Below are 56609 nucleotides of genomic sequence, written 5' to 3'. Positions count from 1 at the left end.
ATCCGCATCCTGACCAGCCATTTCGACAATCTGATCCGTGCCGCGGACGTCAACGCGCATGAAGCGGCCAGCTTCACACGAAAGCTGGCGGAGATGCGATTTTGACCGGTTGCTCTCCGTGTCGACATTGACGGCACATAAAGAATTCTTTATATCCTTATCTCAGTTATTCTTCCGGGAAGGCGTATTTCACATGACCAATCCGATCGACGCTCTGCTTGCCGAAAAGGGCGTCCTGCTCGCCGATGGCGCCACCGGCACCAATCTGTTCGCGATGGGCCTTGAGGCCGGAGAGGCTCCTGAGCTCTTGAACGAGACCGCGCCCGACACCATCACCAGCCTGCACCAGAACTTTGTCGATGCCGGCGCCGACATCATCCTGACCAACTCTTTTGGCGGGACCCGCCATCGGCTCAAGCTGCACCATGCGCAGGACCGCGTCCACGCACTGAACAAGCGCGCCGCCGAGATCGCAAGCGCCGTCGCCGGCAAGGCCGGCCGCAAGGTGATCGTGGCCGGCTCAGTCGGCCCGACCGGCGAATTGCTGGTGCCGCTCGGCGCCATGACCTATGACGAGGCGGTCGAGGCCTTTGCCGAGCAGATCGAGGGCCTGAAGGCCGGCGGCGCCGAAGTCGCCTGGATCGAAACCATGTCGGCGCCGGACGAGATCCGTGCCGCCGCCGAAGCCGCCATCCGCGTCGGCTTGCCCTATACCTATACCGGCTCCTTCGACACCGCCGGCCGCACCATGATGGGGCTGCTGCCGAAGGACATCCACGGTGTCGTCGACGGCCTGTCGCAGACGCCGCTCGGTGTCGGCGCAAATTGCGGTGTCGGCGCCTCCGATATTCTCGCTTCGCTGCTCGACATGACCGAGGCGAAGCCCGAGGCAACGGTGATCGTCAAGGGCAATTGCGGCATCCCCGAATTTCGCGGTGCCGAGATCTACTATTCGGGCACGCCCGAGCTGATGGCCGATTATGTGCGCCTGGCCGTCGATGCCGGCGCCAAGATCGTCGGCGGCTGCTGCGGTACCTCGTTCCAGCACCTTGCCGCCATGCGCAAGGCGCTCGATGCGCACACCAGGTCGGATCGCCCGACCGTCGAGCAGATCGTCGAACGCATCGGCCCGATGCGCAACAAGCAGGCGACGGTCAACGTCGCCGAGACCAGCGAAGCCCGCCGCGAACGGCGCCGCGGACGCGCCTGACGCTTTCGGCTGCGACGCGGTCCGCGAAGCGGTGCAGCCACGAAAAAAGGCCGGCAAGGTTTCCCTCGCCGGCCTGCCTCACCCGCCCGTAGGCCGGTTCCCCCTGTCAGAACGATCCCATCTGAAAGAAACCGGCCATCATTGCCACTACCGGTTACCGCCGAGCGCCGAGGCAAGGCGCACAAGCGAGAGGAACTCGGACCGGTACCCAAACGGGTCGGCTCCTCTGGCGGCGGTGGCAATCTCCATGATCTTGTCGTAGCCGAACTTCGCGGTCGCATCCTCGTCGCGCAGCTTCTGGCCGAAGGCAGCGACGGCAACGGAGAAACGCTGGTCGGTGCTGGCCTGGTCGAACGACGCCACCTCGTTGGCTGACGTCACCGGCGTGGTGATCAGCTTCGAAGTGTCCTCGTTCGGCAGCTTGTAGCGGATTTTGACGAAGGCATATTCGTCGGCATTGGCGACACCGCCATTGTTCACCGAGGCCTGGCCATAGCGCAGCTGATCGATCTGTTCGCCGCCGCTGCCCTTAGGCGTGATCTCGTAGATCGCGGTGACCGAATGGCCTGAGCCGATCTCGCCGGCGTCGACGCGGTCGTTGTTGAAATCCTCGCGGTTCAAGGCGCGGGTCTCGTAGCCGATCAGCCGGTATTCCGAGACCTTGTTCGGGTTGAACTCGACCTGGATCTTCACGTCCTTGGCAATGGTGAACAGTGTCGAGGAGGCATCCTCGACCAGCACCTTCTCGGCCTCCGCCAAAGTGTCGATATAGGCGGCGGTGCCGTTGCCGTTCTGGGCGATGGTCTGCATCATCTGGTCGTTCAGGTTGCCGCGGCCGAAGCCGAACACCGACAGGAACACGCCTGTCTTGCGCTCCTTTTCGATCAGCCGCTTCAGGTCGTCGTCGTCGGTCTGGCCGACATTGAAATCACCATCGGTGGCGAGCATCACCCGGTTGATACCGTCCTTGACGAAGGATTTCTGCGCCAGCCTGTAGGCTTCCTTGATGCCCGCCTCGCCTGCCGTCGAGCCGCCGGATGTCAGGTTGTCGATGGCAGCGAGGATCTTGTCCTTTTCCGAAGCCTTGGTGGGCTCCAGCACGGTACCGGCATCGCCCGCATAGGTGACGATCGAGACGGTATCGTCGGGTCTCAGCTTGTTGACCAGCAGCCGAAAGGCCGACTGCAGGAGCGGCAGCTTGTCCTGCTCGTTCATCGAGCCCGACACATCGATCAGAAAGACCAGATTGGCCTTGGGCTGCTCGGCCGGCTTCACGTCGAAACCCTTGATGGCGACATGCATCAGCCTGGTGTGCTCGTTCCACGGAGTCGGCATGACGCTGACGGTCGAGTTGAACGGCGTCGAGGCGGAGTCCGGGCCTTTCCAGTCATAGGGGAAGTAGTTGACCATCTCCTCGACGCGCACCGTATCGGCCTGCGGGATAAAACCTTCCTTCAGCGAGCGCCGGACGAAGGAATAGGAAGCGGTGTCGACATCGATAGAGAACGTCGAGACCGGGTCTTCGAGTGCGGCATGCACCGGATTGGTCTTGAAATCCTCGACCCGGTCACGGTTTTCCTCTCGCGGCAGCATCTGGTCGGCCGGCGCAGCGGCAGGCTGCTGTGCCATCAGCTTGGACTCGGCAACCGTGCCAGGCATGCGTCCGACCCGCGCGCCACCATCGACTGCCGGAGCCACGGAGTTTGCACCGCCATCCAGCGCAAACTCGCCGCTCTGCGCCGGTTCGGGTGCATTGCGGGTGAGCACATCCTGCTGCGTCAACCCGCCGACCGCGGTCGATTCCGCTTTCGGCGGCGATGTCGGCGCCACAAGCGCCTCGCCGACGTCGCGGCTTTCGCTGTCGGCGTCCGCCTTCTTCTGCTTATCTGCTTCGGCAACAACCGGCGGTTTGACGGTCGCCGGCTTGTCAGCCAGCGTTTCGGTGATCTTATCGTCGCCGCCGAATTCGGGCCCGCCGAATTTGGATTCCCCAAGCATATAGATGGTGGCGTATCCGGCGATCGGCAGGGCAACGAGCCCGGCAATGGCCGGCGTGGCGAAGAGTTTCTTTTGCATGATTTCGCTCCAGAGCCTTTGTGCTCGCTCTGTGAGACGAAGCCCGCCTGCCGATCCTTGGGCGGCCGGTAAAGTTTTTTCTTCCATGTCATAGGCGCGCAGCGCGGCCTGGAGGGCACGCGCCTTTGCATCCGCGTCAGGCGCCGGTGCTGCGATATCGCGCAGCCTGTTCAGTTGCTTGTCGTCGACCATGGTCACACTTCCCCGGCTGAACGCATCAGCGTCTTCAACCGTTTCTTCGCCTCATGGATGTGCCAGGAAACCGTCGTCTCCGAGATCGCCATCGCCTCGGCGGCGGCTGCGTGGCTCAGCCCTTCGCCATAGACCAGCAGCACCGCGTCGCGCTGCTTGTCCGGCAGCTTGCGCACCGCTGCCCAGAGCGCCTCGACCGGGTCTTCCGCCTCGGACGAGGTTTCCCCCGAAATCAGCGCATAGGCGCCATAGGCCTCGGTCTTGGCCGTATCGCGGGCGGTCTTGCGCATCATGTCGCGCGCCGCATTCAGCGTCATGGTGTAGAGCCACGTCGTGAAGGCACCGCTGCCGTGATAGTCGCGGATCGCGCGGCCGAGCCGGACGCAGACTTCCTGGGCGATATCCTCGGCGTCGGCCTTTTTTCCACACCAGCGATAGGCGGCGCCATAGACGAAACCATAGTGCCTTTCGAGCAACTTGCCGAAAGCACCCCGGTCTCCGCCCTTCGCCCGTCCGATCAATTCGGCGTCGGAGGCTTCGCTTTCGTCCAGCATCATCGCCATCATTTGCCTGTTGGACGAAGGCTAATGGCGATTCCTTGGGTGATGGGAAGAATTTTTTGGCGGGCAGTCACGTCGTAATGGTTGGCGCGCCTTGGCCGAGCGTCTCCGCAAACAGCATCGTCAGCCGCTTCCAGTGGCGTTCGGCGCCGGCTGCATCGAAGGCACTATGTGGAGCCGCCACGTTCACAAATGCGTATCGGGGTTGCTTTACGCTGGCTTTGTGCACAATTTCGCCGACTGCCTGCCATGCTATGGCGGCCTGAAGTGAACGGCGCGCTTCAATTTGCCAAGGGACGGAGCTCATATGGGGCTGACGGCATTCCTTGCTTTTTTCGCGGGTGTTTTTGGCGCCAATGGCGTCCCACATTTCGTGAGTGGGATAACCAAGGGTTCCTACCCGTGCGTCTTCGGTAACTCCGCCGTGCCCAATCTGATAGCCGGCTGGGCGAGCTTCGTGGTGGCAACCCTCTTCGCGTACGGGGCCAACTTCGCACAGTATCCCATCGTCTCGTTGGTCTCTGGTGCCATCGGGGTGCTGCTGATGGGTCTCTTTCACGCGGCGGGGCTGGCTTTCGGCCAAAAATCCTGAGATCGGAACGGTCGACGTCTTTGCGTGCAGCGGGGTCTTGTCTGGCTAGCGCGCGAATGCTGCCATGTGAAAGGCCTGAACCTCGGCCGGATAGCGATAATCGATGCCGTAAGGACAGGCGTTGCGATCAAGGCAGCCGCCGGTCCGGCAAGGTCCGCCGTTTTGCCCACGCACATGCGCCAGACAGGTTTCATGCACAAAACCATCCGCAGAATAAGCCGCGACCGGACAGGATTTCAGGCAAGGTTTTTCCAAACATGTGTCGCAAAGGTGAATCACGTCGCGACGTTCGTGGAGCGCAATCTCGTTCTCGAACAACAGCGCGCCGCGATAGGCATGCCAGAGCCCGTATTGCGGATGCATGAGGATGCCGAGCGGCGACGGCTTCAGCCCCTCCGCCTGCATCGCCCATTGCTGGAACGGCAGATAAGGCCTGTCGGACGGTGACACCGCGCGTGCCCCGAATTTTTCGGCCACAGCGCCGATCACTCCGCGCGACCATCTGTCGAGCGGATCGTCGATCGGCTGTGACTGTTTCTCCAACCAGCGCAGGAAGTGCGGCCAAGGTGCGGCGCCTGCCTGCCCCACCAGCAGGACGGATCTGGCGGCGGCGCCGGAGAGACCGGAAGGTGTCCCCTCACCGCCCGCAAAATTGAAGCCGCCGCGCAGGATGAGGCCGTGGGCGGAAAGCGCGGCCGCGATGGTTTCGACCATGCCGCGCTCGAGAATCATCCCTTCTTGTCCGGGTCGGAGAAGGCGCTCCGCCAGACTTCCTTGTGGATGATGTTGGCGACTTTAGCCCCGCCTGATTCGGGCTCCTTTCAGGTGAAGGCGTCGGCCATCGACGCCTTCTTCCTGGCGATGAAGTCCTTCAGCCCGTCGTCGATGCCCTGGTCGAGATAAGGCGCCTCGTAGCTCTCCAGCCAGCGGCGGGCGAGCTCGTTGGCGCGCTGCGGCGCGGTTTTTTCGCCTTCGGCCAGCCACTGCTCGTAGGAATTGTTATCGGCGATGTTGGAGCGGTAGAACGCGGTCTGGAAATTGGCCTGGGTGTGATCGCAGCCGAGGTAATGGCTGCCCGGACCCACCTGGCGGATGGCATCCATCGCCTGACCGTTTTCCGACAGGTCGACACCCTCGGAGAACTTCTGCGTCATGCCGAGTTGGTCGATATCCATCATGAACTTTTCGTAGCAGGAGGCGAGCCCGCCCTCGAGCCAGCCGGCCGAATGCAGCACGAAATTGGTGCCGGCGAGGATCGTCGAATTCAGCGTGTTGGCGCTCTCATAGGCCGCCTGCGCATCGGGGATTTTCGAAGCACAAAGCGAGCCGCCGGTGCGGAACGGCAGCCCGAGCCTGCGAGCAAGCTGGGCGGCGCCATAGGAGACCAGCGACGGCTCCGGCGTGCCGAAGGTCGGCGCGCCCGACTGCATCGAGATCGACGAGGCGAAGGTGCCGAACAGTACCGGCGCACCCGGCCGGATCAGCTGTGTGAACGACGCCCCGGCCAGAACCTCGGCCAAAACCTGGGTCAGTGTGCCGGCGACCGTCACCGGGCTCATCGCGCCGGCAAGGATGAACGGCGTGACGATGCACGCCTGGTTATGGCGCGAGTAAACTTTCAGCGCTCCCAGCATGGTCTCGTCGAAGACCATCGGCGAGTTGGCGTTGATCAGGCTGGTCAACACCGTGTTGTTCTCGACGAAATCGTCACCAAACACGATCTTGGCCATCGCCACCGTATCTTCGGCGCGCTCGGGCGCGGTCACCGAGCCCATGAACGGCTTGTCCGAATATTTGATATGGCTGTAGACCATGTCGAGATGGCGCTTGTTGACCGGCACGTCGACCGGCTCGCAAACCGTGCCGCCCGAATGGTGGATCGATGGCGCCATATAGGCAAGTTTTACGAAATTCCGGAAATCCTCGATCGTCGCGTAGCGCCTGACGCCGTCGAGATCGCGCACGAAGGGCGGTCCATAGACCGGCGCGAACACGGTCGCGTTGCCGCCGATCTGCACCGAGCGCTCGCCGTTGCGGGCGTGCTGGGTATAGACGGACGGAGCGGTCTTCAACAGCGAGCGGCAGAGGCCCTTGGGGAAATGCACCCGCTCGCCCTTGACGTCGGCGCCCGCCTCTTTCCAAAGCTGCAGTGCCTCGGCGTCGTCGCGGAAGATGATGCCGATCTCTTCCAGCACCGTGTCGGTGTTCTTTTCGATCAGCGCCAGGCCTTCCTCGTCCAGCACTTCATAGACGTTGATCTTGCGCTTGATATAGGTGAGCTGTGTACCGGGGCCGCCGCCCGAACGTGCAGCCCGGCGCGCTGCGGCGCCACCGCTGGCAGCGCGCCCGCGCCGTGCGTTTGACGCTTCCTGATCGACCGGCGCGTTCTCACTCATAATCGTTCTTCCCTGGCTTTCGTTCTGGCCTGATTTGCTTTGGCCGGGCTCTTGTTCCGGCCTGAAATCCATTTGCAGCCGCATATTGCGGTCTCTGGCCGGATCGTAGCCATGCACCTTATTCGAAACGGCCCGCCAGCGCCAACGCCTGTCGCAAAATCGACAAGAATTCCAAGAGATTTACGGTCGCTTTCGTTTTGCGGGAAGTCGCAAATCAGCTATGGACAACCGGCCCGCGCGGGTTAGGTAATGGCGCGATATTTTTAAGCTGCCGCGATAGTTGTAGCCGGCAAGGAGCCTGAGAAAAAATGGCCGACGACGAGATCATCCTTTCGGAACTCTCCGACGACGAGTTGGTGCAGCAGATGCACGACGACCTTTATGATGGGTTGAAGGAAGAAATCGAGGAAGGCACCAACATCCTTCTCGAGCGCGGCTGGGCGCCTTACAAGGTGCTGACCGAGGCTCTGGTCGAAGGCATGCGCATCGTCGGCGAGGATTTTCGCGACGGCATTCTGTTCGTTCCGGAAGTGCTGCTGTCGGCCAACGCGATGAAGGCCGGCATGTTCATCCTGCGTCCGTTGCTTGTCGCCACCGGCGCGCCGAAGCAGGGCAAGATGGTGATCGGCACCGTTAAGGGCGACATCCACGACATCGGCAAGAACCTCGTCGGCATGATGATGGAAGGCGCCGGCTTCGATGTCATCGACCTCGGCATCAACAATGCGGTCGAAAAATATCTCGATGCCATCGAAAAGCATCAGCCCGACATCATCGGCATGTCGGCCCTGCTGACGACGACCATGCCTTACATGAAGGTCGTCATCGATACGATGAAGGAAAAAGGCATTCGCGATGATTATGTCGTGCTGGTCGGCGGCGCGCCGCTCAACGAGGAATTCGGCAAAGCCGTCGGCGCCGACGCCTATTGCCGCGACGCCGCGGTGGCGGTCGAGACCGCCAAGGACTTCATGAAGCGCAAGCACAACGTCCGCGCTTCGGCCTGAGTCAATAAATTCGGCACCGACGAGAAAAGCCGCGCCTTGCAGTGCGGCTTTTTTATTCCCAAATGTTTGAAATCGTGCAGATCAGGGTTTCTTGACGGTATCGTCAACCGCCTTCGCAGTGGATTTGATATCCTTACCGACGCCGCGCACCGTGTTGGCGCAGGCCGAAACAGCCAGGGCGCAGGCGAGAATAGCGATTGGCGCAACGCGGAACAATTTCATGATTGGTGTCTCCCTCAGAATATAAATTCGCTGGACAGCAACGAAGATGGATTAGACTGGTTCCATGACTACCGCGCGAAAACAACAATCCGATAAAGGCGACAGGCTGCTCGTCATCGCCTGCGGGATGATTGCGCGCGAAGTTCTGGCGGTCAAGGAGCAGCTCGGGCTCGACCATCTCGACCTGACCTGCCTCCCGGCGGAGTTCCATTTCTATCCGGACCGCATTGCGCCGGCCATGGACAAGGCAATCGCCAAGGCCAGGGCTGACGGCTACAAACACATCTTCGTCGGCTATGCCGATTGCGGCACGGGTGGCCTGCTCGACCGGATCTGCGAGAAGCATGGCGTCGAGCGCATGGCCGGGCCGCATTGCTTTGCCTTCTACCAAGGCATGGATGCCTATGCGAAGGTTGCCGATGACGACATGATGTCGTTCTACATGACCGATTTCCTCTGCCGGCAATTCGATGCCTTCTTCATGAAGCCGCTCGGCCTCGACAAGCACCCGGAGCTGATCAAGGACTATTTCGGCAATTACGAGAAGCTGATCTACATCGCCCAGACCGACGACCCGGAACTCGACAAGGTCGCCGAAAAGGCGGCGAAAATGCTCGGCCTTGCTTACGAGCGCCGCTCGACCGGCTACGGCGACCTGACGAAGGAACTAGCTGGGGCCTCAGCCCTGGCCTGACACTTTAGGCACCGTTTTCTTCAGCTTCGAGCCGAGCGAGCACATCGGCAAAGCTCGTCTTGCAGACGAAATCCAGCCGGTCCCTCGCCCGGGACGCATCGTAGACCCGGTTGATCGACGAAAACATCGTCCAGCCTTTCTTCAAGTAGAGTGCCGGATAATCCGGAAAATAGCGCGCGACGATCGACGGTGCGTCGGCGATCAATGCCGCGCAATCGTCGGGCTGGAAAGGTGTCGGTGCCGAGATGATGAAGGTGTCGAAGCCCAATTGCGGCGCTTTCTCCAAGGCAGCGATGTGGGCGTCGGCAGCATCCTCCACCGTCAGCCGGCGAAACAACAGCTCATTGGCCTTGGTGTTGGCGTCCGACTGTTCGATCACATGCGCCATATCGTCTGCTTCGGGAAAGAAGCGGGCGGTGCGCAGTACGATCACCGGCAGGCCGAACTGGATATGGTAGAGCCGACAAAGATGTTCCGCCGCAAGCTTTGTCACGCCGTAGATGTTGCGCGGTTCAGGCGACATGTCTTCCGTTAGCCAAGCCGCCCTGCCGGGCAAGCCGGCGCGGATGGCCTGGGTAATCATCAGCGATGTCGTCGACGTGAAGATGAAGCGCTGAACGCCGAAAGTTGCCGCCGCATCGAGCAGGTTGAGCGTGCCGCGCACATTCGTCTCGACGAAATCCTCGTTGCGATGATGTTCGATGTCAGGCTTGTGCAGCGCGCCACTATGGATGATGGCCTCGATGCGGTTCTCCTCGACCGCCCTGATGACCAGGTCGCGATCGGCGACTGAGCCGACGATTCGCGTTTCCGAGGATGGGACGGGATCGAGGCCAGTGACGTCATGGCCGAGAGTCCGCAGGCGTGGCGCCAAGGCCCTGCCCAGCCAACCCGACGATCCCGTCAGCAAGATCCGCATTCTTTCCACCTCGTTTCTGCTGTCGATTTCAAGCAAGGATGACAGAGCGCGGCGAAACATTAAGGTATGCGCCAGACAAGAAAACAGGCTGCTCCAGTCATCAAAAGGGAAAACGCCACCAATGATCGCTCGCCTTATGTTTGCCGTAGCAGCTGTCCTCTGCTTGACGTTGCCCGCGTTCGCCGATGGCGAAGTGCAGAAGCTGATCACCGCTGCCGACAAGGCGCGCCTCGACAAATATGGCGAGACGCGCAAGGCAGCGCTTGACGAGGCGAAGGCCGGCGATCCCGCCGAGGTCAAGCAGCTCGACGCCTTGCTGGCAAAGCCGCTGGTTTCCTTCTCCGACAAGGACCTGACCGGCAATTGGCAATGCCGCACCATCAAGGCCGGCGGATTGAGCCCGCTCGTCATTTATGGCTGGTTCAAATGCAAGGTGAGCGACGACGGTTCCGGCTGGAGACTGGAAAAGATCACCGGTTCGCAGCGCACCAAGGGCCGCTTCTTCGACGATGGCGAGAAACGCGCGATCTATCTAGGTTCCTTCTACGTCAACGACGATCCGGCAAAGTCCTACGGCAGCGGCCCGGAAAGCGATCAGGTCGGCTATGCCTTCCGCCACAGCGCCAGCGAATGGCGCATCGAGTTCCCGGCGCCCCACTACGAATCGAAGCTCGACATCCTCGAATTCAAGCGCTGAGCCCGCCCCCGATCACCAAGGGTTAACCCGGTCAACCTAGCATTCGCGCACAAAGAACAGCTCTTTGCGGGGGTCGCGAAGCATGGCACGGTCGAAAACAAACCAACGGCCGATCGTCGTCGTCACCGAAGGCGGCCCGCATATCTGGGCGATCGTCAACGCCATCGCCGACCACCTCGCGCCTGTCAGCGTCATCCTCGAAACCCCTGAATCCAAAAGGCAATTGCTTCTCGGGCGGGCGCGGCGGCAAGGCTGGACCTCGGCCATCGGTCAACTCGGCACGATGATGCTGACCCGGCTCGGCAAGCGCTTCTTCGCCGGCCACGCAGCACGGCTCGCCGCCGAGCAAAAGCTGCAAACCGAACCGAAGCCTGGGCAAAAGATCGTCCAGGTCTCGTCGGCCAACGCGCCGGAGTGCCTGCAGGCGATCGAGAAAATCCAGCCGGGTGTCGTGCTGCTCGCCGGCTGCCGCTTGCTGTCGCGGCAGACGCTGGCGAAAATCCCTTGCCCGGTCCTCAACTACCATGCCGGCATCGCCCCGAAATATCGTGGCATGAACGGCGGCTATTGGGCGCTGGCTTCAGGCGATGCGGAAAACTTCGGCACCACCGTGCATCTGGTCGACGCCGGCGTCGACACTGGCGGGGTGTTGCGGCAGGCACGCGGCAAACCCCAACCTAGCGACACTATTTCAAGCTACGCGTTGCGGCAGGCGGCATTCTCGCGCGACATCTGCGTCGAGGCGGTCAGGGATGCGCTGGCCGGCAAGCTCGGCACGGTCGATCCCGGTCTGCCTTCGAGACAATGGTATCATCCGACGGTCTGGTTCTATCTCTGGACCGGGATAAGAAACGGCGTCTGGTGACACGCGCGCCGATTTACCCGACAGCCACCCGCCGCTAACATTGCATCATGAGCGACATCGACCACCGCACCATCATTGCCGGCCTTTCGGTTGAGGAACGTCGCGACCTCACCGCCCGGGTCGACGGGCCAGGCATTGTCCGGCTGGCCGTCCATGGCGGGCTGGTTGTCGTGCTGGGCGCACTGATCGCCGCCCGCATCCCGTTCTGGCCGCTTCTCGTCTTGCCGCAGGGGATCCTGATCGTCTTCTTCTTCACGCTGTTGCACGAGACCATCCATGAAACGGCGTTCAGAACGGCGTGGCTCAATCGCGCTGTTGCCGCCGTGGCCGGCTTCTTGATCCTGCTGCCGCCCGCATGGTTCCGCTATTTCCATTTCGCCCATCACCGCCACACCCACGACCCGGACAACGACCCCGAACTGATGGCCCCGAAGCCGGAGACCATCGGCCAATATCTGCGCTATCTGTCCGGCGGCCCCTATTGGATAGGCATGGCTCGTGTGTTCGCAACCAATGCGGCGGGCCGCAACCGCGACGGCTTTGTGCCGGAAAAGGGCCGCGGCAAGGTGGTTATTGAAGCGCGGCTGTTCCTGATCGGCTATGCGGTGTTGCTGGCCGGATCGCTCGCCGCACAGTCGGCGCTGCTGTTGTGGGTCTGGATCGTGCCGGTGCTGGTCGGACAGCCGTTTTTGCGGGCCTACCTGCTGGCCGAGCATGCATTGTGCCCGCATGTCGCCAACATGTTCGAGAACACTCGCACCACCTTCACCTCAAGGCTGGTGCGCTTCGTGGCTTGGAACATGCCGTACCATTCCGAGCACCATTCCTATCCGGCCGTTCCCTTCCATCGCCTGCCGCGCTTCCATGCGATCATCGCGGAGCATTTACGCACGACCGAACGAGGTTACATGCGCTTCCACAGGAAACTGGTCGGCAGCTTCGATGGCCGCGCCGGCTGACCAGTGCTGGAAGAGACTCCGCTTTCGGCCGCGACCGTCGATTGCGTCGCTTTTGAAGGCCCCCGCGTCGTCCCATAACAAGCAGCCCAACAGCGCTTCCGGCAATGCTCGAAACCACTGCATCGGCCAAAAGGATCGGAATCGATCTTCGGAGGGCACGATGCAGCGGAGTTAGATGGTAGAGCATCGTTTGTGTGTTCGATTGGACGCGCGGCGCTCTCCAGGAGCAGGAATTCATGGCCGATCTGATCGTCGTCTACTGGCGCGACATCCCCGCCCAGGTCATCGTCAAGAGGGGCCGGCAGAACGCCAAGCGCGAACTGCCGCTGCGCTTCACCGAGGCGATCGACATGTGCGCCATGCGCACCGGCGCCGGCGGCACCGACGACTACCTTGCCGAATGGCGCAAGGCAGAGCCCATCCCAGTCAGTGACGATCTTGAAGTCGAGGCCGAGAAGGCTCTTCAGGAGCTCGATGCGAAATACGACCGTGAGCGGTTGGTCGCTCTGGTCAAGGCGGGCGGCAAAGAAAATGTCTGATCCCCAATCAATGCCGGCGACGACGGCTCAAGCCGGCGTGACCCAGGCGACAATCGTCAAGAAGGCGGCGCCGAAATCCGACTACAAGCCGGCTGACGTGTCGCCGCAGCGGCGCGTGCAGCGCTCGTTTGCGGTGCGGCTTTGGTCGGTGCGGCATTCGCGGCTGCTCGAATGGCTCTACGCCAAATTCGCCGACATGTTCCTGACTCTCCACCCGCTATGGAAGGGCATCGGCTACAGCCGTGTCGAAGGGCCGGTGAAATTCGTCGAGAAGCGCGTCAAGGGCTTCATGTTCGACTGCCGCATGTGCGGTCAGTGCATTCTTTCCTCGACCGGCATGTCGTGCCCGATGAACTGCCCTAAGCAATTGCGCAACGGCCCTTGCGGCGGTGTGCGCGCCAACGGCAATTGCGAGGTCGAGCCTGATATGCCTTGCGTCTGGGTCAAGGCATGGGAAGGCTCGCAGAACATGGTGCATCGCGACAAGATTTTGGACGTGCAGAGGCCGGTGGATCAGTCCTTGCGCGAAACCTCCGCCTGGCTGCGGGTGACCGCGCAGGCCGCGGCCGCCCGCAATGCGGCCCAGAATACTACGAACACCGGAGCGTCGGCATGATCGGCCGTCAGCCAGACGAGAATCCGGCCGGCATCCATTTGCCGCTCGATCCCCTGCCCGGCCACACCTCGCGCGGCCGGCTTGAGCGGGTTCTGCGGCGCGGCGAGTTCGCAGTGACGACCGAGCTCAATCCGCCCGACAGCGCCGATCCGGAAGACGTCTATAACCGCGCCAGGATTTTCGACGGCTGGGTCGACGCGATCAATGCCGTCGACGCTTCCGGGGCCAACTGCCACATGTCGTCGGTCGGTATTTGCGCGCTGCTGACCCGCATGGGTTATGCCCCGATCATGCAAATCGCCTGCCGCGACCGGAACCGCATCGCCATCCAGGGCGACGTGCTGGGGGGTGCCGCGATGGGTGTTGCCAACATGCTGTGCCTGACTGGCGACGGCGTGCAGGCTGGCGACCAGCCCGGCGCTAAGCCGGTGTTCGATCTCGACTGCATGTCGCTGCTCGAAACCTGCCGCATCATGCGCGATAACGGCAAATTCCTGTCCGGCCGCAAACTCACCACGCCGCCGCAGCTTTTCCTTGGCGCGGCCATCAACCCGTTCGCGCCGCCGATCGATTTCCGGCCGTATCGGCTGGGCAAGAAGATCGCCGCCGGCGCGCAGTTCGTGCAGAGCCAGTACTGCTTCGACGTACCGATGTTCCGCACCTACATGCAGAAGGTCCGCGACCTCGGCTATACCGAGAAATGCTTCATCCTGTGCGGAGTCGGGCCGCTGGCCTCGGCCAAGACGGCCAGATGGGTCCGCTCCAACGTGCCGGGCATTCACATTCCCGATCAGATCGTCAAGCGCCTGGAAGGCGCTCAGGATCAGAAGAAGGAAGGCAAGCAGCTCTGCATCGACATCATCAATGAGGTGAAGGAAATTCCAGGTGTGTCCGGCGTCCATGTGATGGCCTATCGCCAGGAAGAGTATGTCGCCGAGATCGTCGACGAGTCCGGCGTGCTGAAGGGCCGCCGGCCGTGGAAGCGCGAAATCCGCCGCGACGACCAGCTCGTTGCCGACCGGCTCGACCACATACTGCATGACGACCTCACCGAAACCCAGGTCGACATGGTCAAGACCGCGCATTGACAGCGCGAATCGTCAGCATTCGCTTGATCAGAAACAGATAACGATATAAAGAACTCTTTATATCACGATGGAGAGATTTCATGACCCGGACCATCGTCGCCTCGGCGACACGAGAAATCATCATCGGCTTCGATCAGCCCTTCTGCGTGATCGGCGAGCGCATCAACCCGACCGGCCGCAAAAAGCTGGCCGCCGAAATGATCGCGGGCAATTTTGAGACCGTCATCAGGGATGCGCTGGAACAGGCCGCCTGCGGCGCAACCATGCTCGACGTCAATGCCGGCGTCACCTCGGTCAACCCGAACGAGACCGAACCCGGCCTGCTGGTGCAGACCTTGGAGATCGTGCAGGGCCTGGTCGACCTGCCGCTGTCGATCGACTCCTCGGTGACCGCGGCGATCGAAGCGGCGCTGAAAGTCGCCAAGGGCCGACCGCTGGTCAACTCCGTCACTGGCGAGGAGGAAAAGCTCGAGGCCATCCTGCCTCTGGTCAAGAAATACAACGTTCCGGTCGTCGCCATTTCCAACGACGAGACCGGTATTTCGATGGACCCCGACGTGCGCTTTGCCGTCGCCAAGAAGATCGTTCAGCGCTGCGCAGACTTCGGTATTCCGGCGCATGACGTGGTCGTCGACCCGCTGGTCATGCCGATCGGCGCGTTGGGCGATGCCGGCCGCCAGGTGTTTGCACTGCTACGCCGCCTGCGCGAGGAGCTCAAGGTCAACACCACCTGCGGCCTCTCTAACATCTCGTTCGGCCTGCCGCACCGTCATGGCATCAACGCCGCCTTCATTCCGATGGTGGTCGGCGCCGGCATGACCTCGGCGATCATGAACCCGGTGCGGCCGCAGGAAATGGAAGCGGTGCGTGGCGCCAATGTGCTGAACGGCACCGATGAGAACTGCACCAACTGGATCAGGACCTACAAGGATTACAAGCCTGCCGAAGGCGGCCAGGCCGTTGCCGCCCGGACGCAGGTCAACGCGCCGGGCGATGGCAATGGCAATGGCGGACGCAGGCGCGGCGGACGCGAAGCGCGGATGGCCCGGGGTTGAGCCATGGCTTGGCCGACACGATATGGGGCCTAGGACTGGGGAGGAACCGAAACACAGCGGCGTCGCTGCCGTGGCCAAGACCTGAGCAGCATAGAAAGTAAAGTCTGGAACGTATGAACTCTCCCGCCAACATCACCGATCCGCTCGTGCTGTTCATGCCGTCTGGCAAGCGCGGGCGGTTTCCGGTCGGCACGCCGGTGCTGGATGCCGCGCGCCAGCTCGGTGTCTATGTCGAGAGCGTGTGCGGCGGGCGTGCCACTTGCGGGCGTTGCCAGATCGAGGTGCAGGAAGGCAATTTCGCCAAGCACAAGATCGTTTCCTCCAACGACCACATCTCGCCCAAGGGCGCAAAGGAAGAGCGCTACGAGCGCGTTCGTGGGCTGCCCGAACGCCGCCGCCTGTCCTGCTCGGCGCAGATTCTCGGCGATCTCGTCGTCGACGTGCCGCAGGACACCGTCATCAACGCGCAAACCATCCGCAAAGACGCCGACACCAGGGTCATCGCCCGCGATGCGGCAATCCGCATGTGCTATGTCGAGATCGAAGAACCCGACATGCACAAGCCGCTCGGCGACCTCGACCGCCTGAAAATCGCGCTGATGAAGGATTGGGGCCTCAAGAGCCTCGATTTCGATTTCCATCTGTTGCCGCAGGTGCAAGGCATTTTGCGCAAAGGCAACTGGGCCGCGACCGCCGCCATCCACAAGGACACCGACAGCGAGACCGCACGGGTCATCGCCTTGTGGCCAGGCCTCAAGAACGAGGCGTACGGGCTTGCCTGCGATATCGGCTCGACCACGATCGCCATGCATCTGGTATCGTTGCTATCGGGCCGCGTCGCCGCCTCGTCGGGTACATCCAATCCGCAGATCCGCTTCGGCGAGGATCTGATGAGCCGCGTCTCTTACGTGATGATGAACCCGGACGGCCGCGAAGGCATGACAGTCGCCGTGCGCGAGGCCATTTCGGGCCTCGTCGACAAGGTCTGCGCCGAAGGCAGCGTCCAGCGCAACGACATACTGGATTCCGTTTTCGTCGGTAATCCGATCATGCACCATCTGTTCCTCGGCATCGATCCGACCGAGCTCGGCGGCGCTCCCTTCGCGCTAGCGATCTCCGGCGCCGTCCACATCAAGGCATCGGATATCGGCCTGAAGCTCAACCAGGGCGCCAGGCTTTATATGCTGCCTTGCATTGCCGGCCATGTCGGCGCCGATGCGGCGGCGGTGACGCTGTCGGAGGGGCCGCACCGCCAGGACGAAATGATGCTGATCGTCGATGTCGGCACTAATGCCGAGATCGTGCTCGGCAATCGCCAGCGGGTCGTGGCGGCATCCTCGCCGACCGGCCCGGCCTTTGAGGGCGCGGAAATCTCCGGCGGCCAGCGCGCCGCACCGGGTGCCATCGAGCGCGTCCGTATCGATCCCGAAACGCTGGAGCCCAAATATCGCGTCATCGGCTCGGAACTCTGGTCCGACGAGCCGGGCTTCCTCGACAGCGTGCAGGCGACCGGCGTCACCGGCATCTGCGGCTCCGGCATCATCGAGGTGGTCGCCGAGATGTATCTCGCCGGCGTCATCTCCGAGGACGGTGTCGTCGACGGATCGCTGAGCGCCCGCTCGCCGCGCGTCGTCGCCAACGGCCGCACCTTCTCCTATGTGCTGAAGGAAGGCGGGCCCAAGATCACCATCACCCAGACCGACGTGCGCGCTATCCAGCTTGCCAAGGCCGCCCTTTATGCCGGCACCAAGCTTTTGATGGAAAAGCAGCACACTGATCATGTCGACCGCATCCACTTCGCCGGCGCATTCGGCTCGTTCATCGACCCGAAATACGCAATGGTGCTGGGCCTGATCCCGGATTGCGACCTCGACAAGGTCTCGGCCGTTGGCAATGCGGCCGGCGCCGGTGCCCGCATGGCGCTGTTGAACCGCGGCTATCGCCGCGAGATCGAGGAAACCGTCAGCAGGATCGAGAAGATTGAGACGGCCCTGGAGCCGAAATTCCAGGAGCATTTCGTCTACGCCATGGCGCTGCCGAACAAGATCGACCCGTTCCCCAAGCTTTCGGCGGCGGTCAAACTGCCGCCGCGCAAGACGGTGAGCGAAGACGGCATTGCCGGCGACGCCGCCCCGCGGCGGCGTTCGCGCGAAGGCCACGCCGCGCGGCGCGGGCGGGGATGACTCGCCCCCGCTAGGCCTGTCATACCTTCCATTTTCATTTGTATGCAAATGTTTCCAGATCGCGCCGATCTGGAAACGAAATCGCGTTTTCGTGAAATCCGCCAGATACATAGGCGGTGCATTTAACCGGCATCGAACGGCAGGCAGAACCAGTTTCCGGCCACCGCAACGCTCCAAAGGAGATCAAGATGTCGATGTTCGAAAGCCTCGGCCGCTATGGTGCGGCCTTCAAGAAAGCACGCGAAGCGCGCAAGTCGCTGCGCATCCTGAACAGCCTGCCGCCTGAGATCCAGAAGGACATTGGCTGGCCGGTGTCGCCGCGATCGAGCAAAAAGCAGCTTTCGGTCGGCTGGGGCATGCAGCGCGGATGAAATTCACCGACAAATGCAAGCTGTTCGGTATTCGCCGGGGCCGCAATGCGGCTCCGGCTGCACCCAGCAATTGGCTGCGCGCCGCATTACTGCCCCGGCGTTGAGCTGCGCCGCTGGGCCAGGGACTCCATAGGCCGGACGCTTTGTCGCCGGCCGGGATCAAACCACCGTGTTGAGATCGCATAAATCTTGACTTTTTTGGTGGCGACACAATCTTCGAAATAGTCGGGGGTTCTCTTAGTCGGCTCAGCCGAAGTCCGTGTATCTGTATGCCCAGCCTCAAAAGCCACGTCGTGTCGTTCGTCCTCAGGTACAGCCGCAAGAAGGCGTTTTCCAGCCCGGAGAACCTGCAGCGCTGGATCGCCTATGCGCGCAAGACTGAAAACCATCAGCCGCCTGCGTCGCTGCAGTCGCGCCTGGAGATCACAACCCGCACGATCAGCGGCTTCCCCGTCTACGAGATCGCGCCCAAGGCTGGCGAGCGGAGGCGGATTCTCTACCTGCACGGCGGCGCTTACGTCTTTGAAATCACACCCTATCATTGGCGGCTGATCGCGGACATGGCCGACCGTCTCGGGTTCGGCATCACTGTGCCGATCTATCCCATTGCTCCCGAACACGATTTCCACGCCATGTTCGGCATGGTCGGCGCCGTCTACCGCCAGATGTTCGGCGAAACCGGGGCGAATGACATCATCTTCATGGGCGATTCCGCCGGCGGAAACATGGCCGTCGTGCTGACCATGATGGCTGCGCAAGACGGCCTGCCCTTGCCATCACGCCACGTGCTGATTTCGCCCGGCCTCGACGTGTCGCTCGCCAACCCAGAAATGTATGAGGCTGAACGCAACGATCCGTGGCTGGGCATTGCTGGCGGCCGCGAGGCGATCCGGCTTTACAGCGCCGGTATAGATCCCACCGACTGGCGCATCAGCCCGGTTTACGGCGACCTGTCGGTGCTGCCCAAAACGTTGCTGCTGACCGGTTCACGCGATCTGCTCACCCCCGACAATCTGATCTTCGCTGAAAAGGCACGCGCGGCCGGCGTCGAAATTGAGGTCGTCCACGAGCAAGGCATGTTCCATGTCTGGCCGTTGATCGACATGCCGGAGGCGCGACGCGCGCGGGACAGTATAGTGGCCTTCTTGACCAACGAAACTGACAGTTATCATGCCACGGCAGGCGTGTTGTCGCTGCAGAGGACAGACCGCGACGGAACCCCTCGCGATCTGGTTGCGCCGCTCAGGTCGTAGTTTGGGTCAGAACTTCCCAGTTTCCCTGAACATCTCAAACGTCGCGCGGATATGGTCGGCGACTGCCTTCACCGGCGCGCTGGCGTCTGGCGTCACCACCATGGCGAGATTGTAGGTGCCGATGTCAGGCATGCCGTCCTTCGGGCACAACTCGACCATGTCACTGCCGAGGAATGATTTCGGCAGCGGCGCGACTGCAAGATCCGCCATGATCGCGGCGCGCTGGCCGGCCGTGTGTGCGCTCATATAGGCGATGCGGTAGTTGCGGCCCTCGCGGCCAAGCGCCTCCAATGCCCCTGCCCGCCAGGCACAGCCCTCTTCCCACAATGAGACCGGCAGCGGCTCGCGCAGATGCGCGCAACCGCCCTTGGCACCGGCCCAGACGATCGGCTCTGTGAGCAGCACTTCGGCTCCGATCGCGCTGGTCTTGTAGGAGTTGGTGAGCAGCGTGATGTCGAGCGCCCGGTCGTCCATGCGCCGGCGCAAATTGACGCTCTGGTCGATGGTGACGTCGACTGCGATCGATGGATGCGATTGTGCGAACCGCTTCAGCACATGCGGCAGCACACGTTCGCCGTAATCGTCCGGCGAGCCGAGCCGCACCACCCCGACAATGTCTGGAATGATGAACTTCGACACCACCTCGCGATTGATCGACAGCAGCCGGCGCGCATAGCCGAGCAGCATCTCGCCATCGGTGGTCAGCGTCACCGAACGGGCGTCGCGCGCGAACACCGAGCGGCCGAGAATGTCCTCCAGCTTCTTGATCTGCATGGAGACGGCCGACGGCGTGCGGAAGACCGCATTGGCCGCAGTGGTGAAACTGCCGGTCTCGGCGATTGCGACGAAAGTGCGCAGAACATCGAGATCGAGCAGCGGCAGTGGATGATTGAGTGGGGCGTTCATGGGAAGCGACCTTCAATTTTTCTGATGCAAACCATCATTCCATTTCGTTTGATTGAACATCAGTTTGGGAGGATAGTCAACTCCATCGAAGGCAAGACACGTAGAAGTGGTCCCGAAACAACCATGACACGGACCTGCAATCGACACGAAATGAAGCTGAAACAAACCCGGTGTACCGCCTGACGCTGCAAGCGCCGGGACAATCCCGGCCCAACGCGAAGGAGAATGAGATGTCTATCCTGTCATCCATCGGTCGGATCGCGACCGAGTTCAGCGAGGCCCGTGCCCGCTACCAGACGGAACGCGCCATCCGCGCGCTGCCGATTGAACTGCAGAAGGATATCGGCTGGCCCGAAGCTGCCGATGCCAAGACCGGCAATCGCCATGGTGTGGGATCTTAGGCCGGAGCAAAGTAACCGTGTGTATCGACAGCTGAAGGCCTGCCGCGCAGATCAGCCCGGCAGGCCTTTCTGTTTGTATTCAAATGATTTCCCCGAGCCATGTCGCCATCGCATGCCGCATATGAGCAAGTCGCATAGCAGCCCGCGCCGGCAGTCAACACGTTGTAAATAATTGCAAATCCTGGGCAGAATGCCCAAATTTGTCGCATTCCGTGTCGCTTTTCATATCAAGTGCTTCGCTTTTGCGATTTAGTTTCCCCTCACCTAAGCCTATATCATCATCAACAAACGAGCTGCCCCACTCCATCAAGCGAAGGCGACCCGTCTGAGCAACCGAATGGAGATGATCATGAAGCTTTTTGCCCGCCTCTTTGCCCGCCGCGAAATGAACCTGACGACCGCGCTCGAGCGCCAGCGCCTGGCCAACACCATGCCTGGCCAGACCGGTGCCATGGCCGCCGCGCGCCTCGGCTTTGTCGCCTGAGACAGCAAATCTTGGCAGAAGCAGCCTAGCGCTGCTTCGAAGTCGATCCAGCGCCGCTTCGGCTTTGCCGAGGCGGCGTTTTCGTGTGCGCAGGCCGCGTCGGCTCGTTTGGACAATCCGGCGGCACGCTGTGCCCTTCGCCGCATAGCGATTGCCCATTTGCGACCCATGTCGCAAATAAAGTTTTTCCGTTGCCATCTAGCCAATTGACAGGAAACGTTTTTCCTGATGTCGCTATGCTGATCGCGACATCCTGTTCGCGCCATTGCAGCGTGAGGATCTACCCGTGAACGTCGTAAAGCACCCGATCCGGCGATCGTTTGTATTCTTCCTGGTCCCCGATTTCACCATGATCGCCTTCGCGACGGCGCTTGATCCGTTGCGTTCGGCCAACCGCATGCTCGGCTATGAAGCCTATCGCTGGCGGCTCGCCAGCATAGACGGCAAGCCGGTGCGCGCCTCGAATGGCGTCGAATGCGCCGTCAACACCTCGCTGGAGGAAGAGCGCAAGAAAATGTCCGGACCGGATCGGCCGAACATGGCCATCGTCTGCAGCGGCATCAATGTCGAGCGCTACCAGAACAAATCGGCCTTTGCCTGGTTGCGCGAGGAGTACAATCGCGGCGTTGCCGTCGGCGGCCTGTGCACCGGCGCGCATATCCTGGCCGCCGCCGGCCTGCTGTCCAACAAGCGCTGCGCCATCCATTGGGAGAACCTGCCGGGCTTTTCCGAGGCGTTCCCCAAGGCCAATGTCTTCGCCGACCTCTTCGAGATCGACCAGAACATCTACACCTGCGCCGGCGGCACCGCCGCGCTTGACATGATGCTGAAGCTGATCGGCGACGATTTCGACGAGAGCCTCGTCAACCGCGTCTGCGAGCAGGTGCTGACCGATCGCGTGCGCAGCCCGACCGACCGCCAGCGCCTGCCGCTGCGCGCCCGTCTCGGCGTGCAGAATTCCAAGGTTCTGACCATTATCGAGCTGATGGAGGCCAATCTCTCTGAGCCGCTCTCGCTGATCGAGATCGCCGACCATGTCGACCTGTCACGACGGCAGATCGAGCGCCTGTTCCGCACCGAGATGGGGCGCTCCCCTGCCCGTTACTATCTGGAAATCCGCCTCGACCGCGCCCGGCACCTGCTGATCCAGTCGTCGTTGCCGGTGGTCGAAGTGGCAGTCGCCTGCGGCTTTGTTTCCGCCTCGCATTTCTCCAAATGCTATCGCGAACTCTATGCCCGCTCGCCGCAACAAGAACGCGTCGACCGCAAGCAGCTTCTGGCGGCTTGATCCGAGTCATCAGCTGAAGAAAGTCCACCGAGTTAATGCGCTTCGGCCGTGCGCATCGCCTCGACGCGGATGTCTTCCGTCAGCCGCGCCTTCAGTGCCGAAAACTCCGGGCTGGTCTTCAGCGTATAGTGGCGCGGATGCGGCAGGTCGACGGCAACATCCGACTTGATGCGGCCGGGCCGCGCCGTCATCACCACCACGCGCGACGCCATGAAGATCGCCTCCTCGATGTCGTGGGTGACGAACAGCACCGTCTTTTGCCGGCGCTCCCAGATGCCGAGAAGCAGTTCCTGCATCAGCCCGCGGGTCTGGTTGTCGAGTGCGCCGAACGGCTCGTCGAGCAGCAGGATCTCCGGATCGTTGGCCAGTGCCCGGGCAATCGCCGTGCGTTGCTGCATGCCGCCGGAAAGCTGCTTCGGCCAATGGTTCTCAAAACCTCTCAGCCCGACGAGATCGACATAGGACGCGACGATGGCGCTGCGCTCGCGGTCGGCCATTCCGCGTTCGCGCAGGCCGAAGGCGATGTTCTCGGCGACCGTCAGCCACGGAAACAGCGTATAGGACTGAAAAACCATGCCACGATCTGGACCCGGCCGGTCCACCACCCTGCCGTCGAGCAACACGCGGCCCTCACTCGGCACTTCGAGGCCGGCGACGATCCTCAGCAGCGTCGACTTTCCGCAGCCGGACGGCCCGAGGATGGTGATGAAGTCGTTGGCGGCGACCGCCAGATCGATCGGCATCAGCGCCTGGACCGGTTGCCCGCCGCCGACACCGGCAAACGTGCGCGAGACGCCTTCGATAAGAAGCTTGCTCACGCCAGGCTCCATGGAAACAGCCAGCGGTTGAGCGCCTTGAAGGCGAAATCGGACAACAGCCCAATCAGGCCGATGACGATGATGCCGAAGATGATCTGCCCCGTCGCCAGCCGCGATTGGCTGTTGATGATCATGTAACCGATGCCCGACGACGAGCCGATCAGCTCGGCGACGATGACATAGGTCCAGGCCCAGCCGAGCACCAGGCGCAGGGTCTCGGCAATCTCCGGCGCATTGGCCGGCATGATCACGCGCCGCACGATGCCGTTGTCGGACGAGCCCAGCGTGTAGGCCGCCTCGACCAGGTCGCGCCGTGTGCCGCCGACCTTGACCGCGATGATCAGAATGATCTGGAACACCGAGCCGACGAAGATCACCAGCAGTTTTTCGAGTTCGCCGACGCCCGCCCACAGGATGAGCAGCGGGATGAAGGCCGATGCCGGCAGATAGCGGGCGAAGGAGACGAACGGCTCCAGGAACGCTTCCACCGGCTTCCAGGCCCCCATCACGATGCCGAGCGGCACGGCCACGATGGCCGCCATCAGAAACCCGCCGAAGACGCGCCAGATGGTGATGAGGATGTCGAGCCAGAAGCGGTCCTCGACCAGCAGCCGCCAGCCGTCTCTCAGCATCGAAAGCGGATCGGCAAGGAAGATGCGATTGACGTGGCCGCCAAGCGTGATCCACGCCCAGAACACCACGAACAGCACGAAGAACGAGATGCCGAGCACGGTTCGAATGCCGGGCGAGACCGGATGCAAGGGGCGCGGCATCGTCAACCGTCCTTTGATCTGAATGAAAAAGCGGCGGCGCAGGGCACCGCCGCCGGGCGACAATCCTGCCGGTCAGTCGGCGACGGCGCTGGTGTCGGCCAATGTCGAGACGTCGGGCGCTTCCTTGATCAGGCCCATCTGCAGCAGAAGCTCGCCGGCGGTCTTGGAAAAGTCCTGGAACTCCTTGGTGAAGAACTGCTTGTTTTCAGCCTTGTCGGCCCATTTCAGGTATTTGGCCGACTCTTCGAACTCCCTGGCCGACTGCTTCACGTCGGCGCCCATCGTCTCATAGGATTTCGCCGGATCGCTCTTGATCAGGTCGAGCGCCTCGAAATAGCTGTCGGCAAGCGCCTTGGCCGCATCCGGATTGGCCTTGAGGAACTCCGGCGTGCAGCCGACGGTGTCGAGCACCATCGGATAGTCGAGAGTGGTCACGAGGATATGCCCCTGCTCGGATTTTTCGCGCACCGCCGAGATGAACGGCTCATAGGTGACTGCCGCATCGTTCTGTCCGGCAAGAAACGCCTGCGCCGCGGCATCCGGCTCCAGATTGACGACCGTCACGTCCTTGGTCGACATGCCATTCTTGTTGAGCACCCAGGCCAGCATGAAATAGGGCGACGTGCCCGGCGCCGAAGACGCGACCGACTTACCCTTGAGATCGGCAACGGTCTTGATGTCGTTGCGGGCGACGATGCCGTCGGCGCCGTAGGATTTGTCGAGCTGGAATATCTGCTTGGTCGTCACGCCGTTGGCGTTCCAGACCAGCCAGGTCTCGACCGTGGTGGCGGCGCATTGCAAGTCGCCGCTGGCGATGGCGAGCGGCCGGCTGGCTTGCGGCACCTTCTTCAAGGTGACGTCGAGGCCATGCTTTTCGAAGATGCCGGCCTGCTTGGCGAGCGTCAGCGGCGCAAAGCCCGTCCATCCGCTGATGCCGATGCTGACCGATGTGGCGGCCATCGCCGGCGCGCACAACCCAGCGACAAGCGTCAAGCCTGTGGCAAGAATTCCGATCCTGTTCATGTCGGTTCCCCTTTTTTGTTCGGATCGGAATTGTGTCACAGACGCCCGCAGGCTTGTCAATGAAGCCGATGCTGCACTGCGGTATCTCACCGCCGGCAGCAAACTTCGCCATCAGCGGGTGTTGTACATCCAGCTGCGGTCGCGCCACATTTTTTCGCCGACCAGGCAGTCGGTGACGGGGCTGTCCTGTGCCAAGACCAATGGCGGATGCGCCGCCTCTTCCGCCGCTCGCTGCGGCGAGGCCGGACCGGCAAGCTCAAGCACCAGCTTGCGGCGGATGGCCTCCGGAAACTGCGTCCAGTCATTGACCGGGATCATGAAGGAACCCGGCCCACCGATGACGCAATCGCTGTAGTAACGGTCGAGATTGTTGACATCGTAAGCGCTGCTGAACCCGCCGCCCTTGGTCATCAGCGGCAGGCCGTTGACAGTGATACCCTGCTTGATCACGGCGTCGCGGGTGATGTCGACAGGTGCGCCCTGGTTGTTGGGGCCGTCGCCCGAAATGTCGATCACCCGCTTGACGCCCTGGAAGCCGCTTTCGGCGAACAGATCGCTGGCGAATTCCAGCGCGCCGGAGATGGAGGTGCGCCTGGCACTGGCCGGCGGATGAGCGGAAAGCTGCGCTGCCAGCCGCTCGGCGTCGGCACGGTTGGCGATTACCGTCCACGGCACAACGACCTGCTGCCAGGTCGCGCCTGCCCATTCGACGTAGGTGACGGCAATCTTGCCGTGAGCGCCGTCGCCGATTGCCTGCAGCACGTCGTCGTGCGTCAGCGCCGCCGCATAGCCGTGGCGCTGGATTTCGAGCTCGTCGGGCGACATGGACAAGGACACGTCGACTGCCAGCACCAGTTCGACGTCAACCGGCTCGGCGGCGCGGGAGATTGCCGCCGGCCATAGCACCGACGCCAGCGCGGCGGCACCCGAGACGAGATGTCTTGCACAGGCAAAAGCAGACATGCCGCACGGTAAGCTAAAATCGACGACCGACAAAGAGGAAAGCCCGGCCGAGAGCGCGGCTGTTCCAGTCACGTTTTTGCGAGCACGTCTCTAAGTTCAGCTGCGCGGATTGAGGTTCTTCGGGTCGTAGAGCGGCCTGTAGCCGACGGCGGCCACTTCGACCGGGTATTTCTCGCCGAAATATTCGACGCTCAACTTGCGGCTCTCCTGGCAATAAGCCCAGGGCAGGTAGGCGAGCGCGATATTCTTGCCGAGGGTCGGACCATAGGCCACCGAGGTCGTGAACGACCGACGGCCGAGCTCGTCGACCAGCGTCTCACCGGTTTGCGGGTCCATCACCGGCATCGTGCCGACCGGATAGCGGGGAACGCCGTTGGAATCGGTATTGTCCGTCATCACAAGGGTGCAAAGCATGGCCGGCTGATGCGCCCGGGCGCGATATTCCAGATGCTTTGCCTTGCCGCAGAAATCGGCCTCCTTGACCTTCGGCCGGGCAAGATCAGCCTCCAGCAGATTGTACTCGGTCAAGAGATCCGCGTTCTGCAGGCGCAGGCTCTTCTCCATGCGGCGGCTGTTGGCATAGGTCTCGACGCCAAAGGCCATTACGCCGGTCGACCGCAGGGCGTCCCAGACGGCCAGGCCGTCCTCGGAGCGCATATGCAGTTCCCAGCCTTGCTCGCCGACATAGGAGATGCGGAAGGCGGTCACGTCCTTGCCGGCGATCCTGACAGGCTTGATGGCGGCAAAGGGAAAATTCTCCGGCGTCAGTCCGTCGGGATTTTCCACGACCTTGCTCAATGCCGCCCGCGCATTCGGACCCCAGATGCCGACGGTCACGTACTTCTCGGTCACGTCGGTGACGGTAACGTCGAAGCCTTTGTCTTCTGCCGTCCGGCGCATGTACTGGAAGTCGCGCGGTCCGGCATCGGCGCCGTCGATCACGCGGCAGCGGTCGGCCATGCGGATGACGGTCAGGTCGGCGCGCACCATGCCTTCCTCATCGAGGAAATGGGTATAGATGCCCTTGCCGATATTGCCGTCGCCGCCGATCTTTGCCGCGCACAGCCATTCCATCAGCGCGACGTGATCGGGGCCTTCGACGTCGTACATGGCGAAATGCGACAGGTTGACGATGCCGCAATCCTCGCTCATGGCGAGATGCTCGGCATTCGAGACGCGCCAGAAATGGCGGTTGTCCCACTCGTTTTGACGCAGCGGCACCCGGTTGCCGTATTTCTCGAGCAAATGCTCGTTGGCGGCGTAGCCATGGGCGCGTTCCCAGCCGCCGAGCTCCATGAAATAGCCGCCGAGTTCCTTCTCGCGCTCCCAGAAGGGCGAGCGGCGGACATTGCGGGCCTTGGAGAAGGGTTCGCGCGGATGCACCGCCGGGTTGTAGACCTTCATCGCCGTTTCGGTGCAGCGGTCCCAGATGAACTGCTCTTTCGTCTGGTGCGGATAGAAGCGCGAATAGTCGATGGCGTGGTGGTCGATCGCCGTGCGGCCGTCCGTCATCCAGTCGGCGATGAGCTTGCCCATGCCCGGGCCATCCTTGACCCAGATGGCAACGGCATACCAGAGGCCCCTGACCTTCTGGCTTTCGCCCATCGACGGGCCGCCGTCCGCCGTCACCTGCAGCAGACCGTTGAAGGAATGGCTCTCATTGTAGCCCAACTCGCCCAGGATCGGCGTCAGTTCCATGGCGCGCTCGAGCGGCGCCATGATCTGCTCCATGTCGAGATCGCGCTGCGACGGCGAAAGCCGTGCCTCGTTTTTCTCGAGAATGTCGCGCGGATGGCAAAGGCGCGGATTGGTCTCTTCGTAGTAGCCCCACTCGATCTGCCCGCCTTCGGCCGTCTTGGGATCGCCGGTATCGCGCATGTAAGCCGAGTTGCCCTGGTCGCGCAGCAGCGGCCAGCCGATCTCCTTGCCGGTGCCGGCGAACTCGGTGTACGGCCCGAAGAAGGTAAGCGGATGGTCGATCGGCATCACGGGCAGGTCCTCGCCCGCCATTTCCGCAATAAGCCGTCCCCAGATTCCGGTGCAGACCACGACATAGTCGGCTTCGATAGTGCCGCGGTCGGTCACCACGCCCTTGATGCGGCCGTTCTCGATGACGAGCGACTTGGCGGAGGTATTGGCAAACGCCCTGACTTTGCCGGAGGCTTCCGCCTGGTCGACCAGCTTGCCGGCGACCGTCTGCGAGCGCGGGATGACGAGGCCGGCGTCGGGATCCCACAGGCCGCCCTGTACCATCTGTTCTTCGATCAGCGGGAATTTTTCCTTGATCTCGGCGGGATCGATCAGGCGGGCGCGTGTGCCGAAGGCCTTCGCCGAGGCGATCTTGCGCTTGATCTCCGCCATGCGGGCGTCGTCGCCGACGCGGGCGACCTCGAGGCCGCCGATGCGCGCGTAATGGCCCATCTTTTCGTAGAAATCGATGGAATAGAGCGTCGTCCAGCACGACAGGAAATCGTGGCTGGTCGTGTAGCAGAAGTCGGAGGCATGCGCCGTCGAGCCGATATCCGTCGGGATGCCTGATTTGTCGATGCCGACAATATCGTCCCATCCGCGCTCGATCAGGTGATGGGCGACCGATGCGCCGACGATGCCGCCAAGCCCGACGATGACGACCTTCGCCTTTTCCGGAAACCCTGCCATTGCCCGCGACTCCAAGATGCTATTGCGCCAGACTATAGGGCGGCGCCGCGCCGCGCTTGCAGCCTGTTTGCGACATCGCCAAAAAAGCCCGCGCCACCAGCCCGTCGAATGCAGTTAGACCTACGCCTTCGCCCTGCTCGGTACGAAGGCGCTGCTAGAGCCCGTCCTGCGCAGCTTCGAAGAAAAGTGCATACCTTCATCGCCGATTACCGGAAGCAAATAAAAGGCCGGGCGTTTGCCCGGCCTTCAAAAAATCATGGCGTCGACTTTACTTGATGCGCGCGACGCCGCCCGAGATCTCAATGGTCTCCGAACCGGTCAGCGCCTCGAGGTCGCCATTCGGCAAGGTAACAAAACAGCCGCTCGGGCAAAATTCCACGGTTTCGCCGGCGGCCAGCGCCAGCTCGGTCTTGCCGCCGCCTTCGGTCACGATCAGCGTGCGGGTCTCAGCGTCCTTGTTGACCGCGCTGGCGGCATGGGCCGAACCGCCCACGGCCAGAAAAGCGATGGCGGCGACGAGAGACTTCCACATTTTGCAGTATCGGTGTTGCCACCGCCTCTGTTGCATTTTGCAAGGCATTCTCGCCGTTTGCAGGTGAGCTTATATGCAATGCAAGCTGAACGGCAACTGAATGCCGCATTCATGCCGCAATTGGTTTCCGAAGGCTTGAAGGCAAGCTCCAAACAGCTAGTCAGGATCAGGCTTCCGCACCTTGCGTCCCGACTTGGCGAGACGTTTCGCTTCCGCCACTGCCAGTGCTTTTGCTTGCTCTCGCTCGGCGAATTCGACTTCGATCTTGTCGTCGTCGATCGGCCACGCCTCGTGCTTTTTGGTCTCGACGACGGCGCGCGGCGCCGACGGAATTTCGATATGCTGGTCGGCGAACACATCGAAGATTGCAAAGCGGATGTCGTTCTGGACGATATTGCCACTAAGAACGTCTGCCAGGAACACGCGAATCTCGAATTCGAGCGCGGCCGGGCCGAAATTGGAAAACAGCACAAAGGGTTCCGGGTTCTTCAGCACCAGCGGATGGCTGCGTGCGATCTCCAAAAGGACGCCATGCACGTGCTTGACGTCGCTACCATAGGCAACGCCGACCTTGATGTCGACGCGGCCGAGCTTGTTGCGGTGCGTCCAGTTGCCGACCGCATTGTTGATCAGGTTTGAATTGGGCAGGATCACCGATTGCCGTTGGAACGTCTCGATCTCGGTGGCGCGCACGCTGATCTTCTTGACAGTGCCGCTGATGTCGCCGGCGACGATCCAGTCGCCGACCTTGAACGGCCGCTCGGCCAACAGGATCAGGCCCGAGACGAAGTTCGAGACGACATTCTGCAGGCCGAAGCCGATGCCGAGGGACAGCGCACCGGCGACCAGCGCGAGGCTGGAGAGGTCGATGCCGGCGGCCGAGATGCCGACCAGTGCCGCGACGGCGACGCCGGCATAGCCGACCGCCAGCCGGATCGAATTGCGCACGCCGGTGTCGACGCGGCCGCGCGCCATCACCGAGCCGTCCAGCCATCCCTGGAACCAGCGCGTCAGGAAATAGCCGATGATGAAGACAACGACGCCTGAGAGGATGCCGGTGATCGAGATCGTCACCGAGCCGATGGTCAGCCCCGTTGCCAGCTTGTAGGCCCAAGCCTGGATGTCGCCGGGCTGGAAGCCCCACGTCAACAGGATCAGCGGCAGGAACACCAGCACGATCATCACGTTGATGGCGACGCTGACGACCAGGCCGAGCTGGTCGAGCGCGGTCGGCTCATAGCTTGAATTGGCGGATAGCCAACGGCCGATCGAGCTATTGGCGAAGCCGCCTTCCTCGCCGATCGCCCGCGCCGACAGGAAGCCGATATAGGCGGTGACCAGGATGGTGCCGGTGATCACGACCTGCACCGAGACGAACATGGCAAGGCCGATATAGCCGAACAGCGCCGACGCGATGGTGAACAGCCCCAGCGCCACGGCGGTGTAACGCAGCCACGCCGGCCACGGCCGCCAGATCCCGTCGGCGGCCTTGAACGGCTTCAGCAGGCCCATCAGGATCAGGATGACGCCGACGATGATGGTGGCGACAAAGCTTCTGGCGATGGTCAGCGACAGCGGCGAGCCCATCTTGTCGTTCACGACCGACAGGAAATAATTGATGCCGATGGCGACGGCCATGGCCGTCGTCAGCCGCACCAGCCAGCGCGCCGGGCCGGTTTCGACAGGGATCAGACGCCAGTTCGGCAGTCGCGGCTCAAGCGCCGCATTGGTCAGCCGGTTGACGCAGAACACACCCGCGACAACGGCAGCCAGCGCATTCAGGAAGATGCCGATATCGCCGCGCAAGACGTTGTAATAATTGAAAAAGAAAATGGTCGAGGCAAGGAAGACGCCGACTGCCAGCGTCGGCAGCAATGTCGACCAGAACGCCACCGACAGCCGGCTGAGATAGGAGGGATCCTCCACCGAGGGGTCCGCTTCGAACACACGGCCGAACAGGCGCCGCCCGCCGACGAAAAGCACGGCGGCCAAGGCAAGCGCCATCAAGGCCGCGGCAAGAACGGCCTGGAACTTGAACTTGAAGGCAAAGCTCAGCCAGGACGACACCGCCTTGTAGAAACTGGTAAATTCGTTGTTGGCATCGGAAATGACCTCCGGGCTCAATGCATCGGACAGCACGTAACGCTTGGTGAGCTGGTTGCGGAAAAGCTCGCTGCGCATATTGCCGATCTTCTCGATCAGCCCGCTGATGCGGATCGACAGGTTTTGCGCCGTGGCGATGACGGCATTGATCTCGGCTTTTTCGGAGGCCAGCGCCTGGCGTTCGCCGGTCACGATATCGGGCTCGGCTGGCTGGCCCGCGGCCGGCGGCGGGCCTAGCTGCTCTAGCCGGCTGTTGATCTCGCTCAGCCGCGGCCGGAAAGCGAGCGCGCTGTTGAGCGAGGCACGCGACATTTCTTCCAGCTGCAGCCGAATATCGACAAGGCTGGCGTCATCGTCGCCGTCCTGCTGGAACTTCGTTTCGAGATTGTCGGTCTTCGTCGTCAGGTCCTGGAGGATTTTCTGCTGATCACTGACCAGTCCCGCGGGCGCCTGGCCAAGCCCTTGCGCCACCGCTCGCAACGAAAGCGGCGCCGAGGCGACAAGCATCAGGACCAGAACGAAGCGGAGCAGTCGGAAAAACATGATTGTCTGGCGACTCACGGGCGATAAGGCGTTCTAAAGGCCTGCTCTTGATAAAGACCGTCATATCTGGGGGCAAGCCGTCCCTGACGGCCCGCTTTCGAAGTCGGCCAATCCAATCGAAGTCGGGGAGTCGAAAAGCGATGGCGCAATCTTGGCTTTGGGTTGGCGGCCTGCTCTATAGTCTGCCGCAAAGCCTGAAATGGATGACAATAAGAATGGCGGAATATTCGGCCTTTTCGCTTCTCAAGAACGCGCTGACCGGAAACAAGGACTGGAAGCCGGCCTGGCGCAAGCCCGACCCGAAGGCGTCCTACGATGTCATCGTCATCGGCGGCGGCGGCCATGGCCTGTCGACCGCTTACTATCTCGCCAAAGAGCACGGCATCACCAATGTCGCGGTGCTGGAGAAGGGCTGGCTCGGTTCCGGCAATGTCGGCCGCAACACGACGGCCGTCCGCTCCAACTACCTGCTGCCCGCCAACACGCGCTTCTACGAACATTCGATGAAGCTGTGGGAGAACCTGTCGCATGACCTCAACTATAACGTCATGTTCTCGCAGCGCGGCTGCCTGAACCTCGCCCACACACCTGCTCAGCTCGACGACTATGCCCGGCGCGGCAACGCCATGCGCCATCTCGGCGTCGACGCGGAACTGATGACCACGGCGGAGATCGCCCGCCTGGTGCCGGCGCTGGACGTCTCCGCCACGGCGCGTTTCCCGATCGTCGGCGGCCTGATGCAGCGACGCGCCGGCACCGCCCGCCACGATGCGGTCGCCTGGGGATATGCGCGTGGCGCAGATCGCCGCGGCGTCGACATCATCGAAAACTGCGAGGTCACCGGCTTCCTGCGCGACGGCGACCGCATCACCGGCGTCACGACGACCCGCGGCGAAATCCGCGCTAAAAAGGTAGCGGTCGCGGTGGCCGGCAGCACCGGGCGGGTCATGCGGCTTGCCGGCATCGAGACAATGCCGATCGAGAGCCACGTGCTGCAGGCCTTCGTTACGGAATCGCTGAAACCGTTTATCGATACGGTCCTGACCTTCGGCATGGGCCATTTCTATATGTCGCAATCGGACAAGGGCGGCCTTGTATATGGCGGCGACCTCGACGGCTACAACAGCTACGCCCAGCGCGGCAGCCTGCCGATCGTCGATGAGGTGATGAGCGAGATGCTGGCGCTGTTCCCGGGGCTCGCCCGCGTCCGCATGCTGCGCTCATGGGGCGGCGTCTGCGACATGTCGATGGACGGCTCGCCAATCATCACCACCGGTCCGCTGCCGGGCATGTATCTCAACTGCGGCTGGTGCTATGGCGGCTTCAAGGCGACGCCGGCTTCCGGCTGGTGCTTTGCCTGGACCATTGCCAAGGACGAGCCGCACGATCTCAACGCGGCCTTCACGCTCGACCGCTTTTACCGTGGCATGGTGATCGACGACAAGGGCCAGGGCGCCACGCCCCGGCTGCATTAGGCCATGATCCCGAACCGCAGGTCCGCGTCAGCGAAAAGTGGAAACCGGTTTTCGGACAAGATCATGGTCAAACGAGAAGTTTAAGAGATCCATGCTCATCACCTGCCCCTATTGCGGCCCGCGCGACGTTATCGAATTCACCTATCAGGGCGACGGCAATCGCCAGCGCCCACAGCCCGCGTCGCAAAACCTCGACGCCTGGAACGCTTATGTCTACGACCGGCTGAACCCCGCCGGCGACCACAATGAGATCTGGCAGCATTCCGGCGGCTGCCGCGCCCATCTCAGGGTGGTGCGCAACACGCTGACGCACGAGATCTCCAGCACTGCCTTCGCGCGCGGCGACCACAACTCGGTTGCGCGGCACAGGGCCGAGGACAAGTCATGAGCCCGCGCCGTACCGAGACCGGCGGCCGCATCGACCGGCTGCGGACCATCCGCTTCACCTTCGACGGCGCGCCTTATACCGGCCATGCCGGCGACACGCTGGCTTCGGCGCTGCTGGCCAACGGCGTCACCCTGTTTGGGCGTTCGTTCAAATATCACCGCCCGCGCGGCGTGCTGACTGCCGGCGTCGAGGAGCCAAACGCGCTCGTGACTGTGTTGAGGGGCGAGGTTCGCGAGCCGAACATTCCCGCCACCATGGTCGAGATCTATGACGGGCTGGCCGCAATGAGCCAGAACCGCTTCCCCTCGCTTGCCTGGGACGTCAATGCCATCAACCAGCTCGGCGGCAAGCTTTTGTCGGCCGGCTTCTACTACAAGACCTTCATGGGACCGGTGGTCGGTCCGCTGAAGGGCACGCGCTTCTGGATGTTCTGCGAGCATTTCATCCGCCGTGCCGCCGGCCTGGGCAAGGCAGGCACGGCTCCCGATACGGCGCGCTACGAACGCATGAACGCGTTTTGCGACGTGCTGGTGGTCGGTTCCGGCCCGGCCGGGCTGATGGCCGCCAGGGCGGCCGCCGATCAGGGTGCACGCGTCATCCTGGCCGAGCTCGAGCCGCATTTCGGCGGCTCGGCCAATTGGTCGGGCGAGACGATCGATGGCATGCCGGCCGCCGATTGGGCGGCGCGCGCCGCCGGCCAGCTCGAAGGCCATGACAATGTCCGCCTGCTGCCGCGCACCACCGTTTGGGGCTATTACGACGGCAACACGCTTGCCGCGATCGAACGCGTCACCGACCATACGGAAACGCCGGACAAAGGCGAGCCGCGCCATCGCTACTGGACCATCCGCGCCAAATCGGTGGTGCTGGCCACCGGCTCCCTGGAGCGTCCCTTGGTCTTTCCTGGCAATGATCGGCCAGGCGTGATGCTGGCGCATGCGGCCGAGCGCTATGCCAATGAATATGGCGTGCTGCCGGGTCACAGGGTCGCGCTGTTCACCAACAATGACAGCGCCTATCGCGCAGCACTGGCGTTGAAGAAGGCCGGTGCCGCGGTCGTCGCCATCGTCGACGTGCGCCCGGAGCTTTCGAGCGAAATGCGCAAGCTGGCCGGCGAGACCGAGGCCGAGATCTTTTCTGGCCACGCAGTGATCGCCACCGAGGGCGGCAAGGCGCTTTCCGGCTTCAAGGTGCAGCGCTTCGACATGGCCAGTGGTGCGCTTTCCGGCGATGCGCGCAGCATCCACGCCGATTGCCTGCTGATGTCGGGCGGCTGGTCGCCGACCATCCATCTGGCCAGCCAGGCCGGAGCCAAAGCGGAATGGAACGAAGCGTTACAAGCGTTCCTGCCGCCGACACCGACAACACGGCAATGGATCGGCGCCGGCGCCTTCACCGGCAGTTTCTCCACCGCCGAGGCGATCGCCGAAGGTCGCGCCGCCGGCCTTTCCGCTGCGGGCGCAACAGCCACGCCGGCGGCCTTGCCTGCCGTCGGGGCAGCACCTGGCGATCCCGATCCGGCACCGGTGTTCGAGATCAAGGCCGCAGGAAAAAGCTTCGTCGACTTCCAGCATGACGTGACGGCCGACGACGTGCGTCTGGCACACCGCGAAGGCTTCGTCTCGGTCGAGCATCTGAAGCGCTACACCACGCTCGGCATGGCGACCGACCAGGGCAAGAGCTCCAACATACCAGGCCTCGCCATCATGGCCGAGGCGCTGGGCAAGCCGATCCCGCAGGTCGGCACGACGCGCTTTCGTCCGCCTTTTTCGGCGGTGTCGATCGGCTCGCTTGCCGCCGAACGCTTCGGCGATCTGAAGCCCGAGCGGCTGACGCCGATGCATGACTGGCACGTCGCCAACGGCGCCACCATGTATTCGGCCGGCCTCTGGTGCCGGCCGATGATCTACGGCCATCCCGGTGAAACGATCGAGCAGGCCTATGTGCGCGAGGCGAGAGCCACGCGCGAGAGCGCCGGCATTGTCGACGTCTCGACACTGGGCAAGATCGCGGTGCAAGGCCCGGACGCGGCGGAATTCCTCGACCGCGTCTACACCAACATGTTTTCGACGCTGGCCGTCGGCAAGGCGCGTTATGGGCTAATGCTGCGCGAGGACGGCCTCGCCTTCGACGACGGCACCACCTGGCGGCTTGGCGAGCAGGATTTCCTGATGACCACCACCACCGCCAATGCCGGCAAGGTAATGCAGCATCTGGAGTATTTTCTCGACGTGATCTGGCCGGAGCTGAAGGTCCACGTCACCTCGGTCACCGACCAATGGGCCGGTGCCGCCATCGGCGGGCCGAACGCCAGGCAGATATTGGCTGCTTGCGTCAGCGGCACCGCTGTCGACAATGCCGCCCTGCCCTTCATGGGCATCGTCCACGGCGAAATCGCCGGCGTGCCGGTGATGATCTGCCGGCTGTCCTTCTCCGGCGAAATGGCCTTCGAGGTCTATTCCGGCACCGGTTACGGCACCCATGTCTGGGAGGCGCTGATCGAAGCCGGCAAGCCGTTCGGGCTGGTGACCTACGGACTGGAGGCGCTGGGCACCCTGCGCATCGAGAAGGGCCACGTCACCGGCGCCGAGATCGACGGTCGTACCACGGGGCGCGACCTGCATCTCGACTGGATGCTGTCGAAGAAGAAGCCGTTTATCGGTTCGGCGATGATGGATCGCGAGGGGCTGATCGCGCCCGACCGCCTGGAACTCGTCGGTATTGTTTCGCTCGACAACCAGCCGCTAAACGGCGGCGCACACATCGTCGAGGAGCTTGACGAAGCCAATCCGCACGGCTCGCTCGGTCACATCACCGCTTGCTGCTATTCGCCGGCGCTCGGCAAATATATAGCGCTTGCCTTGGTCAAGGGCGGCAAGGCGCGGCGCGGCACGCGCGCTTATGTCTCCGACCCGTTGCGCAACCGGTTCGGGCCGGTCGAGATCGTCTCCAACCATTTCTTCGATCCGGACGGGAGCCGCATGCATGGTTGAGCGCCAATCACCGCTTGAGCCGGTGCTGCATCCAGGCTCGCATGGCAATTTCGAGCACGGTGTCGAAATCATCCTCTCCGAAACCAGGCCGGGTTCGATCCTGCAGCTCGCCGCCTGGCCCGGCCAGGAGAAGGCGTTGATGGCCGGCATCCGCACTGTTACCGGCCTGGCTTTGCCCGACGGCGCCGGCGGCGGTGTCACGGACGGCGTCAGGTCGGTGTTCGGCTTTGCGCCGGGAAAGTTCACAATGGTCGATGAGGCCGAGGGATTGGCATCGGCCTTTGCCGACGTCGTCACTCCGTCCATCGGTACGGTGACCGACCTTTCGCACGGCCGCACCGCGATCCGTATCGCCGGGCCAAAGGCCGAGTGGGTCCTGGCAAAATTCTTCGCCATCGACTTCGCGCTGCCGGCCTTCCCGATCGGCGCCGGCCGCTCAACCATGCATCACGACGTCTTCGCCCAGATCCAGCGCACCGGCGCCGATCAGTTCGACATCTATGTGTTCCGCTCGTTCGCACGCTCGTTCTGGAAGGCACTCTGCCACGCCAGCGAGGAAGTCGGCTACGAAGTGCAGTAGCTAGACGGCGCGTCGTCACCTTACTCGGCGAACGTCACCCACTCTTCCAGCGGCGCGCGATCGGTGCGGAAGGCATTTTCAGGCTTGGACGTATCCTCGTGGCCGAGCGCCATGCCGCACACGACGATCTCCTCGTCGGGAATGTCGAGCACGGGCCTGATCTGCCGGTGATAGGGCGCGAAGGCGGCCTGCGGGCAGGTGTGTAGGCCCCTGCCCCGCGCCGCGACCATGATGTTCTGCAGGAACATGCCGTAGTCGATCCACGACCCCTTGTTCAGCCGCCGGTCGACGGTGAAGATCAAGCCGACCGGCGCATCGAAGAAGACGAAATTGCGGTCGTGTTGCGCACGCATCCTGTCGACCTCGCGCCGGCCGATGCCGAGCACGCCGTAGAGGCCGAAGCCGTTGGCCCGCCGTCGCGTCAGATAGGGTTCGAAGAACTGGTCAGGATAGTAGCGGTACTCGTCCCACTCCGCCTTTTCGGCGCGGATGCCCGAACTGAGAATGGCGTCGGTGATGCGCTGCTTGACCTCGCCCTTGGTCACATAGACCTTCCAGGGTTGCATGTTGGTGCCTGAAGGCGCGCGCGCGGCAACGGCGAGAATATCGCGGATGGTGTCGTCATCGACCATGTCAGGCAAGAAGGCGCGTACGGACCGGCGCGAGGTGATCGCGTCATCGACGATCGCCGCCGCAATCCGGGAGTTGTTTTCCAGCATGGGCCGTCCCTTTGCGCATAATCCTGGAACCCGGCTTTTCCGGAAAGGATCATGCGCCGACTAGAAGTGATGGAGCATCTTGCGAGTTTCTATGAACGCTCGACGCCCTATCCGCCTCGACCGGACGCCCCACTCGCCGCTCGTGTGCCGAGCCTTTGCCTGAACCGTCAAAATGGCGCAAGTAAATCTTGTGGGTTCATGAAAATCATCTTGATTTTTTCACAGACCTGCGGTCACATGAAATTTGCTGGGAATTTTTCATCGAGACAGGGATGGCTTTGCCCTCAACCGCCGCAACACCGGAACAAGATAACGGCGAACGGCTGCTGGCCGGCGACATTCGCGCGTTGCGCAAGGCGCGCGGCCTGACGCTTGCCGAAATCGGGCTGAAGCTCGGCCGTTCCGTCGGCTGGGTCAGTCAGGTCGAGCGCGGCCTGTCGATCCCGTCGCTCGGCGATCTCAGGGCCTTCGCCGAATTGTTCGGCGTGCCGGTCAGCCTGTTCTTCAGCCATGACGTGCCTGTCGAGACCGAACGCGGCGTGGTCGTGCGCGCCGGCAACCGGCGCACCCTTGGCACAAGCGATTCCGGCCTGGTGGAGGAGCTTCTGTCGCCGGATCTCGGCGGTAGCTTCGAGATGCTGCGTTCGGTCTTCGCCCCCGGTGCCGAGCTGAAGACCGAGGCCCGCCGGCCGACCGAGGAAGCCGGCTACGTCGCGTCCGGCAGCTTCGACATCGAAATTGCCGGCGTCTGGCACCGGCTTGGAGCAGGCGACTCCTTCCGCTTTGACGGCAAGCCGTTCCGCTGGCGCAATCCTGGAGCGGAACCGGCTGTGGTGATCTGGGTGGTTTCGCCGCCCGTCTATTGATCTGGAGAAGAACATGGCCAGTTTGCCGACCACGGCACGCGTGGTGATCATCGGAGGCGGTGCCGTCGGCGCCTCCTCGCTCTATCATCTCGCCAAGGCGGGCTGGACCGACTGCGTGCTTCTGGAGAAGAACGAGCTGACTTCCGGCTCGACCTGGCATGCCGCCGGCAACGTGCCGACGTTCTCCTCGTCATGGTCGCTGATGAACATGCAGCGCTATTCGACCGAGCTCTATCGCCGGTTGGCCGACGAGGTCGGCTATCCCATGAACTATCACGTCACCGGCTCGCTCAGGCTCGCCCATACGATCGAGCGTATGCAGGAATTCCAGCGCGCCAAGGGCATGGGCCGCTATCAGGGCATGGACATCAATGTCGTCGGCCCCGACGAGATCAAGCGCCGCTACCCCTTCATCGAAACGCATGAGCTGAAGGGCGCGCTCTACGATCCGAGCGACGGCGACATCGACCCGGCGCAATTGACCCAGGCGCTGGCCAAGGGCGCGCGCGACATGGGTGCGAAGATCATCCGCTTCTGCCCGGTCACCGGCGTGCGCCGCGAGAACGACGAGTGGGTGGTCGAGACGCCGCAAGGCGAGATTCGCTGCGAGATTGTCGTCAACGCCGCCGGCTACCGCGCCGCCGAAGTCGGCAGGATGTTCGGCCGCGAGGTGCCGATGATGGTGATGAGCCATCAATACATCCTGTTTGAGGAAATCCCCGAACTGGCGGCGTGGTCGAAGGAACAAGGCAAGAAGCTGCCGCTGCTGCGCGACGTCGATACGTCCTATTATCTGCGCCAGGAAAAGAACGGCATGAACCTCGGCCCCTATGAGCGCAATTGCCGCGCCCATTGGGTCGGCCACAACGACCCGATGCCGGACGACTTTTCGTTCCAGCTGTTTCCCGACGACCTCGACCGGCTGGAACATTACCTGGCCGATGCCGTCGCCCGCGTGCCGATCCTCGGTACCGCCGGCCTGTCCAAGGTCATCAACGGGCCGATCCCCTATGCGCCGGACGGCAACCCGCTGATCGGGCCGATGCCCGGCGTGCCGAACGCCTTCGAGGCCTGCGTCTTCACCTTCGGCATCACCCAGGGCGGCGGCGCCGGCAAAGTGCTGGCCGAGTGGGTGACCGAGGGCCAGACCGAATGGGACATGTGGTCCTGCGATCCACGCCGTTTCACCGCCTTTGCGTCGGCGCCGGATTACTGCGTCGCCAAGGGCATGGAGATCTACGGCAACGAGTATGCCATCCAATTCCCGCGCCACGCCTGGCCGGCTGGGCGCGACCGCAAGCTGTCGCCGCTCCACGGCCGCATCAAGGCGTTCGGCGCCCGGTTCGACGCCTATAATGGCTGGGAACGCGCCACCTGGTATGCGAAGCCAGGCGACGACATCTCCGAACAATCCACGCTGACCTTCCGCCGTGACGGCCCCTGGCAGCATCGTGTGCGCGAGGAATGCCTCGCCGTCCGCGATGCCGCCGGCATTCTGGACCTGCCGGGATTTTCCCGGTTCAATCTAGACGGTCCGGGTGCCGCCGAATGGCTGAGCCTCCAGGTGACAGGCCTGGTGCCGAAACCCGGCCGCATCGGCCTCGTCTACTTTGCCGACGACAAGGGCCGCGTCGTCACCGAGATGTCGGTCGTCCGCCACGACGAAGACCTGATGACGCTGATTACTGCCGCGGTGGCGCAATGGCATGATTTCGAATGGCTGAAATCGCGCATACCGAAGGACGCCACATTCAAGCTGGTCGACAGGACGGAGGAATACTCCACCCAGATCCTCGCCGGCCCCAACTCGCGAAACATCCTCGCCGAACTCTGCGCGGCCGACCTCACCCAGCCCTGGCTGACGCACCAGGAGACCAGTATCGCCGGACGTTGGGCAAGGCTGGTGCGCGTGTCCTTCGCGGGCGAACTCGGCTGGGAAATCCACAGCAAGGTCGACGATACCGCTGTCATCTTCGACGCTGTCTGGGCGGCCGGCCAGAGGCACGGCCTGAAACCGTTCGGCATGTACGCGCTGGATTCGCTGCGGCTCGAAAAAGGCTACCGCACCTGGAAGGGCGACCTGTCGACCGACTACTCGATCCTGCAGGGCGGGCTGGAGCGCTTCGTCAGATGGGACAAGCCCGACTTCCGCGGCAAGGCGGCGCTGCAGAACGAAAAGCAGCAGGGCATCAAGAAGCGCTTCGTCACGCTGGTCGTCGAAAATCCCGGCGACTGCGACGCACCTTACATGTCGACGCTTTGGCATGACGGCCACATCGTCGGCGAGACGACATCCGGCAGCTGGGGTCATCGCATCGACAAGTCGATCGCGCTCGGCATGCTGCGCGCCGACCTCACCGAGCCGGGAACCGCGGTCGAGGTCGAGATCTTCGGCGAACGTTTTCGGGCGATCGTGCAGAAGGATGAGCCGTTATGGGATCCGACGAACGAAAGGCTCAAAGCATGAAGAAAGTCATCCTCACCGATGGCGGCATGGGCCAGGAGCTGGTCCGCCGCAGCAGCTCCGAGCCGACGCCGCTCTGGTCGGCCAGGGTGCTGATCGACGAACCGGATCTGGTGCGCGACCTGCATGCGGAATTCATCCGCGCCGGCGCCCGCGTCATCACCATCAACACTTATTCCGCCAGGCCGGAGCGGCTGGCGCGCGAGGGAGCGGAAGAGCTGTTCAAGCCGTTGCAGAAGCGCGGCATCGAACTGGCAAGGCAAGCGCGCGACCAGGCCGGCGACGTGGCGATCGCCGGCTGCCTGTCGCCGCTGTTCGGCAGCTATGCGCCGGCGCTGACGATATCCTTCCAGGATACGCTCGACATCTATCGCCGCATCGTTGCCGAGCAGGCGGACGGCGTCGATCTGTTTCTGTGCGAAACCATGGCGTCGGCCGAAGAGGCGCGCGCGGCTGTCACCGCGGCGTCGGAAAGCGGCAAGCCTGTATGGGTGTCGTGGACGCTCGCCGATCACGGTACGCCGCGCCTGCGCAGCGGCGAAGCCATTACGACGGCGTCGAGCGCTCTTGACGGCCTGCCCGTCGCGGCCCGGCTGATCAATTGCTGCCGGCCCGAAGCGATCGCTGCAGCGCTGCCCGGACTGATCGCTCTCGGCGGTCCGGTCGGCGCCTATGCCAATGGCTTCACCTCGGTCGAGGCGCTCAAGCATGGCGGCACCGTCGAAGTGCTGCACGCCCGCCACGACCTCGATCCGGACGCCTATGCCGGCCAGGCGATCGGCTGGGTCGAGGCAGGCGCCGGCATCGTCGGCGGCTGCTGCGAAGTCGGACCCGCCCACATCGCCGCCTTGCGTGACCGGCTCGAACAAGCGGGTTATGAAATTTCGGGAGTAGCATAATGCCCAGGCCATCATCGCGCATTTCCGGCATCGTGCCTTCGGGCAAGGATGGCTGGGAGGTTCATTCCGCTGCCTGGGCGCGCAAGCAGGCCGGCGAGGACATCATCATGCTGTCGGTCGGCGACCATGATTTCGACACGCCGAGCGAGACGATCGAAGCCTGCGTGACGGCGGTCCGCGCCAGCAATCACCACTACACCCCACTTGCCGGCGTTCCGCGGCTGCGCAAGGCGATGGCGGCGGCCTCGACGCTCTGCACCGGTGTTGCGACCAGCCCCGACCAGGTCATCGCCACGCCGGGCGGGCAGGCCGCGCTTTACGCAGCTATTCAAGCTGTTCTCGACCAGGGCGACCATGCCATCGTCGTCGCGCCCTATTACGCCACCTATCCCAATACCTTCAGCGCGGCGGGCGCCGCGTTCAGCGTCGTCGAGACACCCGCCGAGGATGGCTTTCAGCCGCGCGCCGCCGAGATCCGCGCCGCCCTACGGCCGAACACCCGCGCCATCCTGATCAACACGCCGAACAACCCCACGGGCGCCGTCTATTCGCGAGAGCGGCTGGAAGATCTGGCGCAGATCTGCCGCGAACATGACCTCTGGCTGCTGTCGGACGAGGTCTACTGGACGCTTGGCGGTGGCGAGCACGTCTCGCCGCGTTCGCTGCCCGGCATGGCGGAACGTACGCTGGTCATCAATTCGATGTCCAAGAGCCACGGCATGACCGGCTGGCGCATGGGCTGGCTGACCGGGCACGAGGAGATGATCTCGCTGCTGACCGACCTCAATCTGGTGATGACCTACGGCCTGCCGGCCTTCATCAGCCTCGCTTGCGCCGAGGCGCTCGAAAATGGCTACGGCGTCAAGGAGATCGCCGAGCGCTATGCCGCAAGGCGCGCCGTCGTTCTCGATGTCATGCGCGGCATGAACGACGTCACCGTGCGCGGCTCCGAAGGCGGCATGTACGTCATGCTCGACATATCGGCGATCGAGCCGGACGACGAGAAATTCGCCTGGGCCTTCCTCGACCAGGAAAAGGTCGCCGTCATGCCCGGCTCGAGCTTCGGCGAGGCTGCAGCCGGCCACATCCGCTTCAGCCTCTGCCAGCCTGAGCCGGTGCTGATGGAGGCTGCCACGCGCCTGCGCCGCTTCGCCTCCAGCTACCGCCGCGAGGCCGCATGAACGCGCCGCCCGCCAAAACCATTCCGACCAAGGCCATTCCTCCCAACGCAAGGGCGGTCATCATCGGTGGCGGCGTCTCCGGCTGCTCGGTCGCCTACCATCTGGCCAAGCTCGGCTGGACCGACACCGTTCTGCTCGAGCGCAAGCAGCTGACATCGGGCACGACATGGCACGCTGCCGGCCTGATCGGCCAGCTGCGCGGCTCGCAGAACATGACCCGGCTGGCGAAGTATTCGGCCGATCTCTACGTCAAGCTCGAGGCCGAGACCGATGTCGGCACCGGCATGCGCCAGGTTGGCTCGATCACGGTGGCGCTTACCGAGGAGCGCAAGCACGAGATCTATCGGCAGGCGTCTCTCGCCCGCGCCTTCGATGTCGACGTGCGCGAGATTTCGCCAGGTGAAGTCAAGGAGATGTACCCGCATCTCAATGTTTCGGATGTTGTCGGCGCCGTGCATCTGCCGCTCGACGGCCAGTGCGATCCGGCCAACATCGCCATGGCCTTGGCCAAGGGCGCACGTCAGCGCGGTGCGACCATCCTGGAGAACGTGAAGGTCACCAAGGTTCATACCAGGGCCGGCCGCGTCACCGGCGTCTCCTGGGCGCAAGGCGACGAGCAAGGCACGATCGAAGCCGATATCGTCGTCAACTGTGCCGGCATGTGGGCACGCGAACTTGGCGCCCAGAACGGCGTCACCATCCCGCTGCACGCCTGCGAGCATTTCTATCTCGTCACCGAGCCGATCCCGGGGCTCTCCCGCCTGCCGGTGCTGCGCGTGCCGGACGAATGCGCCTACTACAAGGAAGATGCCGGCAAGATGATGCTCGGCGCTTTCGAGCCGGTGGCCAAGCCGTGGGGCATGAACGGCATAAGCGAGGAGTTCTGCTTCGACCAGTTGCCGCAGGACATGGACCATTTCGAGCCGATCCTCGAAATGGGCGTCAACCGCATGCCGATGCTGGCCACCGCCGGCATCCACACCTTCTTCAACGGCCCAGAGAGTTTTACCCCCGACGACCGTTATTATCTCGGCGAGGCGCCGGAGCTTTCCGGCTACTGGATGGCGACCGGCTACAATTCGATCGGCATCGTCTCCTCCGGCGGCGCCGGCATGGCGCTGGCGCAATGGATCAATGACGGCGAGGCGCCGTTCGATCTCTGGGAGGTCGACATCCGCCGCGCCCAGCCGTTCCAGAAGAACCGCCGCTATCTCAAGGAGCGCGTCTCCGAAACGCTCGGCCTGCTCTACGCCGATCATTTTCCTTACCGGCAGATGGCAACCTCGCGGAACGTGAGGCGTTCGCCGCTGCACGAGCACCTGAAGACGCGCGGCGCGGTGTTCGGCGAGGTCGCCGGCTGGGAGCGCGCCAACTGGTTCGCTAGGCCCGGCCAGGAGCGCGAATACCGCTATTCGTGGAAACGGCAGAACTGGTTCGACAACCAGCGCGAGGAGCATCTGGCGGTCCGGAACGGCGTCGGCCTGTTCGACATGACCTCGTTCGGCAAGATCCGCGTCGAAGGCCGCGACGCCTGCGCCTTCCTGCAAAGGCTCTGCGCCAACGACATGGACGTGGCGCCGGGCAAGATCGTCTACACCCAGATGCTCAACCAGCGCGGCGGTATCGAGAGCGATCTGACCGTCTCGCGATTGTCCGAAACAGCCTTCTTCCTCGTCGTGCCGGGCGCCACGCTGCAGCGCGATCTGGCCTGGCTGAAAAAACATCTTGCCGACGAGTTCGTCGTCATTACCGAGGTGACCGCTGCCGAAGCGGTGCTTTGCCTGATGGGCCCGGATTCGAGGAAGCTGATCCAAAAGGTCAGCCCGAATGATTTCTCCAATGACAACAATCCGTTCGGAACGTTTCAGGAGATCGAGATCGGCATGGGCCTGGCCCGCGCCCACCGCGTCACCTATGTCGGCGAGCTCGGCTGGGAGCTTTATGTCTCGACCGATCAGGCCGCCCACGTCTTCGAGGCGATAGAAGAGGCCGGCGCCGATGTCGGTCTGAAGCTATGCGGCCTGCACACGCTGGACTCCTGCCGCATCGAAAAGGCGTTCCGGCATTTCGGCCACGACATCACCGACGAAGACAATGTGCTGGAGGCCGGCCTTGGCTTCGCCGTGAAGACGGCCAAGAGCTATTTCCTCGGCCGCGATGCGGTGCTGAAGAAGAAAGAAACCGGCCTGTCACGCCGGCTGGTGCAGTTCCGCCTGAACGACCCCGAGCCGCTGCTCTTCCACAACGAGGCGATCCTGCGCGACGGCAAGATCGTCGGTCCGATCACCTCGGGCAATTACGGCCATCATCTCGGCGGCGCAATCGGGCTTGGCTACGTGCCTTGCAAGGGTGAGAGCGAGGCGGATGTGCTGTCGTCGTCCTACGAGATCGAGATCGCCGGCGAGCGCTTTGCCGCCGAGGCCTCGCTCAAGCCGATGTACGATCCGAAGGCCGAGCGAGTGCGGATGTAGCTCAGAACGCATCCATCTCGGCCGCGACCTTCGCCACGAACCTCGTCCGCCTCTCGTCGGTCGATAGGTTCATCGAGTACTGCGCGAGGTAGGAAACCGAGCCGCCAGGCTTGATGGTCGCACGCAGCACCCGCTTGACCAGCTTGCGCGGCGGGTCGCCCATCAGCATGGCGCGGAACCGACTGCCGCCATAGGTGGCGACCGCGGCGACCTTGCGAATGTTGTGCAGCGACGGCTGCACCTTGCCGTCAACCAATTTGAACGACACGCCGGGCAGGAAGACGCGATCGAAAAAGCCTTTCAGAATGGCCGGATAGCCGAAGTTCCACACCGGAAATGACAGCACCAGCGCCTCGGCCCACAGCAAGCGCTCGACATAAGGCGACGCCGGATCGCCGTCGCTGCGTTCGTCGTGATAGGACAGCCGTTCGGCCCGCGTCAGCCTGGGATCGAAACCCTCGGCATAGAGATCGCAGTCGTCCACGACATGGCCGGCGGCCTTCAGGCGCTCGACGATGGTCCGGTGCAGGCCGGCATTGAAGCTGGTCTCGACCGGATGAGCGTAGAGGACGAGGACGTTCAACCCGCCTTCTCCAGCCCCTTGAACAGGAACGACTTGCCTGAGCGATAATCATAGTCCGGGTTTTCCCAGGCGATCATCTTGCCCGGATTGAGTAGCCCTTGCGGGTCGGTCTCACGCTTGAAAGCCAGTTGCACTTCATCCGTCCGCTTCATGCCGCCTTCTTCCAGCGTGTAGCGGTGCGGGTTGAAGATCCAGCAGCCATTGTCCTCGTGGATGCGGATGATCTCGTCCAGCCGCTCCGCCGTGGTGAAGCGCACCAGCGGCAGCCCTGCGATGCCGATGGCGCCGTCGAAGCGGATGAATTCGAGATGCGCCGGCACCTCGTCGCCGAAGCGTTCGACCATTGCCTTGACGTGGCCGAGGTGGTCCGGCGACGGGTAGCGGGTCTGCAGATAGGTGATCGTCGGGTCGACCCGGATGGCGCGCAGCGTGGTGTGGTTCCAGGTCAGCTCATAGGCCGGCGGCAGCCCCTTGAGATCGGCCTCCTTATCGGCGCGAAAGACGATCTCGCCCTTACTGCGCGCAGTGAAGGCGAGGAAGGCATCCATCGCATGCGGCGCGATCATCAGGACGACGATGCTTTGGCCGCGCCGGAAAAACCGCTGGTAGCGCTTGAAGTAATCGTAGGGGATGGGTGCTGCTATCGGCGTGATCAGCTTCGCCAGGATGCCGTCCTGGATGGCGAGATCGTTGCCGAAGCCGGCCGCATCCATGAAATCGTCGAAGCCGACGATGACGTCGATCCAGTCATAACTGGCGGTTAGCGGCATCTCGACTTCGGTGATGATGCCGTTGGTGCCGTAGGCGTGCATCACTTTCAGCACGTCCTCGCCGGTGAGCTCCATGACGCGGGGCTGTGCCTCCATCGTCACGGTCCTCAGCCGGATGACGTTGCCGAGGTCGCGCAAGCCGCCCCAGCGGATCGAGCCAATACCGCCGGAGCCGCCGGCGACGAAGCCGCCGATCGATGCCGTGTTGTAGGTCGACGGCGACATGCGGAGCTCCTGGCCGGAATGCGCCCGAGTCGCCTTGTCGATGTCGGCGAGCACGGCGCCGGGACCGGTGACGACACGACCGGGCGCGATCGCCTTGATCGCGTTCATCTCGGCGAGATTGAGCACGACGCCGCCGGACAGGGGCATCGCCTGCCCGTAATTGCCGGTGCCGCTGCCGCGCGGCGTCACCGGCACGCCATGCCGGTGGCAGGCGGCGAGCACGCGGACGACCTCGTCTTCCGTTTTCGGCGTCACGATCAGGTCGCCGGTGACATGCTCGAGCTGCTGCTTCAGCACCGGGCTGTACCAGTAGAAGTCGCGGCTCTTCTGCTGGACGATCGCCGGATGGTCGTCGACCTTGAGGCCGTCCAGGTCGCGCTTGAGCGCCGCAATATCCATCATTCCACCATCAGATCATCGAGTTCGGCATAATCGGGCAGCTGGCGTTCGATCGCCTGGCCGTCGCGCACCACGATGCGATCCGATTCGGGCCGCGACAGCAATTCCGTCCAGCTTCGCCCCTTGAAGACGACGAAATCGGCCGGCCCTCCGGCGGCAAGCGTGCCGAAACCATCGAGCCGCATCACCTTGGCCGGCGTCGCTGTCACCGCTTGCGGCCAGTCAGCGACGGGATGGTCGAGATGCAGGATGCGCGTCGCCGTGCGATAGACCTCCAGCATGTCCAGATCGCCATAGGCGTAGAACGGGTCGCGCGTATTATCGGAGGCGACGACGACGGCAATGCCGCGCGCCTTCATCTCGTGCAGCAGCGTCACCCCGCGCCAGCGCGGCGTGGTGTTGTCGCCGCGCCGGTCCTGCAGATAGAGATTGCACATCGGCAGCGACACCACCGCCAGGCCGGCCTTGGCGACCTTGTCCAGCGTGTCGAGCACCTCGAGATCGGGCTGGCGCGCCAGCGAGCAGCAATGGCCGACCAGGATGTTCCCGTCAAAACCGTTCCAGAGGGCGGCTTCGGCAATCTTCTTGAGCGAGATCGCCGAGACATCGTCGGTCTCGTCGGCATGGAAATCGAGGTCGAGGCCATGCTTGATCGCCTGCGCAAACACCTGGTCAAGCAGTTCCTCGAGGTCCGGCACCATATAGGTGACGACGCCGAGCACGCCCTTGGCGGCAGCCACCCGCTTGGCCAGCCTCTCGAACCATTTCCTGTCGCGCACGCCTTCGATGCCGAGCAGGCAGGCCGCCTGCAGCTCGATGCGGCCGCGCCATTTCTCCCGCATCGTCTCGAACACCGGCCAGGAGATCTCTTCCTGCGGCGCAACGCTGTCGAGATGCGTACGCAGCGCCCTGGTGCCATGCGCATAGGCAGAGCGCAGCGAAAAATCCATGCGGCGGGCAACGTCGTCGGCGCTCCAGCGCGCCGCGCGGTCGGCGCCGGTCGCGTTCAACGCGCCCATGAAAGTGCCGTCGGGATTGGGCTTTCGCGGCCAGATATGGCCCTTGTCGATATGGGTGTGACAGTCGACGAAACACGGCAAGACGATCCGGCCGCCGAGGTCGAGGGCGTCCGCCGATGCGTTGGATCGATGCGCCGTAATCCCGGAGATCTTGCCATCGGCGATGGCGATATCGGCGAGCCCAAACCCGTCGGTATCGAAGGCTCCAGAAAAGCCCGGCGTCAGTGAGGCATGAAGCCGAACCTTGGCGAGATGGTAGGAACCAGAAGCTGGTATCAAGGCGGCGCTGTCCACCATCACCGCTCCTGCCTCAGCGCGCTCTCGTGCCAGCGCCGCAAAATGAGATGCGAAATCAGCGACAGCACCAGGAAGATCAGGATGCCGGTGAGCGAGATCAGGATCAGCGCCGCGAACAGCCTCGGCGCGTTGAGCCGGTAGCCGGCCTCGATGATGCGCGAGGCTAGGCCGGACGACTGGCCGGTGGCGCCGGCGACGAACTCGGCCACCACCGCACCGATCAGCGACAGGCCGCCGGCGATCTTCAGCCCGCCGAGGAAATAAGGCATCGCCGCCGGCAGCCGCAGATAGCGCAATTGCTGCCAGCGGGTGGCGCCGTTGAGCTTGAACAAATCGCGCAGATTGCGGTCGACGGAATTGAGGCCGAGCGTGGTGTTGGAGAGGATCGGGAAGAAGGCGACGATCCAGGCGCAAAGCAAAAGCTTTGTCGTCTGGTTGTCGACATAGATATTGATCAGCGGAAAGATCGCGACGATCGGCGTCACCTGCAGCACGATGGCGAAGGGAAAGAACGACATCTCCACCCATTTCGACTGCGCGAACAGCACTGCCAGCCCGACGCCGCCGATGACGGCGAGAAGCAGGCTCAAGAAGGTGATCCTGAGTGTCACCAGCAGCGAGGAGAACAGCAGCCCGGCATCGTCGTGCAGCGTCTGCAGCACCACGCCGGGACGCGGCAGGATGTATTTCGGGATGTCGTTCCAGACGCAGACGCGGTCCCACAGCCAGATCGCCAGGATCATGATCGCCAGCGGCAGCAGCCATCTGCCGATGCGCTCGAAGCGCTCCTGGCGGACGCGACGCGCCTCCTCCGGGTCGAGCGCCAGCACTTGTTCTTCAATGGCCGTCATGATGCGGTCCGGCAGTTGAGTTGATGGCGCCGATCAGCACGTCGGATGCCTGGCGGCAGAGCGCGGCATAGTCAGGCGAGGTGCGAAACGCCTCGTCGCGCGGATAGGACGCATCGACGGCGAGCTCGGCAAACACCCGGCCCGGCCGCGCCGCCATGACGACGACGCGGTTGGAGAGGAATACGCTTTCGAAGACGCTGTGGGTGACGAAAACGACGGTGAAACGTTCATCCTGCCACAGCTCCAGCAGATCGTTGTTGAGCTTGAAGCGGGTGATCTCGTCGAGTGCTGCGAACGGCTCGTCCATCAACAGAATCCGCGGCTTGGTCACCATGGCCCGGGCAATCGAGACGCGCATCTTCATGCCGCCCGACAATTCGCGCGGCACGGCATTCTCGAAGCCGGTCAAGTGAACCCTCGCCAGCATCTCCATCACCGCCGGCGCCGCCTTGGCCCGCGACACGCCCTTCAGCCGCAGCGGCAGCCAGACATTGTCGAAGACATCGGCCCAGGGCAGCAGCGTCGGCTCCTGGAAGACGAAGCCGATATTCGAGCGGTCGCCGATAGTCGAACGATCGAGGGCGCCGCTGCCGCGCCAGTCGAGCACACCCGAGGTCGGCGTCGACAGCCCGGCGATCAGCCGCAGCGCCGTCGATTTGCCGCAGCCCGACGGCCCGAGCAGGCTGAGGAAATCGCCTTCCCGGATCGTCAGCTCGACATTGCTGAGCGCGGTGACGCCGTTGGAAAACACCTTGCCGACGCCACGCAGCGCCAACAGCGTCGGCCCCGATACGCTTCCTGGCTGTTGCGCCACTTTCTCCAGCTTCACGGCCTACTTCTTCAGGTCGAGCCCGACGCTCTTGTTGACGAAGGCCAGCGTGTAGGCCTTCTTGATGTCGATGCCCGCCGGCGTTACCTTGGCCTTGACCATCTTGTCGTAAAAACTCTGGATGCGCGCATCGGTCATGGCGCCGATGCCGAGCTTTTCGCTGTCGCCGGAATCGACCACGCCGAACTTCTTCAGCTGCTCGATCGAGAAGGCGATCTGCTCATCCGTCATGTCCGGATTTTCCTTCTTGATCATCTCGTTGGCGGCCTTGTTGTCGCCGTAGAGATAATTGTACCAGCCCTTGGCCGAGCCATCGACGAAGCACTGGACCACCTCGGGTCGCTTGTCGACCGTCTCCTGCATGGTTTCGACCGTCGTTGCATATGTGTCCCAGCCATAGTCGGCCAGCAGGAACTGGTTCGGCGTGAAACCGCCCTGCTTCTGGACGGCGAATGGCTCCGAGGTGACGTAGCCCTGCTGGATCGACTTCTTGTTGGCGATGAACGGAGCCGGGTTGAAAGTGTAGGGCACGCGTTTTGCGGCATCGAAGCCGAGGTCGGTGACCATCCACTGGAAGAAGGTCTGCGCACCTTCGTCGCCGAGGATGTACTGGTCGGCGTTCTTCAGGTCTTCCCATTTGTCCAGCCCCTGGCCGGGATGGGACATGATGACCTGCGGGTCCTTCTGGAAGTCGGCGGCCACGACGCGCATCGGTATGCCTTGCTGCACGGCATCGAAGGCCGACAGCAGATTGCCGCCCATGTAGAAATCGATCTTACCTGCGAGCAGCAGCGGCCGGCCGCTGACCTGTGGGCCGCCCTGCATGATCGTCACGTCGATGCCGCATGCGGCATAGGTACCATCCACCACGGCTTGGTAGTAACCGCCATGTTCCGGCTCGGCCAGCCAGTTGGTGCCGAAGGTGACTTTTTCGTTCGCTGCCGCGGCAAGCGTACCTGCGCCAAGCAGCACGATCACGCCCGCCGAAATCTTGAGTCTTCCGTACATCCACACCACCCTTTGTTCGCTCCGGCGCATCACGCGCCGGGCTCGACACCATTGTTTCAAGAAGCAAGACACATGCCACCGGCGCGTTGCGTCGGGACCGCCCGCTTGTGCAATGCCCGCCTGTGCAATGGCGGCGCGAAGGCCGGACGGGTCATGCTGTACGGAAGGCATCGTGCCTATTTTTTGATCGCCTGTCCACAATCGCCCTCGTGACATGCACCGCCATCTTGATGCCCGCCTACATCCAGCTTTACGCTGCCGTGAACGGAGATTGCCATGTTCAAATTTCTCACGCCGAAGTCGATCAAGCCGCCCTTCGCCCGCTACAGCCATGGCGTCGAGCTGCCGCCCGGCAAGCGGCTGGTGCTGTGTTCGGGCCAGGTCGCGATCACAGCGGACGACCAGATCCCCGAGGAGGCCGGCGCACAGGCCGAGCTCTGTTTCCAGAACATAGCGGCGATTCTCGGCGAGGCCGGGCTCGGCCTGTCCGACATCGTCCGCATCAACGCCTACGTCACCGACCGCGCCTTCCTGCGGCCCTATATGGAGGTTCGCGACCGGCTGTTCGCCAGTCCGGCGCCGGCCTCGACGCTGATGATCGTGTCCGGCTTTGCCCGGCCGGAGTTTAAGGTCGAGATCGAGGTCATCGCGGCGGGTTGAGGAGCGCTGGCCAGCGGCTGGAATCGACAGGCCGATGATCTCAAGTTACACGACAAAGGTTGGTGCCGCCCCTCATCAAGCGCGCATCCAGTCTCTTCGAGGTAAAAAATGGCCGGAACAAAAAAACGCGTATGGTGGGGTGACTACCGGACCACCGAATACGCGACCGTCGATCCTGAGGCGACCATTGCCGTTCTGCCGCTGGCGGCGATCGAGCAGCACGGGCCCCATCTGCCGGTTTCGACCGACACCTCGATCATGAACGGCATGCTGGAAACGGTGATCGCGCGCCTGCCCGGCGATCTCGACATCCGCATCCTGCCGGTTCAGGCGGTGGGCAAGTCGAACGAGCATTTGCATGCGCCCGGCACCCTCACTCTGCCGGCGACGACCCTGGTCGAGGCGTGGACCGAACTTGGCCTGTCGGTCGCACGCGCCGGCGTGCGAAAACTGATTGTCGTCAACTCGCATGGCGGCAATGAGGAGATCATGGGCATCGTCACCCGCGAATTGCGCGTGCGGGCAAAGATGCTGGCGGTAAAGACCAGCTGGCAACGGTTTGGCCGGCCGGCCGGCATGTACACCGACCTCGAAGACCGCCACGGCATTCATGGCGGCGACGTCGAGACCTCGCTGATGCTGCACTTCCGGCCCGACCTCGTCGACATGGCCAAGGCCGACAATTTCGTCTCCAAGGTTGCGCGCGCCGAAAAGGAATTTTCGCTGCTGCGCCACACCGGAACGCACGCCTTCGCCTGGATCGCCAGCGACCTCAACCCGAATGGCGTGGTCGGCGACGCCAGCATTGCAACCGCCGAAAAAGGCCGGCTCACCGCCGAGCATCAAGCCGACGGCTTCATCAGCTTGCTGAAGGACGTGCGCAAGGCAAAGCTGGCGGATTGGCTGGCGTAACTAGCCCTCGATCCTCAGCGCAAACGGCGTGCCCTCAAACGCTTCGGCGCCGCGCCCGATCGCCTCGATGGCGCGGCTCATGCGGCCGTCGCGCTCGAGCAGTGCGTCGGCAATTGCGATCAGCCGCGGATTGGGTGTCGCCGTGGGCGACAGCGCGCGCAGCGTCTTGGCCAGTTCGGCTTCGTCGCGCTTCGGCGCCAGCGCTGCCGCGATAATGTAGGCCGAGGCGGTCGACCGGCTGATGCCGGCATAGCAATGCACCACCAGCGGCCGCGAGCGATCCCATTGGCGGGCGAAATCGAGCAGGTTCAAGACATGCTCCTCGCCCGGCATGGTCATGCCCTCCTGCGCTACCGCAATGTCGTGCATGACCAGGTGCAGATGGTTTTCCCTGGTGATCGAGGCCGGCCGCATCACCTCCGTGCCGGCAGCGAGCAGCGAAAGCAGCCGCCCGGCCCCGGTCTTCGTCACCGTTTCCTCGACTTTGGACAGCGAGCAGACATGGATCATTGGATCGTTTCTCCCTTGGCATCATCGTCGCGCCGCGAGGCCCAGCCGGCAAGCGCTGATTCGAGCCGCCGCCATTCTTCGTCGGCTCCCGGCAGGCCGGCGCGCAACACATCCGGCCGGTCGGCGAAATGCCGAAGCAGGATGCCGCGCTGGCCGAGCACCGAAAACAGGCGGGCGGCGTTCGCCAGCCTGATATAGCGGAACAGCGCGGTGCCAGCGGCGACAGGCACGCCGAACCGGCCGAACAGCGCATCGAGCCGTGCGGCATCCTCGGCCAATCGGCGCCGCATCCCGGCCTGCCAGCCGGTATCGGCAAGCGCCCTTATGCCATATTCGAGCGCCGGCCCGGAAATCGCCCATGGCCCGAATTGCGCCTGCAGCCGCTCGACCGTCAGCGCCTCGGTCAATGCAAAGCCAAGCCGCAGGCCGGCCAGGCCGAAGAACTTGCCGAACGAGCGCAGCACGACGATGCCGCCCTGGTCGACGTCGCCAGCGAGACTTTCGCTGCGTGGGCCGACATCCATGAAGGCCTCGTCGACGACCAGCAGCCCGCCTCTGGCGCGCAATTTTGCGGCAAGTCGAAGCAATCTTTCGCGCTCGACGACGCGCCCGTCCGGGTTGTTGGGATTGACGACGACGGCAAGGTCGGCCGCCGCCAAGGCTTCGAAATCATCGACTTCAGCCGCCGCATGGCCGGCGATCGCCGCTGCCCGCCGATGCTCGGCATAAGTCGGCCCGAGCACCAGCGCCCTGCCCGGGCTGACCAGCGAAGCGACGCGCGGCAACAGGATCTGCGTGCCGGGCGCCGCTGCGACATTCGCCGCCGATGGAGCGCCATAGGCGCTTGCCGCGACTTCGGCCAATTCGCGGGCACGCGCTGCTTCCGGCAATCGCGACAGGGCGGTGGCGGGCAAATCGAAAAGCGGGTAGGAGTGCGGATTGATCCCGGTCGAGAGGTCGACGAAAGGCAGCGGCGCGTGAGGGAAAAGCGCCCTCGCCCGGCCAAGGCTTCCGCCGTGGTCCACTGCCGCCGTCACTCCATCAAGAGACTTCATGTCGATCCTGATCACTTTCCTGTCGCTGGCCATCGAACTTGTACTCGGCTACCCGGCCCAGCTCTTCGATGCCATTGGCCATCCCGTCACCTGGTTCGGCAGGCTGATATCCTTTCTCGACGGCAGGCTCAACCGCGCCACTGATTCCGACGCCCACCGTCGCCGCTGGGGCGTGCTCGCGCTGCTGGTCATCGTGCTGGTGCCGGCCGCCCTCGCCTTCTGGATCGAAGCCATGCTTTGGAGCATTCCCCTCGGCTTGTTGGTCATCGCAATCCTGGCGACGTCGCTGCTGTCGCAGAAGAGCCTGGCCGAGCATGTCGAAGCGGTGGCCGACGCCCTCGACAGCGGCGGACTGGACATGGGCCGCATTGCCGTCTCGCGGATCGTCGGCCGCGACCCGGAAAAGCTCGACAGGGCCGCTGTCTGCCGCGCCGCGATCGAAAGCCTGGCCGAGAACTTCTCCGACGGCGTCGTCGCGCCGGCGTTCTGGATCGGCGTTGGCGGGCTCGCCGGCGGCGTCGCCTACAAGGCCGCCAACACCGCCGATTCGATGATCGGCCACCGCACCCCGCGCCACGAGGCCTTCGGCTGGGCGGCGGCGCGCTTCGACGATTGGATCAACCTGCCGGCATCACGGCTGACGGCGCTGCTGATCGTGCTTGCCGCTTTCCTGGTCAAGGGCGCCGATGCCAAAGCCGCCTGGCATGCTGTGCGGCGCGATGCGAAAAAACACCGCTCGCCCAATGCCGGCTGGCCGGAAGCAGCGATGGCCGGTGCGCTCGGCCTGGCGCTCGCCGGCCCCCGTTCCTATGACGGCGTCATGGTCGAAGACGCGTTGATGGGCGAAGGCGGCCGCCGCGACGATATCGAGAGCACCGACATCCGACGGGCGCTGAAACTTTACCGGGTCGCCGACTTACTGCTGATCGCGCTGTTCGGGGTGATCGCAGTGGTTGTTATCTTGGCGTGACCTGCGCCCGAGATCGAGCGGAAACAAAAAACCCGCCAAGCGGCGGGTCGTTGGAGCCAGTTAGCACCATAGCGAGATTAGTACCATAGCTGCCGGCACAAAGCAAGAACAAAATTGCTGTGCCCAAAGAATAATCGCCCCAGCTTTGCGCTTCTCATTCCCTGCCTTTGACGTTCGAGGTTGGCGAAATCCGAAGCGCCATCCAATCTCCCCCCTCGCGGGGGAGATGTCCGGCAGGGCAGACGGGGGCGCGAAGGATCGCCAGCCTCTTGACCGTTCACCATGACGGTCTGACGACGTAGTTGTCTCCGACTGACAGGCCGAGGGACAGTGCCCCCGTCTGCCCTGCCGGGCATCTCCCCCACATGGGGCCTGTTGCGTAATTCGCTGATTGTGATTCTCTGAGGTGGACGCTCTGAGGGAATCGCGATGGCAGTGAAGCAGACGGGCCAGTTGAGCTTGGCGGAGGCTTTTCTAGGCACCAAGCTTGTGGGCGGCA

General features: G+C 63.2%; 53 protein-coding genes (1 of these 53 running past the window's edge). 30 read left to right on the top strand and 23 right to left on the bottom strand.

All coding sequences use genetic code 11. The features are described from left to right. Together NKH43_RS29325 and bmt are read left to right on the top strand one after the other, a co-directional pair. Positions 1-105 carry the final stretch of a helix-turn-helix domain-containing protein gene (locus NKH43_RS29325; protein ID WP_352861070.1) on the top strand. It extends 738 nt beyond the left edge of the window, so 105 of the gene's 843 nt are visible here — the last part of the coding sequence; its start codon lies beyond the left edge, outside the window; its stop codon occupies positions 103-105. Between the two features lie 88 nt (positions 106-193). Beyond that, complete coding sequence (gene bmt, locus NKH43_RS29320; RefSeq protein WP_023719944.1) at positions 194-1210, top strand: betaine--homocysteine S-methyltransferase; 1017 nt, start codon at positions 194-196, stop codon at positions 1208-1210. Between the two features lie 147 nt (positions 1211-1357). Here the strand turns inward: bmt and NKH43_RS29315 are convergent, their stop codons facing one another. Together NKH43_RS29315 and NKH43_RS29310 are read right to left on the bottom strand one after the other, a co-directional pair. After that, entirely contained in the window at positions 1358-3478 is a 2121-nt protein-coding gene (locus NKH43_RS29315) for a vWA domain-containing protein (protein WP_352861068.1), read from the bottom strand. Positions 3479-3480: 2 nt separating this feature from the next. Continuing rightward, positions 3481-4041: an RNA polymerase sigma factor gene (locus tag NKH43_RS29310; RefSeq protein ID WP_352861066.1), complete on the bottom strand. Its 561-nt coding sequence runs from the start codon at positions 4039-4041 to the stop codon at positions 3481-3483. Positions 4042-4345: 304 nt separating this feature from the next. Here NKH43_RS29310 and NKH43_RS29305 point away from each other — a divergent pair, with 304 nt between their 5' ends. Next, positions 4346-4630 (top strand): hypothetical protein, encoded by a 285-nt coding sequence (locus NKH43_RS29305; RefSeq protein WP_352861064.1) that lies wholly within the window; start codon positions 4346-4348, stop codon positions 4628-4630. A 45-nt stretch (positions 4631-4675) separates the two neighbouring features. Here NKH43_RS29305 and NKH43_RS29300 read toward each other — a convergent pair whose 3' ends face one another. Beyond that, positions 4676-5362, bottom strand: coding sequence for a hypothetical protein (locus NKH43_RS29300; protein ID WP_352590155.1), 687 nt, complete (start codon positions 5360-5362; stop codon positions 4676-4678). Between the two features lie 89 nt (positions 5363-5451). Further along, positions 5452-7026: a trimethylamine methyltransferase family protein gene (locus NKH43_RS29295; RefSeq protein WP_023719938.1), complete on the bottom strand. Its 1575-nt coding sequence runs from the start codon at positions 7024-7026 to the stop codon at positions 5452-5454. Positions 7027-7334: 308 nt separating this feature from the next. On the opposite strand from NKH43_RS29295, the gene NKH43_RS29290 reads away from it, so the two are divergent. Further along, a complete protein-coding gene (locus NKH43_RS29290; protein ID WP_023676506.1) occupies positions 7335-8033 on the top strand; it encodes a cobalamin B12-binding domain-containing protein in 699 nt (232 codons plus the stop codon). 81 nt (positions 8034-8114) lie between these two features. Here the strand turns inward: NKH43_RS29290 and NKH43_RS29285 are convergent, their stop codons facing one another. Further along, the gene (locus NKH43_RS29285) at positions 8115-8255 is read right to left on the bottom strand and encodes an entericidin A/B family lipoprotein (RefSeq protein WP_023676507.1); all 141 of its coding nucleotides are present in this window, start codon (positions 8253-8255) and stop codon (positions 8115-8117) included. Between the two features lie 64 nt (positions 8256-8319). Here NKH43_RS29285 and NKH43_RS29280 point away from each other — a divergent pair, with 64 nt between their 5' ends. After that, on the top strand, positions 8320-8949 hold the full coding sequence (locus NKH43_RS29280; RefSeq protein ID WP_352861063.1) for a DUF1638 domain-containing protein: 630 nt from the start codon (positions 8320-8322) through the stop codon (positions 8947-8949). A 4-nt stretch (positions 8950-8953) separates the two neighbouring features. Here NKH43_RS29280 and NKH43_RS29275 read toward each other — a convergent pair whose 3' ends face one another. Further along, complete coding sequence (locus NKH43_RS29275) at positions 8954-9868, bottom strand: NAD-dependent epimerase/dehydratase family protein (RefSeq protein ID WP_352861061.1); 915 nt, start codon at positions 9866-9868, stop codon at positions 8954-8956. Positions 9869-9989: 121 nt separating this feature from the next. Here NKH43_RS29275 and NKH43_RS29270 point away from each other — a divergent pair, with 121 nt between their 5' ends. The 10 genes from NKH43_RS29270 to NKH43_RS29225 all read left to right on the top strand — a co-directional run bounded on the left by NKH43_RS29270 (position 9990) and on the right by NKH43_RS29225 (position 19494). Continuing rightward, positions 9990-10565 carry a DUF4893 domain-containing protein gene (locus NKH43_RS29270; protein ID WP_352861060.1) on the top strand — a complete coding sequence of 192 codons (576 nt, stop codon included), beginning with the start codon at positions 9990-9992 and terminating at the stop codon, positions 10563-10565. Between the two features lie 82 nt (positions 10566-10647). After that, entirely contained in the window at positions 10648-11430 is a 783-nt protein-coding gene (locus NKH43_RS29265) for a formyl transferase (RefSeq protein WP_023719934.1), read from the top strand. A 47-nt stretch (positions 11431-11477) separates the two neighbouring features. Next, positions 11478-12389 (top strand): fatty acid desaturase family protein, encoded by a 912-nt coding sequence (locus NKH43_RS29260; protein WP_352861059.1) that lies wholly within the window; start codon positions 11478-11480, stop codon positions 12387-12389. 236 nt (positions 12390-12625) lie between these two features. Beyond that, positions 12626-12928 carry a virulence factor gene (locus tag NKH43_RS29255; protein ID WP_352861057.1) on the top strand — a complete coding sequence of 101 codons (303 nt, stop codon included), beginning with the start codon at positions 12626-12628 and terminating at the stop codon, positions 12926-12928. Then, complete coding sequence (locus NKH43_RS29250; protein WP_352861055.1) at positions 12921-13544, top strand: methylenetetrahydrofolate reductase C-terminal domain-containing protein; 624 nt, start codon at positions 12921-12923, stop codon at positions 13542-13544. Before NKH43_RS29255 ends, NKH43_RS29250 begins: the two co-directional genes overlap by 8 nt. Further along, positions 13541-14632, top strand: coding sequence for a methylenetetrahydrofolate reductase (locus NKH43_RS29245; protein WP_023719930.1), 1092 nt, complete (start codon positions 13541-13543; stop codon positions 14630-14632). Before NKH43_RS29250 ends, NKH43_RS29245 begins: the two co-directional genes overlap by 4 nt. Before the next feature lie 80 nt (positions 14633-14712). Beyond that, positions 14713-15687: a methyltetrahydrofolate cobalamin methyltransferase gene (locus NKH43_RS29240; RefSeq protein WP_352861054.1), complete on the top strand. Its 975-nt coding sequence runs from the start codon at positions 14713-14715 to the stop codon at positions 15685-15687. A 113-nt stretch (positions 15688-15800) separates the two neighbouring features. Next, positions 15801-17870, top strand: a complete 2070-nt coding sequence (locus NKH43_RS29235; RefSeq protein ID WP_352861052.1) for an ASKHA domain-containing protein — start codon at positions 15801-15803, stop codon at positions 17868-17870. Between the two features lie 188 nt (positions 17871-18058). Next, positions 18059-18241 carry a hypothetical protein gene (locus tag NKH43_RS29230; protein ID WP_023719927.1) on the top strand — a complete coding sequence of 61 codons (183 nt, stop codon included), beginning with the start codon at positions 18059-18061 and terminating at the stop codon, positions 18239-18241. A gap of 269 nt (positions 18242-18510) precedes the next feature. Then, positions 18511-19494, top strand: a complete 984-nt coding sequence (locus NKH43_RS29225; protein ID WP_023719926.1) for an alpha/beta hydrolase — start codon at positions 18511-18513, stop codon at positions 19492-19494. 6 nt (positions 19495-19500) lie between these two features. Here NKH43_RS29225 and NKH43_RS29220 read toward each other — a convergent pair whose 3' ends face one another. Then, the gene (locus tag NKH43_RS29220; protein WP_023676521.1) at positions 19501-20400 is read right to left on the bottom strand and encodes a LysR substrate-binding domain-containing protein; all 900 of its coding nucleotides are present in this window, start codon (positions 20398-20400) and stop codon (positions 19501-19503) included. A gap of 230 nt (positions 20401-20630) precedes the next feature. Between NKH43_RS29220 and NKH43_RS29215 the strand changes: the two genes are divergently transcribed. The 3 genes from NKH43_RS29215 (at position 20631) to NKH43_RS29205 (ending at position 22573) form a co-directional block, all read left to right on the top strand. Then, positions 20631-20801: a hypothetical protein gene (locus NKH43_RS29215; protein WP_352861050.1), complete on the top strand. Its 171-nt coding sequence runs from the start codon at positions 20631-20633 to the stop codon at positions 20799-20801. A gap of 349 nt (positions 20802-21150) precedes the next feature. Then, positions 21151-21285: a hypothetical protein gene (locus NKH43_RS29210; RefSeq protein WP_013894968.1), complete on the top strand. Its 135-nt coding sequence runs from the start codon at positions 21151-21153 to the stop codon at positions 21283-21285. Between the two features lie 349 nt (positions 21286-21634). After that, complete coding sequence (locus tag NKH43_RS29205; RefSeq protein ID WP_302895626.1) at positions 21635-22573, top strand: GlxA family transcriptional regulator; 939 nt, start codon at positions 21635-21637, stop codon at positions 22571-22573. 32 nt (positions 22574-22605) lie between these two features. On the opposite strand, the gene NKH43_RS29200 is transcribed toward NKH43_RS29205, so the two are convergent. From NKH43_RS29200 to NKH43_RS29170, 7 genes are all read right to left on the bottom strand, one after another. Continuing rightward, positions 22606-23391, bottom strand: a complete 786-nt coding sequence (locus NKH43_RS29200) for an ABC transporter ATP-binding protein (RefSeq protein ID WP_352861048.1) — start codon at positions 23389-23391, stop codon at positions 22606-22608. Next, positions 23388-24164 (bottom strand): ABC transporter permease, encoded by a 777-nt coding sequence (locus NKH43_RS29195; protein ID WP_352861046.1) that lies wholly within the window; start codon positions 24162-24164, stop codon positions 23388-23390. The genes NKH43_RS29200 and NKH43_RS29195 overlap by 4 nt, the downstream gene beginning before the upstream one ends. A 72-nt stretch (positions 24165-24236) precedes the next feature. Further along, a complete protein-coding gene (locus tag NKH43_RS29190; RefSeq protein ID WP_352861044.1) occupies positions 24237-25187 on the bottom strand; it encodes an ABC transporter substrate-binding protein in 951 nt (316 codons plus the stop codon). Positions 25188-25298: 111 nt separating this feature from the next. After that, the gene (locus NKH43_RS29185) at positions 25299-26150 is read right to left on the bottom strand and encodes a DUF1194 domain-containing protein (protein WP_023719921.1); all 852 of its coding nucleotides are present in this window, start codon (positions 26148-26150) and stop codon (positions 25299-25301) included. 96 nt (positions 26151-26246) lie between these two features. Beyond that, entirely contained in the window at positions 26247-28808 is a 2562-nt protein-coding gene (locus tag NKH43_RS29180; protein ID WP_352861043.1) for a GcvT family protein, read from the bottom strand. Between the two features lie 268 nt (positions 28809-29076). Beyond that, positions 29077-29340, bottom strand: a complete 264-nt coding sequence (locus NKH43_RS29175) for a hypothetical protein (RefSeq protein WP_023676533.1) — start codon at positions 29338-29340, stop codon at positions 29077-29079. A 156-nt stretch (positions 29341-29496) separates the two neighbouring features. After that, entirely contained in the window at positions 29497-31986 is a 2490-nt protein-coding gene (locus NKH43_RS29170; protein WP_352484517.1) for a mechanosensitive ion channel family protein, read from the bottom strand. Between the two features lie 215 nt (positions 31987-32201). Here NKH43_RS29170 and NKH43_RS29165 point away from each other — a divergent pair, with 215 nt between their 5' ends. The 4 genes from NKH43_RS29165 (at position 32202) to NKH43_RS29150 (ending at position 37422) form a co-directional block, all read left to right on the top strand. Beyond that, complete coding sequence (locus NKH43_RS29165) at positions 32202-33461, top strand: sarcosine oxidase subunit beta (RefSeq protein ID WP_352861090.1); 1260 nt, start codon at positions 32202-32204, stop codon at positions 33459-33461. 91 nt (positions 33462-33552) lie between these two features. Then, positions 33553-33849 (top strand): sarcosine oxidase subunit delta, encoded by a 297-nt coding sequence (locus tag NKH43_RS29160; protein ID WP_023719917.1) that lies wholly within the window; start codon positions 33553-33555, stop codon positions 33847-33849. Continuing rightward, positions 33846-36842 (top strand): sarcosine oxidase subunit alpha, encoded by a 2997-nt coding sequence (locus NKH43_RS29155; RefSeq protein WP_352861041.1) that lies wholly within the window; start codon positions 33846-33848, stop codon positions 36840-36842. Before NKH43_RS29160 ends, NKH43_RS29155 begins: the two co-directional genes overlap by 4 nt. After that, positions 36835-37422 carry a sarcosine oxidase subunit gamma gene (locus NKH43_RS29150; RefSeq protein WP_023719915.1) on the top strand — a complete coding sequence of 196 codons (588 nt, stop codon included), beginning with the start codon at positions 36835-36837 and terminating at the stop codon, positions 37420-37422. Before NKH43_RS29155 ends, NKH43_RS29150 begins: the two co-directional genes overlap by 8 nt. A 20-nt stretch (positions 37423-37442) precedes the next feature. Here NKH43_RS29150 and NKH43_RS29145 read toward each other — a convergent pair whose 3' ends face one another. Beyond that, complete coding sequence (locus NKH43_RS29145; protein WP_023719914.1) at positions 37443-38141, bottom strand: nitroreductase; 699 nt, start codon at positions 38139-38141, stop codon at positions 37443-37445. A gap of 272 nt (positions 38142-38413) precedes the next feature. Here NKH43_RS29145 and NKH43_RS29140 point away from each other — a divergent pair, with 272 nt between their 5' ends. From NKH43_RS29140 to NKH43_RS29120, 5 genes are read left to right on the top strand one after another with little or no spacing between them, the layout of a single operon-like run. Then, positions 38414-39007 carry a helix-turn-helix domain-containing protein gene (locus NKH43_RS29140; protein ID WP_352484512.1) on the top strand — a complete coding sequence of 198 codons (594 nt, stop codon included), beginning with the start codon at positions 38414-38416 and terminating at the stop codon, positions 39005-39007. Between the two features lie 13 nt (positions 39008-39020). Beyond that, positions 39021-41474, top strand: coding sequence for a GcvT family protein (locus NKH43_RS29135; RefSeq protein WP_352861039.1), 2454 nt, complete (start codon positions 39021-39023; stop codon positions 41472-41474). Beyond that, positions 41471-42370, top strand: coding sequence for a homocysteine S-methyltransferase family protein (locus NKH43_RS29130; protein WP_352861037.1), 900 nt, complete (start codon positions 41471-41473; stop codon positions 42368-42370). Before NKH43_RS29135 ends, NKH43_RS29130 begins: the two co-directional genes overlap by 4 nt. After that, complete coding sequence (locus NKH43_RS29125) at positions 42370-43551, top strand: pyridoxal phosphate-dependent aminotransferase (protein WP_352861036.1); 1182 nt, start codon at positions 42370-42372, stop codon at positions 43549-43551. The genes NKH43_RS29130 and NKH43_RS29125 overlap by 1 nt, the downstream gene beginning before the upstream one ends. Further along, positions 43548-46022 (top strand): GcvT family protein, encoded by a 2475-nt coding sequence (locus NKH43_RS29120; RefSeq protein WP_352861034.1) that lies wholly within the window; start codon positions 43548-43550, stop codon positions 46020-46022. Before NKH43_RS29125 ends, NKH43_RS29120 begins: the two co-directional genes overlap by 4 nt. Before the next feature lies 1 nt (position 46023). Here NKH43_RS29120 and NKH43_RS29115 read toward each other — a convergent pair whose 3' ends face one another. The 6 genes from NKH43_RS29115 to NKH43_RS29090 are packed head-to-tail and all read right to left on the bottom strand — an operon-like array spanning position 46024 to position 52003. Then, positions 46024-46605: an NAD(P)H-dependent oxidoreductase gene (locus NKH43_RS29115; RefSeq protein WP_352484508.1), complete on the bottom strand. Its 582-nt coding sequence runs from the start codon at positions 46603-46605 to the stop codon at positions 46024-46026. After that, on the bottom strand, positions 46602-47999 hold the full coding sequence (locus tag NKH43_RS29110; RefSeq protein ID WP_352861088.1) for an FAD-binding oxidoreductase: 1398 nt from the start codon (positions 47997-47999) through the stop codon (positions 46602-46604). The genes NKH43_RS29115 and NKH43_RS29110 overlap by 4 nt, the downstream gene beginning before the upstream one ends. After that, positions 47999-49297, bottom strand: coding sequence for a cytosine deaminase (locus tag NKH43_RS29105; protein WP_352861086.1), 1299 nt, complete (start codon positions 49295-49297; stop codon positions 47999-48001). Before NKH43_RS29105 ends, NKH43_RS29110 begins: the two co-directional genes overlap by 1 nt. 17 nt (positions 49298-49314) lie before the next feature. After that, on the bottom strand, positions 49315-50166 hold the full coding sequence (locus NKH43_RS29100) for an ABC transporter permease (RefSeq protein WP_352495936.1): 852 nt from the start codon (positions 50164-50166) through the stop codon (positions 49315-49317). Beyond that, positions 50153-50995, bottom strand: coding sequence for an ABC transporter ATP-binding protein (locus NKH43_RS29095; protein ID WP_352861031.1), 843 nt, complete (start codon positions 50993-50995; stop codon positions 50153-50155). Before NKH43_RS29095 ends, NKH43_RS29100 begins: the two co-directional genes overlap by 14 nt. A gap of 3 nt (positions 50996-50998) precedes the next feature. After that, complete coding sequence (locus NKH43_RS29090) at positions 50999-52003, bottom strand: ABC transporter substrate-binding protein (protein ID WP_023719905.1); 1005 nt, start codon at positions 52001-52003, stop codon at positions 50999-51001. Positions 52004-52279: 276 nt separating this feature from the next. On the opposite strand from NKH43_RS29090, the gene NKH43_RS29085 reads away from it, so the two are divergent. Together NKH43_RS29085 and NKH43_RS29080 are read left to right on the top strand one after the other, a co-directional pair. After that, entirely contained in the window at positions 52280-52663 is a 384-nt protein-coding gene (locus NKH43_RS29085) for a RidA family protein (protein WP_352640494.1), read from the top strand. Between the two features lie 108 nt (positions 52664-52771). Then, positions 52772-53575, top strand: coding sequence for a creatininase family protein (locus NKH43_RS29080; RefSeq protein WP_023719903.1), 804 nt, complete (start codon positions 52772-52774; stop codon positions 53573-53575). Here the strand turns inward: NKH43_RS29080 and NKH43_RS29075 are convergent, their stop codons facing one another. Then, entirely contained in the window at positions 53576-54085 is a 510-nt protein-coding gene (locus tag NKH43_RS29075) for a tyrosine phosphatase family protein (protein WP_023719902.1), read from the bottom strand. After that, the gene (cobD, locus tag NKH43_RS29070; RefSeq protein ID WP_352484504.1) at positions 54082-55140 is read right to left on the bottom strand and encodes a threonine-phosphate decarboxylase CobD; all 1059 of its coding nucleotides are present in this window, start codon (positions 55138-55140) and stop codon (positions 54082-54084) included. The genes NKH43_RS29075 and cobD overlap by 4 nt, the downstream gene beginning before the upstream one ends. Between cobD and cbiB the strand changes: the two genes are divergently transcribed. Next, positions 55139-56110: an adenosylcobinamide-phosphate synthase CbiB gene (gene cbiB / locus NKH43_RS29065; RefSeq protein WP_352814633.1), complete on the top strand. Its 972-nt coding sequence runs from the start codon at positions 55139-55141 to the stop codon at positions 56108-56110. The two genes, cobD and cbiB, sit on opposite strands and share 2 nt — an antisense overlap. The last annotated feature ends 499 nt before the right edge of the window (positions 56111-56609 follow it).

The sequence above is a fragment of the Mesorhizobium sp. M1163 genome, assembly GCF_040318415.1.
Lineage (GTDB): Bacteria > Pseudomonadota > Alphaproteobacteria > Rhizobiales > Rhizobiaceae > Mesorhizobium.
Note: the sequence above shows the minus strand (reverse complement) of the source record. Positions and strands in the feature narration are given on the sequence as shown.

Excerpts from the sequence above, each read along its gene's own strand:
- bmt (WP_023719944.1), top strand. The coding sequence starts at position 194 with ATGACCAATCCGATCGACGCTCTGCTTGCCGAAAAGGGCGTCCTGCTC.
- NKH43_RS29315 (WP_352861068.1), bottom strand. The coding sequence starts at position 3,478 with ATGGTCGACGACAAGCAACTGAACAGGCTGCGCGATATCGCAGCACCG.
- NKH43_RS29310 (WP_352861066.1), bottom strand. The coding sequence starts at position 4,041 with ATGGCGATGATGCTGGACGAAAGCGAAGCCTCCGACGCCGAATTGATC.
- NKH43_RS29305 (WP_352861064.1), top strand. The coding sequence starts at position 4,346 with ATGGGGCTGACGGCATTCCTTGCTTTTTTCGCGGGTGTTTTTGGCGCC.
- NKH43_RS29300 (WP_352590155.1), bottom strand. The coding sequence starts at position 5,362 with ATGATTCTCGAGCGCGGCATGGTCGAAACCATCGCGGCCGCGCTTTCC.
- NKH43_RS29295 (WP_023719938.1), bottom strand. The coding sequence starts at position 7,026 with ATGAGTGAGAACGCGCCGGTCGATCAGGAAGCGTCAAACGCACGGCGC.
- NKH43_RS29290 (WP_023676506.1), top strand. The coding sequence starts at position 7,335 with ATGGCCGACGACGAGATCATCCTTTCGGAACTCTCCGACGACGAGTTG.
- NKH43_RS29285 (WP_023676507.1), bottom strand. The coding sequence starts at position 8,255 with ATGAAATTGTTCCGCGTTGCGCCAATCGCTATTCTCGCCTGCGCCCTG.
- NKH43_RS29280 (WP_352861063.1), top strand. The coding sequence starts at position 8,320 with ATGACTACCGCGCGAAAACAACAATCCGATAAAGGCGACAGGCTGCTC.
- NKH43_RS29275 (WP_352861061.1), bottom strand. The coding sequence starts at position 9,868 with ATGCGGATCTTGCTGACGGGATCGTCGGGTTGGCTGGGCAGGGCCTTG.
- NKH43_RS29270 (WP_352861060.1), top strand. The coding sequence starts at position 9,990 with ATGATCGCTCGCCTTATGTTTGCCGTAGCAGCTGTCCTCTGCTTGACG.
- NKH43_RS29265 (WP_023719934.1), top strand. The coding sequence starts at position 10,648 with ATGGCACGGTCGAAAACAAACCAACGGCCGATCGTCGTCGTCACCGAA.
- NKH43_RS29260 (WP_352861059.1), top strand. The coding sequence starts at position 11,478 with ATGAGCGACATCGACCACCGCACCATCATTGCCGGCCTTTCGGTTGAG.
- NKH43_RS29255 (WP_352861057.1), top strand. The coding sequence starts at position 12,626 with ATGGCCGATCTGATCGTCGTCTACTGGCGCGACATCCCCGCCCAGGTC.
- NKH43_RS29250 (WP_352861055.1), top strand. The coding sequence starts at position 12,921 with ATGTCTGATCCCCAATCAATGCCGGCGACGACGGCTCAAGCCGGCGTG.
- NKH43_RS29245 (WP_023719930.1), top strand. The coding sequence starts at position 13,541 with ATGATCGGCCGTCAGCCAGACGAGAATCCGGCCGGCATCCATTTGCCG.
- NKH43_RS29240 (WP_352861054.1), top strand. The coding sequence starts at position 14,713 with ATGACCCGGACCATCGTCGCCTCGGCGACACGAGAAATCATCATCGGC.
- NKH43_RS29235 (WP_352861052.1), top strand. The coding sequence starts at position 15,801 with ATGAACTCTCCCGCCAACATCACCGATCCGCTCGTGCTGTTCATGCCG.
- NKH43_RS29230 (WP_023719927.1), top strand. The coding sequence starts at position 18,059 with ATGTCGATGTTCGAAAGCCTCGGCCGCTATGGTGCGGCCTTCAAGAAA.
- NKH43_RS29225 (WP_023719926.1), top strand. The coding sequence starts at position 18,511 with ATGCCCAGCCTCAAAAGCCACGTCGTGTCGTTCGTCCTCAGGTACAGC.
- NKH43_RS29220 (WP_023676521.1), bottom strand. The coding sequence starts at position 20,400 with ATGAACGCCCCACTCAATCATCCACTGCCGCTGCTCGATCTCGATGTT.
- NKH43_RS29215 (WP_352861050.1), top strand. The coding sequence starts at position 20,631 with ATGTCTATCCTGTCATCCATCGGTCGGATCGCGACCGAGTTCAGCGAG.
- NKH43_RS29210 (WP_013894968.1), top strand. The coding sequence starts at position 21,151 with ATGAAGCTTTTTGCCCGCCTCTTTGCCCGCCGCGAAATGAACCTGACG.
- NKH43_RS29205 (WP_302895626.1), top strand. The coding sequence starts at position 21,635 with ATGATCGCCTTCGCGACGGCGCTTGATCCGTTGCGTTCGGCCAACCGC.
- NKH43_RS29195 (WP_352861046.1), bottom strand. The coding sequence starts at position 24,164 with ATGCCGCGCCCCTTGCATCCGGTCTCGCCCGGCATTCGAACCGTGCTC.
- NKH43_RS29190 (WP_352861044.1), bottom strand. The coding sequence starts at position 25,187 with ATGAACAGGATCGGAATTCTTGCCACAGGCTTGACGCTTGTCGCTGGG.
- NKH43_RS29185 (WP_023719921.1), bottom strand. The coding sequence starts at position 26,150 with ATGTCTGCTTTTGCCTGTGCAAGACATCTCGTCTCGGGTGCCGCCGCG.
- NKH43_RS29180 (WP_352861043.1), bottom strand. The coding sequence starts at position 28,808 with ATGGCAGGGTTTCCGGAAAAGGCGAAGGTCGTCATCGTCGGGCTTGGC.
- NKH43_RS29175 (WP_023676533.1), bottom strand. The coding sequence starts at position 29,340 with ATGTGGAAGTCTCTCGTCGCCGCCATCGCTTTTCTGGCCGTGGGCGGT.
- NKH43_RS29170 (WP_352484517.1), bottom strand. The coding sequence starts at position 31,986 with ATGTTTTTCCGACTGCTCCGCTTCGTTCTGGTCCTGATGCTTGTCGCC.
- NKH43_RS29165 (WP_352861090.1), top strand. The coding sequence starts at position 32,202 with ATGGCGGAATATTCGGCCTTTTCGCTTCTCAAGAACGCGCTGACCGGA.
- NKH43_RS29160 (WP_023719917.1), top strand. The coding sequence starts at position 33,553 with ATGCTCATCACCTGCCCCTATTGCGGCCCGCGCGACGTTATCGAATTC.
- NKH43_RS29155 (WP_352861041.1), top strand. The coding sequence starts at position 33,846 with ATGAGCCCGCGCCGTACCGAGACCGGCGGCCGCATCGACCGGCTGCGG.
- NKH43_RS29150 (WP_023719915.1), top strand. The coding sequence starts at position 36,835 with ATGGTTGAGCGCCAATCACCGCTTGAGCCGGTGCTGCATCCAGGCTCG.
- NKH43_RS29145 (WP_023719914.1), bottom strand. The coding sequence starts at position 38,141 with ATGCTGGAAAACAACTCCCGGATTGCGGCGGCGATCGTCGATGACGCG.
- NKH43_RS29140 (WP_352484512.1), top strand. The coding sequence starts at position 38,414 with ATGGCTTTGCCCTCAACCGCCGCAACACCGGAACAAGATAACGGCGAA.
- NKH43_RS29135 (WP_352861039.1), top strand. The coding sequence starts at position 39,021 with ATGGCCAGTTTGCCGACCACGGCACGCGTGGTGATCATCGGAGGCGGT.
- NKH43_RS29130 (WP_352861037.1), top strand. The coding sequence starts at position 41,471 with ATGAAGAAAGTCATCCTCACCGATGGCGGCATGGGCCAGGAGCTGGTC.
- NKH43_RS29125 (WP_352861036.1), top strand. The coding sequence starts at position 42,370 with ATGCCCAGGCCATCATCGCGCATTTCCGGCATCGTGCCTTCGGGCAAG.
- NKH43_RS29120 (WP_352861034.1), top strand. The coding sequence starts at position 43,548 with ATGAACGCGCCGCCCGCCAAAACCATTCCGACCAAGGCCATTCCTCCC.
- NKH43_RS29110 (WP_352861088.1), bottom strand. The coding sequence starts at position 47,999 with ATGGATATTGCGGCGCTCAAGCGCGACCTGGACGGCCTCAAGGTCGAC.
- NKH43_RS29100 (WP_352495936.1), bottom strand. The coding sequence starts at position 50,166 with ATGACGGCCATTGAAGAACAAGTGCTGGCGCTCGACCCGGAGGAGGCG.
- NKH43_RS29090 (WP_023719905.1), bottom strand. The coding sequence starts at position 52,003 with ATGTACGGAAGACTCAAGATTTCGGCGGGCGTGATCGTGCTGCTTGGC.
- NKH43_RS29085 (WP_352640494.1), top strand. The coding sequence starts at position 52,280 with ATGTTCAAATTTCTCACGCCGAAGTCGATCAAGCCGCCCTTCGCCCGC.
- NKH43_RS29080 (WP_023719903.1), top strand. The coding sequence starts at position 52,772 with ATGGCCGGAACAAAAAAACGCGTATGGTGGGGTGACTACCGGACCACC.
- NKH43_RS29075 (WP_023719902.1), bottom strand. The coding sequence starts at position 54,085 with ATGATCCATGTCTGCTCGCTGTCCAAAGTCGAGGAAACGGTGACGAAG.
- cbiB (WP_352814633.1), top strand. The coding sequence starts at position 55,139 with ATGTCGATCCTGATCACTTTCCTGTCGCTGGCCATCGAACTTGTACTC.
- cobD (WP_352484504.1), bottom strand. The coding sequence starts at position 55,140 with ATGAAGTCTCTTGATGGAGTGACGGCGGCAGTGGACCACGGCGGAAGC.